We start from the raw sequence: 57,671 nt of genomic DNA, 5'->3' as shown, positions 1-57,671 counted from the left end.
GTTACAGTACATTCCGATTGCTGCATTAGGTGTGGTGTTGATCATTGCTTCTATTTCGTTGCTTGACTTAAAAGGGATTTGGAATTTACGCCAGCGCGATAAAGATGCCTTTTATTTGGCTGCCATTACTTTTATTGCGGTGTTAGTGATTGGTGTTATTCCAGGTATTACGCTGGCGGTATTGCTTGGGTTATTTCAATTTTTGCGTACCGTGATGCGCCCCAGTGATCAGGTGTTAGGGCTTGATGATAAAGGGATCATCCGTAGTATCGAAGCTTCTGGAAAAGCGTCAGCCATTCCCGGTATTGTAATTTATCGCTTCAACTCGCCTTTAACTTATTTTAATGCGCCTTACTTTAAACGTCGGATTTTACAACACACAGAAAGTGCAGGAACCAGTGTTGGTTGTGTGATTATTGATGCGGTGGCGAGTTTTACTCATTTAGATTTAAGCGTAATGGCCATGCTTGCCGATGTGCAAACAATTTTGAAGAAGCGTGGTATTCGTTTAGTGTTGGCTGGGCGTAAACGCAGTTTGCGAAAATGGTGTGATGTGGCTGGTATTCCAACCGGGGATGGTGGCATTGTGGTTCGTGCTGATATGTATTTAGCCATCAAACTCAGTGGTTGTTACCAACATGCGGTGGAAGAAGGGCAGGTGCCACCGGTACAAAAAGAGCCGAATAACATCATTGAGAGTGAAATTGCGGCTACAGTTTGAAGTCGGTGTTTTTATCTGTCAGGTTTAGTAAAAAATAAACAGCTCTTGTGTATTGAAGAGCTGTAAAAAGTCAAATTCAATCATGATACGTATCCTTATATCGATGTTAAATGTTGAGAACAGAAGAGACACAATATGCGCCTCTTTTCATTGTAGACTACTTATACGAAATGCAATCTCTGATGAATCGTTAGCCAATGCTGATATGGTTGATGCTAAGAAAACAATAGTTCTACTCACACCGTGTTTGTTAAACCTAATCTGAGGGTATCAGCGAGCCGAGTCGACTTGTGACAGAATAAAGAAAATAAGGAATGTAAGTAAAAGCACTTAATCTTATTTATTAAATAGCTATTTAATAGCTATTTAATTATGTTTGCTCCGTAGTAGAGCAGTAAACACTAGGTAACAAAATAGGTCGTTGTACTAATGCAAAGAGTTCATCGTGAAATGAGCGTATTGCTTGTTCATCACAGCTTTGCCATGTGAGAGCTTCGCCAACCACACCGTGATGTTGGAATGCATTGATCCGAATTTGAACTTGAGATGGCAATGAGCGCAGATAGTCAGCAAGCGCATCGATTTCACTATCTAGATCACTTTTGTTTGGGATAAACAGCAAGCGCACTTCATATAACTTGCCGACTTGTGAGAGATAGCTGATGGATTGCATGACGCGATGATTGTCTCTTCCGACAAGCCACTGGTGGGTTTCGTTTTGCCATGCTTTTAAGTCGATCATCACCCCATCTAAATAAGGTGTTACTTTTTCCCAACCTTGGCGCGAAAGTGAGCCATTACTATCAATAAAGCAGCTAAGGTGACAAAGTTCTTTATCTTGTTTTATCGCTTTAAATAGCGCGGTAATAATGGGCAATTGTAATGTTGCCTCACCACCTGAGACGGTTATCCCACTTAAAAAGAAGCGATATTTTCGCACCAAATCTAATAATTGCGCCACACGGTAGTGGTGAATTTTAGGGTTTGATTGATGGGAACAGATCTCAATACAGCGATCACAATGAATGCATTGCTGTTCTTGCCATTCTACTTGCTGGTGGGAGTTGATGGTTAACGCGCCACTTGGACACACCGATACACAATTACCGCAATGATTACAGTGGTTGATGGTGTGTGGGTTATGGCAAGAAAGGCAGCTAAAATTACAGCCTTGTAAAAAAATCACCAGCCTATTTCCCGGTCCGTCAACGCAAGAAAAAGTCAGCACACGGCTGACTTTAGCCGTTAGCTTTTGCAACTTTTTCATCATTGTACTGATGGAGAGTATGGTGTGGTTTCTAAGCTAATGACTCGTGCTCTTCGGTTGAGAATGTTGGTGTTTTTCGCCGCTTCAGCCCCAAGAAAAGTGGTATTGGTTCGCGAACCATGTTGTTCAAACTGTGCGATTTCCGACAACTTAACCATATAACCCGTTACCCGAATGAGATCATTAGAAGCCACGTTGGCGGTAAATTCACGATAGCCAGTATGTAAGGCTCCTTTGCATAAGTTAAACATTGCTTCAGGGTTCGATTTTACCGTTTCATCCAAAGTTAAAATATCACTGACGCCGGATGCATAATGGGTGTGATGCCTTGCGGTTGCTTGCACGTAACTGATCGGATCTGGTTCTGATCCATAGGGGATACGAACCCCTGGTGTTACGTCTAAATCAAGGCTAATACCTCCTTGTGCATGCAATAACGCACGACCATTAAGGCCATATTTGACAGGAAAGTTCTGTACGATCTCCGCTAATTTTTCAGAAATTCTATATCCTAATTGGTTTGCGGTTTCGTCCTGACCATAGCGGCCTTCACGCTGTTCCTGATCTTGTAACAGATTAACGGCTTCTGCCATGCCATAGATCCCAAACATGGGGGCGAAGCGAGATTCTTCAATTAAGCCTTCATGGGTTAAGAAGCCGTTAAAGAAGTTAGAGTGTTGGTGCAAAAACGTGCTACGAGCATCAATTAATTCAATCATCAGCTGGCTGTAGTGTGGTAGAACGCGATGTAAGAAATCATCGCTGTTACTAGCTTCCTGCGCTGCTTGTTTCAGGTTCATCCGCACGAGCGTATTAGAACCGCCACCTAAAGGCAGTGAGTTATAACAACTGACGATCCCAAAGCGATTTCCACCGTAGGTTTTGGCATGCATGGGGTAGTTGGCAATATGGGGTTTACCACATTGACAAATATTGGCGGTGGCTTGCCGTAAAAGATCATCAGGTGTCACGCTTGGGTCATACATCAATGTTAGATTCGGCGCGATCTGTTTCAGTTCGCCATCAATACGTAAAATAAGGCGGCAAATAATATTATCACTCGGACCGATATTGGCGTGCATAAAGGCATCAGGCAGAGTGCGATCAAGCATGATCCAGAACAGTTTTAGTTTGTTGTAGATCGCCTCTTCACTTAACTCACCGACATAAGGAAGCAGTACGTCATCTAATTGGCCGAGATAAACCGGTATTGAAGTTACCGACGGCACGTGATGATACAAAATCGTCAGCATGTTGATGGCTTCATCAAAATTTCGTGCTGGCGTAAGCTCTAAGTGCTTTGACCCTTGTTGAAGAAATTTAGCGTAATCAGGCAGTACATAACGGGGTTTAAAAGGAGCATGGCCTTCAAACATGTCACACAAAATACCTTGATCCATTGCCTGTGTCACCGCCGGTGATACCGTTATATAAGGTAAATTTGCCTCAGCTTCGAGAGCTAGAAAGTGCGATTTTTGCTTCGCAGAAAGAGTCGCATCGGTAACGATATCGTAGCAACGTTGTTGGTGTTGGTCTAACGGTTGGCTCATGAATTAAACCCTCATAAAAAGAGGGTTTAATGTTAATGCGGGTCGATACTTTTCACTATTGAAAATTGATAAACAAGTTATTTCCTAAATGGAAAATAAAAACGCCTCTCAGATAACTTGAAATGGCGCTTTTATAGTGCTCTTACTTGTGCTGAGTGCTATGCGTATTGTGCTTCAATCTGTTCAGATTTTTGGTACGCAGGGTGCGTGGCTAGTTGCTTTAGGTAAGCGGCAATATTTGGGTAGAGTTCAATACTACCGCTGTTTGCTAGAATTTCAGCAATGAAAGACATCATAAAATCTGCGCCAGTCAGTTGATCGGCAACTAAGTAACGTTTACCAACCAAACATTGGTCAAAGTAACTCATGACTTTGGCGGTTTCATTATCCGCGTAGCCACCAAGGAAGTTGGTTTGACAGCCATCTTTAGCGACAAACATCTTTAGCAGTAGCGGTAATATGGCTGAACTCTCTGCGAAATGGAGCCATTGTTGATATTGAACGTATTCAACACTGCCGCGTTTAGGTGCAAACTGCTGACCATATTTCTCTATTAAGTAATCCGTGATGGCGCCAGATTCAGTAACCACTAAGCCACTGTCTTCAATCACGGGTGATTTGCCTAGTGGGTGGACGCTTTTTAGCTCCGGTGGTGCCAGAAAAGTCACGCTATCGCGTTGATACGGAACTACTTGATACTCAACCCCCAGCTCTTCGAGTAACCAGATAATACGCTTAGAGCGAGATTTATTAAGGTGGTGAAGTTTGATCATCATACTGTCCTTATTAAAGTGGTTGGTTTACTTGGATAACCAGTTTGCCGAAGTTTTTTCCTTCCAATAGGCCAATAAAGGCTTGTGGTGCGTTTTCTAAACCGTCGACCAGTTGCTCGCGGTATTTTACTTTTCCTTCGCTTAACCATTGAGTCATGTCGGCTGCAAATTCGTTGTAGCGATGGCCGTAGTCATCAAAAATAATGAAGCCTTGCATACGGATTCGTTTGGTAAGCAATGTGCCCATTAACATCGATAGACGATCAGGCCCTTCAGGTAGCGAGGTGGCATTATATTGTGAAATTAAGCCACAAAGCGGCACGCGAGCTGCGGTGTTGAGTAGCGGTAAAACTGCATCAAAAACTTTGCCGCCCACATTTTCGTAGTAAACGTCAATCCCTTGGTTACAAGCTTTAGCCAGTTGCGCTGCAAAATCGTCAGCTTTGTGATCGATACAGTGATCAAAGCACAGTACCTCCTTAGCGTAGCGACATTTTTCTTCGCCGCCAGCAATACCCACCACATGACAACCTTTGATTTTTGCAATTTGACCAACCGTAGCGCCCACAGGTCCCGTTGCTGCCGCAACGACTACCGTTTCACCGGCTTTGGGCTGACCAATGTCTAACAAACCCATATAGGCGGTAAAACCGGGCATACCCATAATGCCTAATGCATAAGAAGGTTGTGTTGGATTTTTGCCTAATTTAAGCAATCCTTGACCATCGGATAACGCGTAATCTTGCCAACCAGTGTATGCCAGTACCCACTCACCTTGTTCAAATTGTGGGTGGTTTGATACTTCAACTTGACACACCGTACCACCGACCATTACATCATCGATCGCGACTGGATCAGCGTATGACTTTGCTGCACTCATGCGACCGCGCATGTATGGGTCAAGTGACAGATAAATGCTACGCAGTAAGACTTCCCCCTCTGCTGGGGTTGGTTTTACAACGTTTTCTAAGCGAAAATCAGCTGCTGTTGGCGCGCCGACAGGGCGAGAGGCAAGTACAATACGGCGGTTGGTTTGTGCTGTCATTGGAGTGTCCTTATTTTATAGGATTAGACCAGTCGTCTAGTGTTTGTTTCAAAAAATCCCGCCTGTTTATCGGCGGGTTAATGTAGCTATAGCGACGCTATTGAGCCGTTAATATCTGTTTGGTGGTAGTCAGTGTTTGCTGTAACCCAGTTTGGTTTTGACTGAGTTTGCTCATTAACCCCGCCCCCAACCACAAATGGTAGAGCATGTGTGCGGTGTTAGTGCTGTCTTGTTTGGCAATCGAACCATCTTCTATACCTTGAGCAATACAACAAGCAAGAGTAGATATAATTGTATTGGCCCCTGCCAGCAGTGCTTCACGCATGGGGTCTGATAAGTCAGACACCTCCGCGCCAAGTTTCACCACTAAGCATTTATGAGCATTACACGTTTCATTTTCCACTTCTAGCCAACGCTGAAAATAGCGCATCGCACGCTCAAAGCCAGTCCCATCACTTTGCAATAGTAACGCTTCAATACGAGATAAGTAGTGTTGAAAATACTCTTGGATTAACGCCTCACCAAATTGTTCTTTAGATTTAAAATAATGATAAAAAGAGCCTTTTGGCACATCAGCGGTTTTGAGTAGTTCAGACAAGCCAACAGCAGTAAAGCCTTTCGATACCACTAACTGGTATCCGACTTGTAGAATGTGTTGGCGAGTATCATTGGTTTTCGTTTTCATGCTGTGCACTATAAATAAAAATAGACCAGTCGTCTATGGTTTTATTCCGTTGCTACACCACAGTTAGATCGAGATGGATATATCTACCGAATAGATTTTATGCTTAGTGAGATGATTTTAGATTGATTTAGAAATCAGCGCTAACCGTAAATATCATACGTTGCTTGGTATAAGGGTGGTCGAAACTGAGCCGTTCTGCATGGAGGTGCAATCGCTCGGCTTTTGTTCCATACAGATCATCGCCAACAATTGGCATATCAAGCCCTAGTGTGTGTGCGCAATGCACTCGCAATTGGTGGGTTCGCCCTGTTTTAGGGTAAAGATAGACTTTACTGCGTCCCTCTTTTTGTTCGATGAGTTGCCAATGAGTATCGGCAGCTTTACCATGTTCAAAACAGACTAATTGGCGTGGTCTATCATCAAGATCACCACGTAATGGTAATTGAATATCACCTTCAGAATGAGAAAGCTCTCCTTCTAAAAGAGCAACGTAACGTTTTTCAACACTGCGAGTAATAAACTGCTTTTGAAGATTCTTATTCGCTCGTCGAGTGAGCGCAAAAACTAAAAGACCAGAAGTTGACATATCTAAACGGTGAATAACAAATGGACCTTCAGTATCGGTAAATTGTTGCTGTAAACGGTAATACATGGAGTCTTGGATATTAACACCAGGTACGGATAAAAATTCTGCCGGCTTATTAACCACAACAATGGCTTCATCTTGGTAGACGATCTCAATCTCTTTACCTTCTGCAGGGTTGGCGAGTAAAGGATTATCATCTAACTGTATACCTTCAAGCATATGCGCCAGAATAGGTTGGCACTTACTTTGACACGCAGGGTAGAATTTTTTGTGCTGGCGGATTTCGGACTTAGGTGACGCTCCCCACCAAAACTCGGCCATCGCAATTGGGGTCAATCCATTTTTAAATGCATAATGCAGTAGTTTTGGGGCTGCGCACTCACCAGCCCCTGCTGGTGGCGTCGGGTTTGCTGTCGCATGGAAAATCTCATCAAGTGACTTTTCCTCCCCTTTTATATTAAGGAATTTGTATTGAGCAAACAGCTTTTGCTGCAAAGTATTTGAAAGTTGCTTACGCTGCTCTTTTAATGTCTCAATGATTTTCCTATATTCTGTGAGTTGCTTACTGATAGTGGTGATACGCGTATCCCACTCTTCCTTTAACCTCTTAAAGTGGTTTTTCTCGGCAATACTCTGCTTGGCAAGAAAATCCAACATTTCATTTTTTGTGGTTGCGCTTGATATTTGCTCGATAGCTAGGCGTTGTGACTTGCGACTTTTACGTCCTTCAATCATCAACTGGCGATATGCTTCTATTTCTTTATCTGCCTGTAGTTGAGTTTGTCTCAATTGTTGCTGCAACTTGCAGTATTGCTCATCGCTTTCCAACTGATCTATTTGCTGATTGATTTGGTTAATAGGTGCAGTGCCTGCGAGGAAGAAACCATCATTTGTCAACATATCAAAAACGGGTGGAACAAAGTGTGGTAATACATTTTTGTCGGCCAGTTTACCTGAAAATGCAGATAGAAACCCAAGCTCTCCGATTGTGTTTTGAACCACAAGTACGCCAAACATTTTTCCCCCCACACTTAAGTCGTTTGTCTGAACACTTGCTTTTTTTGAACTAAAGTCATGCTGCCAATACGCTTGAGTCAATAAATGCTCTTGTAGTTGCTGTGCAGCCAACTGACACAAAGGGTCTGGTTCATAACATAAAGGAAAAGTAAAGCGTTCTGGCAGAGAATATCCCTCAATAGGGGTATTGAAGCTCGTGAAGTGGGGAGGTGTTGTTGGCATCATCTCTGGCTCAGGCATGTAAAAACAAAGGAAACGAAGGATTGTACCTTTTTAACGAAGGAATACTAGCTAGGAGTTTATTTAGCAAATGGAGTGCTGTTAATAATGTTTTCCTTATTGTGATACAAGGTTTTCAGGCTTAAAGCTCACTCTTATAACTGTTGGGTTGCAGAGAATAGTAGGTATTAAATGACAACATTGTCTGTAAGAATATTCTCATCATCGCTCAAGTGAATAGCAAGCTTAGGGGGTAGGTTGTATCCTAGGTTCAAGATAAAAAATGAAAAACAGAGAGTTAAGCATAAAAAATGATGTGAGATATGTTGGGAGGATTGTTAGTTAATGGAATTGTAATTATTTATAAATCAGTTAAAAAAAAGTGCTCGATTGCCTTAAAAAAAATGGGAAAAAACCCATATTAATATAAAAAATGGTAATTGAAGTAGGCGATATTATTTTATTTGTAGATGCTGTGTAGTATTATTTGGCTAGTGATCATTACATTGCAGTTTACTTATTTTATGGCGCGTGAATGAGCATGATGAGAAATATATTAATTGGGGAAGACGTTTATTTTGATACACTGAAGAGAGAAATAGTAACAGCCAAAGAGCGTGTTATTCTGGGAGGAAGAGAAGCCGCTATACTGCATATGTTGTGTCTTTCCCCTAACCAGGTCGTCGAAAAAGAAGAAATAAATAATACCGTATGGAAAGGTATTATTGTTGGTGAGACATCTCTAACAAAAGCTATCTCAAATTTGAGAAAGTCGTTAAAATCAGCCCCTGGCATTAAATGTGAGATACAAACAGTCCCAAAAACTGGCTATATGCTTATTGTTGATGATGTTGATAAATTCAATAGCTCACCAATGGCTTTGCCTGAAGCTAGTGCTAGCTTAACTTCATCACCAGAAAGAAAAAATACCGAAATTAAGAAGAAGAGGTTTTATGAAAAACTTTTCTCAAGGTAGTATTTTGTTTGTTTTTTCGCTAGTGATTACATTAATCCAGATAAGCTACTTTCTGTATGTTAATATTTAGATAATATACAAAACAGTAATGATTTTTCAAAAAAAATCTGATGAAAAACTACCACTAACTTATTAGAGTTTAGTTAGCTATCAATACATAGTGTAAGTTAATATTTTTGTTACCTGTCGGGGTTGAGCTTTTTTAGGCTTCCATTGTATAGCGAGTAATAAACTACAAGCGTATACCTATTCAAAAGAGTCATGAATTCATGGCTCTTTTGGGTTTTAATTGTCATTGAATTGATATGGTGTTTAAGATAATGGATTTATTTGCTATTCAAGGTGTTCAGGCTGTAAGGCCATCAGTTTTAGAAGATACATTTAACAATATTGGTGAAGGTTTCCAAGAAATTCTAGAAACCATTAATCATATTAATACTAGCGGGCAGGCAATGAGGGTCCAAGATACTCTAGCTTTACAGCAAGCTGTTTTTCACTACAGTTTATACCAAGAAACTGTGACTAAAATAGCATCAAAATCTGCTAATGCAATCAACGAAGTTATGAAGGCTCAGTAATGAAAAAAGTAATGTTAATTATTATATTACTTTTGTCTGGGTGTGATAGCGAGAATGATAAAATAATTGCAGATTTTGATTCTGCTGATATCGCTAATAAGGTCGTCGTTTTATTAGCTAAGTATGGTGTTCAATCAAAGTTAAATAGCCAAAAGGAGCAGTTTTTCATTTCAGTTGACCAAGATAATGAATTACAAGCACGAGAGTTACTTATAGGCTTTAATTTCTATTTCCAAACACAGGATCTTAATGATTTACTTGAATCAAAATTTGCCAGTTTAAGTAAATTGGAGACGGTGAAAAGTAATTTACTTGAAAGTCGAGAGATTTATAACAAGATTAGTATTATCCCAAATGTACTCAGGGCTAATGTTATTGTTACAGGTGAAAAAAATAAGCGAGTATCGGTGTTGATTATTAGTCTTTTAAATATAGAGGAAGAAAATAAAAACAACATTGAGAAATTTCTAAGAGGGGTTGTGAATGAAAATGACACATTAACGATTAGTTACTTCGTTCAAAGTGATTTATATGAAAAGGTATAAATATTATCATCAAAAATTTTTGCACTATGGTTTGACGAAATTTGATATAAACCAAGAACAATTTCAAGTACTTACTTCTATTGAAGGTGAAGATCTAGAGCATTGCTTATCTTTAAATAGAAGTAAGTTACGTACAATGATCCACATGATGGGAACTATTGTAAAATATCAAGAAAGTAAAAAAAATATTACTAATCCATCTTGGTTAATATATCGTGATGTATTGACGCAAGAACTATCTCTTCTATCGGATGTTTTTGGTCTTTATGATATTCCATTGAATGCTGAAATTGATGAACTTGGGTTGAGTTTACTGTCGGTAGTTAATCGTCGTCAAGCTGTACTGTGTTCCCTACGCTTAAAGAAAAGCATGCCAGATATAGAGCTGAAGGTTAAAAGTCCTGAAAGGTTACGGTTTTTTATTGAGCATATAATTTCAAAAAAATTGTAGTACAACGTAGAGGTTGATTTAGTATGAAAAGTCCCAATGTTGAATCCAGTTTAGAAAACGATAATTTTTTTGATCTACTTAATATCAATTCTGTTGAAAAAGAAATATCACGCATTAAGAGTTCTGAAAATATAACAATTAATCAATTAAAATCCATGTTTAATACGGGTGTTGAATTATATAATAAATTTCAATTCAAAGAAGCTGAATTGATATTTTCATCATATAGCGTATTAAATCCATATGACCATCGAGGTCCTGGTTGTTTAGCGGCAATTTTTTTAGAGCAGGGAAAGTTTAGCCGCGCTTTAGAATATCTGAATATCGTTAAGACTTATCCAAGTAACGATTTCGATGAGACGGCTGTTAACATTTCTCTTTGCCACTACAAATTGAAAGAGTACATACAAGCTAGTGCGATACTACTTGTTGTAAAAAAGGATGTATTAAATGAATTTTATAAAAATCGCTATGAGTATTTGCAACAACAACTCAAGCCATATTTATCTTGAATGTTGATGTTTGAGGACAAAAAATGGCCACTGCTCTATATTCTATAGTTAATCGTACCGCCTTATTTAAGAATGAGGAAAGTAACTTAACAAGCGACTCAGAGCTTGATAAGCGTGCCTTATTTAAGAATGAGGAAAGTAACTTAACAAGCGACTCAGAGCTTGATAAGCGTGCCTTATTTGAACAATTAGATCGTGATATCAATATCGCAGATGACGAGCTGAATTTTATGCAACCGAATAATATTCAGACATTAGCTGGGGTAACTTTGCACCAAAAAGAGATTGCCTTAAAGATGGCGGCTAATGTCGGCTCAGAAGCTCTTGTTGCATATATGCTAGCAGAGAGTATGGAAGCTTACTCGAAACAGTTACTTGCTATAAGCGAAAGCACAGCAGGGGGACTTGCTGGATTTACAGATGCAATGAAAAAGATGTTTGAAAGCATCTTCGGTGACGGTTCCGTCGATGGGACAGAACTTGAAGATGCATTCCAACTTGCTCTAATGGATGTGATTATGCATCCTGAGGATTACAATCTAACGCCTCAGCAAATAAAAGATATTCAACATTTTCTAGAAGCGACAGGCTCTGGTTCCCACGGTGTTCATGAAGGGTATGACGGAAACCGGTTTGCCGCTTTGGTATCAAATCTTTTCAATACCATCCAAAATCAAGCACCAGAAGGGAGCTTAGCGAAGCAGATCCTTGATGAGCTCAGTCAACAATACAATTGTCCTCAAGCGCTGCATGATCAGTTTGCAAATAATTGGGGCACGATTAATGATTGGCAAAATGGTTGGCAAACAGGACAGGATTTATCACCACTAATGAGAATGGTTATTTTATCTAGCTTACTCAGTGGGGATGAATTATCTACAGAAGAATATCAGTTGATAATTTCTGGTAATCTTCAAGATATTAATGAATTAATTAATCGGTTACATCCGTCAATCAATAATATTGTTGATTATATAAATCAGGAGGTTGATGGCTGGAACATACATATTGGTAATGACCCAAATCAAGGTTTTGGTATGGATTATCATTCATATGAGGGAGTGACAAACGATTATTTCAACACATTATCGGAAAATCTTCCTTCTCGACCTCTTACTGAAGAAGAAGTAAAAGAGATCAACCGCATTAGTGACCAAGTAAAAATGATCCAACAAACATTAAAGTATTGGTTACAAGTTGTACGTGATGAGCAGTTATCGGTGGCCAGAAATATTTAGTTCAAGGGTACGATATAACCAAGAACGTACCGCTCGTATCTACGAGATACAGGTGTGCTTACTCAGCATATTTATTCTTGGCAAATAATAAAAAGTAAGGGGAAAACATGAACCCATTCATGATTAATATCTCTGCCGCCACCTACAATAATGAGGTGGAAGAAGAGAACAGAAATGCTCAACAAATCGAAGCAGCACGTTCACAAAGGGAAGTTCCGAATCAACCATTACCAAGCAGCTCTATATCGCTGAGCATGTTGTGGCGAATGGTGCAAGAGGAAATGAAAAAAGTGGCAAATGCCGTTTCGGGAACAGGGGTAGAAAACTCTGACACTAAAAAGTCGTTGATCGAGCTACAAAAGCAATCACAAGTCAACATGCTTAATGACCGATTAGAACAGTTGGAAAAGCAACAGAAAGCGCAAAAAAAGAAAAGTATCTGGGGAAAAATTGGCATGGCATTGGGGTTTGTTGCCGCTATTGTAATGGCTCCATTTAACCCTGTTATGGCTGGAATCATGATAGGCGTTATGATTGCCAGCATTGTTGTGCCGAAAATAGCCGATAAAATCATGATAGCTGCCGGTGTCCCTGAAGATACTCGTATGTGGGTAAATATGGGGCTAGAGCTAGCGATTGGTTTGATTGGTATGGTGTTAAGTTTTAACCCAGGTAACTTTGCTGCGGCAGTAGGCAAGACTGCGGCGAGCGCTGCAGCAAAAGCAGCGCAATTAGCGGATAAAGCGGCAGATATGGTCAATTCGATTAAATCATTGGTGAGCATCTCGACCAAAGTTCAAAGTGTTGTCCATAAAATGATGAAAATGATTCAGCCGCTACTCGATAAAATTCAAGAGTTCGCTAAAGGTGGGCAGTTAGTTGCAGCTCGAATTGGTCAAGCAAGCTCAGTTTCTTCAGAGCTCACTTCTATTGTTACTACTGGCTATTCGCTTAAATCAGCGGCTATTACAAGAGACTTGGAAATAGCGGAAGCGAATCAAGAAGAACTCGAAACACGAATCGAACAAATTCTACTTATGTTAGATCAAGCGCTACGCGCTATGAATCACGCTTTTGAGTCGCTCGCAAAAGTTAACAATGATCAGCGAGACTTTAATCGCGACATTATGTCCATTCATATGTAATTAATAAAGGTGACACAATGGATATAACAAATTCTCTATCACACACATCTGCATCAATTGCTATTGAGTCAGAACAATCGGCACAAGACAATATTAATCTTAAGTCGTTAGAAAAAGCTGATAAACAGTTAACAAAAGCACAAAAAGATGGCATTTCAATGAACGATTTGCTGAAGTTAATAGCCGAAATTTTTCAGGCGTCTAATGCTCTCCACGCTGAATTAGCTCAATCACGAATTCAAGCTGCGAAGGTAACAACAGATATTGCGCGAATTCTTGCCGCAGATAAATGCCATGACTCGCAAGTTAAATTCGCTATTCAGGTTGTGTCAGGGGCTTTCAATATAGCTATTAACACATTTTCTGCGGCTAAAACTGCTTCAGGAAAACCTCTGAGAGATGATCACCTTGCTAAAGGTGGCAAAGTAGACAAGCTTACTTCGGAGCAAATTGACCGACACACTGCTAGTCTTCTGCAGATGCGTAATGGTAAATATACAGCGGTATCACAAGCGGCTAATACGGCTAATAGCGTGTCGCGAGATGGGATGGAAGTATATCATGCCAACGAGGTTCAGACTCAGGAGGAAGGTCAAGCAACAATCAAGCATAAAGAAAAGTTAGATGCACTAAAGGATCAGGTTTTTCAACATTTTGCTACAGTGCTTGCCAAGTTGAATGAGCTTCTAAATGATCTAGAAAAAGCAAGTTTAGCAACTAACCGCTGATTATTAAGGAGAAGAGCGGTATTGACCGCTCTATTTAATCTTATGCGTTCAGTTTCCTTTTCAACGCCATTGCGAACCGAGCGAGTCTCTGATTTAACCGCGACGAAAAATGTACGAGAGGAAAACCAGCCAAAACGAGTTCGGGATGTAAAGCAAAGTGAAAAACGTTCTAAAAAACATCCGAGGTTGTTTAGAATCAGGCAAAAGCCAATGACTTTTCAGCAACAAAAACAGTTTGTTAAGCAGTTGAACAGCTATCAACTTAAAGCAATGCGCGATTGGTTTGGTTTTGCGGATAAGTTGGATATTAATTCACTGAATGATGCACAATTGTGGATTTTACAAGCCGCAAATAACTGTCAGCACCTTTATCCTGCTTTTCTAAGGCGGAAAATAAAGGGTTACTTATCGTTGTTAGATGATTTGGATGCCCCCATGGAAGATGCCAATAGCCAGATTGTGCAGCAGCTAGTGGCTTATGAGCACTACCTAGAGGGACTGTTATCAATATTGGTTTTGTGTCGCCGTTATGACGGTTTAAGCCGGAAGGAAAGTCGTAAATGAAACGAAACTCTTCTCTTATTACTCATTGCCATTTGCAAGGAAAAGAATTTGACCCTTATCAAATGTTCAAAAGTAAATGTCAGCGTTTAAGCTGGAGTTCGGTGGCTGAAAGTGAAGTGTTTATTGATAAGCAAGCGGTGATTGAATGGTTTGCAACATGGAGTAATTACTCTGACCAAACTCTGAAATCAGTATTGGTAGACGGTATTTTAGACAACCAATTTAATAATATTACATTCATCCTAACCCTGATTCAGGAAGGGGATTTTGCCACTATGACATCAAAACAAGCCTACCAAATACTGTATGAATTTGTCATTAATACTCCCAAAGGCATACAGGAATGGATTGACGAAATAGATTTCAAAATGAGCTGTGATGTTTTGGCGTTGTTATCTAAAAATCGATAAATAAGTGATGGAATAACTGATGATTTCCTTTTTACCACGTAACTATATTTCTATTGATGATTTTAACATATTGAATTCTTTGGCAGGCTATCACTTTGATAATGATAATCTTCAAATTGATTTTAGACAATTATTTAACTCATCAGAATATAAAGAAGATCTTGTTTTTCTCAAACTCGACCATATAGGTATTGAGGCTTATTTTTATGTCTCAGAGACCGAGATTCGACGTTTTCTAGGTGTGGATATAAAATACCTTGATGCTGACTATGTAGCTCATATAGTCACTCGGAATTGCGCTAATTATGGCGTGCATTATATTCATTCTATCCCTTGGGAACTAAGTCGAAAACTACCTATGTTAGTCTCTGCTTATTTAAGTTTAGGAGAATGGAAAGTGAAGGTATTGGTTGAGGTTAATAGTTTAGAATTAGATCAAAACTATCTCTTTTCTGAGAAAAATAGACTATCTAAGGATCTTAAGTTAGTCACGGTTCATTCTCCATTTGAAACTTATTTATATAGTCATGAATTATCGACACTTTGCGAAGATGATGTGGTTTTGGTCTATCAAAAATGATTGGTGTTTTTAAATCTAATGATAAAAATTATATATTTAAGAAAAGTTGTTTTTAACGAAAGTGTAATAAAGACCATTAAGCTACTATGTCGCACAAAATAGATGAAGTAGAACAGTTCTTATTGAATCTTGAACATAATGAAAAACGAATTTTGTCATTATGTCCAGATCACCTGCTTTTACCGACTTTACCTTTTTTTCAATTGGTGCATGTTATTAATATTGAAGAGGTGATTAAACAACTTGCAACAATAGAAATTATTACTGGTGGTCAATTTATTCGTGTGGATGGGTACCTAACTTTGGCGATTGAGGAGCAACTTTATCAGTCAGAGGAATTGCGTTATTTGACACTCCAGTTATTTGAAATAATGAGGTTCTAAGATGACAGTACAACCGGTAGTTTCTTCTTCTAGTACTACGCAACCAAGTAGTGATGAACCAGCTTTACAAGCACGTGACTCTATACTTGCTCCAACGCCCCCGAAAATGCCTCTAGGTTCTGTATCAGGACTACCAGATAGCACTTCTCCTGGTGAGAGTTTATTGGGAAGTGACAGCAGCGACAGCCAAGTAAGGAAGAAGGACGTTCATAGTGCTGAAGAAAAACTAAATAGAACTAGCAAAACCCAGAGAATGTCAAATGAAGTCTCCAATGAAACTAAAGCAAATATTCAACTTGCAACGGCCATTGGTGTGACAACATTAGGGGCTTTTTTGGCTCTATTTACTGGTGGTTTAAGCCTATTACCAACTATGCTTGTTGTATTGTTTGGTAATGCGTCTGCGTTGGCTACTTATGGAGGTTCAGAATTTTTTATTGGAACTACTGACCCGAATAAAGAAGATAAGGAAAACAAAGATAAATCCGAACAGCCTGCAGCTCAACCCGAACCATCGCCATCGCCTTCGAGTTCTTATATTCCGCCCTCAACCGCAGAGGGGGAGCCGGATAATAATGATCACAGCGATCCTATCCGAGATCGCAGTGTTCCCGGTCACCCGGAACCAGTTTGTATTTTTATTGATAATTCCAGGATAATTACTAACAACGGATCTTCATCCGCAGCCAGTAAAGCAACTGGAGAAGGAGTCGGAATATCGGTAAATACTCAAACCTCTGATGAATTCTTTTCAAAATTAAGCCAAGTCGGCGTTGAAGTAACAACACAACCGATGACTGCAGATCAACTCAGAGCGTTTATAACGTCATCGACTAATAAATCAGAGATTGTGGATAGACTGCTTGATAATCATGCAGTGAACGGAGATAAGGTTATTATTGCTCAGGTGAGAGATCCTAACATTGGTATCTTGCGTGCGGTGGTTACTGTTCCCAATGAACTTCTGCCTCACGATGCTCCTAGTGCTGAATCTCAAACGCTAATCCCTCAAGCAGCTCAGCTTGATGCTTCTGGAGGTTGGATTCGAGATGAAAATGGCTGGAGAGAACTGAAAGAAACTCCCCCAGTTTTCACAACTCAAGGTTCCACAAGCGCTCGTGATGCAATGTGGCGTCGTTCATCAGTGGAAGATAGTAAGTCATCGACGGGAGCCTCTCGTTTGAGTCCACAAAACTCAGTGAGTGCAGCAGGTATATCTAAGCCAGTAACCTCGTTTACAAATTCACTTTTGAGTAATCAAAGTGCCCAATCTCAAGTAGCACAGCCTGGTGCCTCTGGAGGTTGGATTCGAGATAAAAATGGCTGGATAGAACGGAATGAAACTCCCCGAGTTTTCGCAACTCAAGGTTCCGCAAGCGCTCGTGATGCAATGTGGCGTAATCATAGCGCCCCTGTTGCTGCGGGATCGCAAAATACTTTGCCTGGCAGTTTGTTGAAGTCTGGTGTAGATACTCCTATCGTTACAACTCAAGACGCTACAAGCTCTCGTAACACCAGTAACACAATATCTCGTCGTTCAGTGAATGATAGTAAGTTATCGACGGGAGCCTCTCGTTTGAGTCCACAAAACTCAGTGAGTGCAGCAGGCATACCTCAGCCAGTAACTTCGCTTACCAATACTCCTTCGAGTAATAATGCTCAACTTGAGCAAAGCGTAGAGAAACATTATGAGGTGCATATCCCGGCTCCGATATTAACCACAGAGGGTACTATCAGCGGGAGGAGTCTTAACTACTCACGAGGTCTTTTCAATAACGTAAAGGATATCGAAGAAATAAGGAAGCAGATTCGTCACCAATTATATCTAGAAGACTATCGCACACTAGCAGCGTTGACTCCTATTGCTGGTGGTGGCAATCGCAATAACCTTGTTGCAGCTCCAGTCAACAAGCAAAATTTAGTAATGGAAAGCTCGGTTTAGAAATATTGAATAAAGACTAAATCATAATTATTCGGATTTAGTCTTTATTTCTCTTTTGAATCGATAGCGTTGCCTCTATTACTCTATTGACTAATTTTATAATAGAGGTGTCCCTTGTATATTGAATTAGATGCATCACAGCGAGATATACCGCAAATCGCTTTTAAGAAACCTCGTCATTCTAATCTCATCAAAAAGTCTGAGCTAGCTCTGTATTCTGAATCACGGATTTTACTCCGTGCATTGGAGGCAAGAGTGAATGAATACCAAGGTATTTTAGAGCAACAGGTTATTACGATGTTGGAAGATAAAGATCAAGGGCTTAATGAATATCTGACAAATGTATATCAGGAAGTTACTCAAGATTGGCAGTCTCAACAAAATGAATGGTTCAAGTGTGCTGAACTTGAATTCGCTCGTCATTTAGAGCAGCAACAAGAGATGCTTGAAGAGATAAAACGGGATCTTAAACAGTCAATTGCTATGGCTATTGAGAGACGTTTTTCTTCACTGAAGCAGAGTGAGACATTAATCACTTACCTAACTGAAGTCTTACACAATGAAATGGATGATCAGCTTAGAGAGTTAAATATTACTAAGAACTACCACGAAAATGGTGTCTTACTAACGATCGAAAGTGAAGATAGCGTCATCAGTATTGATACCCAAAACATTGTGAACGAGCTACGAGTTAGCTTGGGGTTATTATGATCGCTCGATTATGTAACACAAATTTATTTTTCAATCCGAGTAGCGTGATCATTGCGTTTCTACTGCCGACCATCATTCTTGTTAGTTTGCCAGGTGGAGTGATTGATAGCTTTATCTTAATCAGTTTTATCAGTTCAGCTTTACTGTTAGTGATTATGTTAGAGAACGACCAACCGCTTAAAGTAACGTTCTTGCCGACGATGGTATTGCTACTGACAACATTTCGCTTGCTACTTTCCATTGCAACAACAAGAAATATTATAGCCAACGAAGATGTGGGGCAGGTGATAGAGACGGTGGGTGAATTCGTCATGGGCGGAAACCTAATCTCTGGTTTGTTGATATTTGTCATTATTACTATTGTCCAATTTTTGGTGGTAACAAAAGGTGGGGAACGAGTTGCTGAAGTTGGCGCACGCTTTTCTTTAGATGCTTTACCTGGTCGCCAAATGACCATCGACGGTGACTTAAAAGCAGGGCTTATTACTGGAGAGCAAGCACAAAAATTACGTGCCGATTTGAGTACGGAAAATAAACTATTTGGTTCGTTAGATGGAGCAATGAAGTTTGTAAAGGGAGATGCGATAGCGGGTATTCTTATCAGTTTGGTCAACTTATTTGGTGGTATCTACGTTGGTATCAATCAATTCGAACTTTCGCTTGGTGACAGTGTTAGTCGTTTTTCTGTACTGACTATTGGTGATGGTTTGGTGTCGCAAATTCCGAGCTTATTGTTATCAATGGCTTGTGGGGTTTATTTGACACGTATTAAAGGTTCTGAAGATCATTCGAGTTCATTTATTAACCAACTGATGTCGCAGATAGGCATATTCTGGAAAAATTTGTTGGTTATTAGTGTGGTAATTTTAATCATTGGGGTTTTCAATTCATCATTGCTGTATGTGTGTCTTCCACTATCGGTATTGTGTGCAATTCTTGCAATGGTGTTGTGGCGATCGGGTCTTAGTTCTACTACGGTGGCGACTCAGTTTGAGCCTGCTGGCAACGGTTTATACAGTTCACTTAAATTCGTCTTACGTGAAAGCCAGTATCGAAATGTTATTCATCATCGATTAACCGCACTGCAAGAAACATTATGGGGGCAATCTCTTGGTGAGCCAGCCATTGTTATTGACTCTAATTTGCATGTTGATTTATCTGTTTATGTTGCTGGCATTGAGATGTTTACCTTCTCGCAGCAAGAAGCCGATTCAATTATAGAAATCTTGGGTGATGAAATATTTATCCGACATGACGACGTAGCGATAAATGTGAGTCAAATTGCTTCCTATTTTTTGCATAATCGCTTGGTAGAAAAATTTAACCTTCAATACACGAACAATATTATTGAAGGACTTGCTCAGCAAAGTGAGATCATGAAAAACGAGATCGATTCGGCGATCGGATTAAACCGCGTGCATGATGTATTGAAACAAATGATTCGCTCACCGGAATTTAGCCTTGACCGTATTAGCTTTTTTGAGTCCCTTATTTACTGGTCTCGAATTGACAGTGAACCCAAAAACTGGCTGACTAGGATCCGCAGCCAAGCCCGTTATGAAATCACTGCACGGATGCTCAACGAAGATGGAAAAATTCATATTGCTTTGCTAAGCCCAGAAATTACGGAGGAGATTATTGGATTTGTTGCTGGAGAGATGGAGGAGATTGACCGCTTAGTTGAAATTCAGCAGGCGCTACGCAAAGAGTTAATTCAATTCACTAGAAGTCATGGTCATAAGCCAGTCTTAGTAGTTGATGATAGTGAAATCAATAACATTAAGTCTTTTTGTTTACAGGTCGTATCCACTTTATTTGTTTGCAGCCATAGTGATATTGTCGATCAGAGTTGCGTTGCGAGTTCTCAGGTTTTACAAATTAATCCGAGTCGTAGCGATGCAAACTACTGAGACAAAAAAATACCCGCCTACAGCTAAAAAATTAAAAGACTTACAGCGTAGAGGACAGTTTCCTAAAACAGAGTTAGCGGAGCCGACGCTTGAATTGCTCGTTTTTACGGTTATTTTTACGGTTATTTTACACTACTTGTTTGAACAAGCTAATGTATGGATAACAAATATGATCCATGCAGATATCATGGTTGGTGTTGGAGTGATGATTTCTGTGGCGTCAGCCACCATTACATTACTGGTTTTACTTAAGGTTGTCGTCGTGGTTATTAATTGGGTGGTGATTAACAAATCAGTGATTAATACGGAAAATTTAGGTTTTAAAATTGATAAAATCAGCCCAGTAAATGGTTTTAAAAATATTTTTGGTATAGAGGCCATGTCTCGTTCAATACGGAAAATATTAGAATTGCTTTTTTTATTGTTTTTGCTCAAATATGTTTTTGATGTCGTTGGTGCGCAAGTTTATAAACTTAATGAAATAAATAATTTAAGTTATTTTTTATACAGTTTTATGTTTTGTTTTTCCTCTGTGTCATTGCTTTTTGTTGTTTACGGAATTTGTACAGGGTGTTTGGATTATTTGGTAGAACGTTATCACTTTATGCAAAAAAATCGCATGACTTTTACGGAGATGCGAAACGAACTAAAAGAAACGGAAGGTTCACCAAAGATTAAAGATATACGTAAACAAAAAATGCGTGAAGTGATGGAATCGCCAGTCACTAAGGGGCGGATACCAACGTTTGCTTTAGCTAATCCAACGCATATTTTGGTGCCAATCTGCTATGACCCAAAAATTGAACGGATACCGGTAGTATTGAAAATCTATATAGATTCTCTGGCTCAAGAGGAACGTAAGCGACTAATGGCGATGAACGTCCCCATTATAGAAAATAAACCATTAGCACGAGCTTTTCTTCGTACTATGTCGACAGGTGAAAATTTTATTCCTAAGGCATTTTATAGAGATATTGCTTTAATTCTTTCTGCGTTAAATAGATATAAAAATGCACAAAATAATTAGACCATTATTCGGATTAGGTGTACTTGCTTTGACGGCATGCAGCCAGCCTATACATGATAGCAATCTAGTATTAGATCTAGAGTGGAAGCAAGATATTTATAATTTATTAGTCACTCAAGTTGCTGATGTAGATAACTTTAAATTCATGGTAAGGCAAGAGCCCGATTACGTTAATGGTTCTCCTCATCAAATTGCTTGTATTGAAGTGGCGGAGCCGCTATTACCTCATAAATTTTTTATCGCGAATCTTAATACTTATGGAATGTCTGAAGTTCATACTTGCGATGGGAATTATTGGTATTTTGACAACTTAGTTTCTGCAAATAAGAGCCGATCTTTTGATCTCAGTAGTTGGCAGCCTGTAACGGGAGTGGATACATCCTACAGTAATAAAAAAGGTGACGAACATTTACAGTTGGGGTTGACCAGTTTATTTCCTTTAAATGAGTTTAAATTGACTTCTCAAGGTCGTGAAACATTACATGAGGTTATCTATTCACTACGAAAAGAGCCTGTGAGTTCATTAGTTATTTACGGTGTTGCCGACTCATCGGGAATTTACCAAGAGAATTACACCCTTGCAGAGAAAAGAGCTCTATCAGTTCGTGACTTTTTAGTTGAAGAGGGACTAAGAGGGATACCAATCGCGGTGCGTGGTAGTGTTGAAAATAGGTTATCTACACCTGAAGAGCGTGTGACACAACGACGTTTTATGATTGAAGTGAGGTTTAATAAAAGTGAGAAATAATAAGTTTACCTTATTGATATCGGAGTTTTCTGTACTGAGCAGTAATATACCTATTATGTTAGACGCTACACAAGCGTTAGTTTGCCACTATGCTGGTGTTGATTGCTATCTTGAAGATGGTGCAAGAATTGGCATTCAAGAGCAACTACTGATCGTTATTCCTTTAAACAAAAAAATATCATCACAGAAACAGACGGCTTATAATAGCGATTTTTCTTTAACGCGTGACGGTTATATAACCGAGATTAATAATAGAGGCTGCTGTTATATCCGACACCGACTCATACCCGATCATCCACAACAGTTAGCTCGATATTTATCTGATACGGTTAATATCGTGAACCACTTTATGAAAGAGAAATTATTGTAATGTGGTTGATTGAATTTACTGAAGGTCACTTAAATGGTGTGACCATTCCTATTGAGTCAAGGTTGATATTAACAGGGCTTAAAGAGCCCGAACAAGATAATGAAATACCTTTACCTGAGTATTTACCTGCTACTACCCGTTGGGAGATAACCGTGGGTGAAGGTAAAGCGGTGCTGCTTGGGGCTAATAAATCCCAAAAAGGTATAAGACTAACACCGAATCGAGTTTATCGCTTTAAAGGCCTCAACTTTTTTGTTTATGAACAAGGTAAAAGAAATCCGAAATTACAGTGGTTCGGATTTAGACAATATCGACCATTGTTTGCCTTTATGCTAATGATAAATCTTGTTGTAGTAGCGATCAGTATCCATTTTTATGATCGTCTCGTTGAGTCAAAATTGGGCAATGTCATCGAGCTGATAGGTAGCGGTTATATATATGAAGGCCAACTTTATGTCGCGAATGAGCAGACGCTTAAGGCACTGCCGAAATTATGGCAAACGATTAGTCATTTTCAAGATAAGGGAAATTACGTACCTGTATCACAGTTTAACATTGAGGTCATATCTGCACTTTCTGGTAAGCCTATCAAGGTTGAAGTTCGTGCTGCGCAAGGGCGGGATCAAATACTGATTGAGACTAATGAACAAGAGCTGAAAATAATGAAAATACTTGGGGAGCAGGGGATTAAATTTTTAAAGACAGGTGATAGTTGGCTGGTTTCAAATTTGGCTAAAGCAACTGAACTATTAGAACAACACCAGCTCAATGTTTTACTTATTGCGTTGAAATCAACCACTGACAACGTGGAAATTATTCCGCCTGATAAGTTCAATTTTTCTGTTTTTTATTCAACAGAATCAAAGTCATATATATACGATAAACAAAAGAAATACTGGCAAGGAAGTTCTGTACCCAACTTTGGAATCATAGATAAAATTACTCGTGATAAAGTTGTGTTTCATGATGGCCAACATACGAGAGAGTATTTAATTCAACCTTAATAGGAGTCACTAATGGCAGATGCAACGCTGATTCTCGGGAATAATGGTGGCATTACTTTCCCTTGTTCAAATGAAGACAGAATTCAGAAAGCTGAAGAGTTTATTGTCCGTAACCACTTACCGGTTGGAAGGACACTCTTACAAAAAGAAAGAGATCCATTAGCTTTAGTGGAGCAACTACTAGTTGCTCATCTTGAAACAGAAAAGCTGAAAGCTGAAGAAACAGCTACATTAGTTCAAAAAAAATCAAAAGCTATCGCCGAAATTAATCGATTATGGGGGCTAGTAATGAAAGATAATATTCCCCATACAGACCCTAATGATAATGATAGGGAAACGTCTCTAGGTGATAGCACTGATGCACAGAACTATTTGATAGAGATTGATCGTATTATCAAACAAGATTTAGGTGAAAATAGTGGTGTTATGAAAATTACGGGTAAAGACTTGACTGGCTCTTTAGTTATGAAGGTTTCTTATACCGATTTACAAACATTTAATGCAACCATGACAGCTTATTGCGATACAATTCAAGTGGACCTAGACTCACTGAATCAAGAATTTAAAAATAACATGACTCAAATTACTTCGGTTCAAGAAGAAGTCCGCAGTGTGCGTACAGCCGTTGTTAGTATGGCGCAAGGATAAACTGGATGAAGATCTTAATTGATGTTGTTATTGCTCACTGCAACATGACGCTTGATGAACTGAATCATTTACAAAAGGGTCAAGCTAAAATGTTAGACGATTTTGTTCAATCAGAAGTCATGTTGAAAAGTGGTAATGAATTGATTGCAACAGGGACGCTTATAAAAGTAGACGATCAATATGCAGTATCTATTGATCATGTTAACCAAATTCTGAATGAATAGTTTCTCGTTACAAAAATTAATGAGCAACTTAGTTGTTGCTCATATTTTTTGAATAATTTATGTATTCATAAGTTATTTTTATTTTTAGTTGATTATTCTTCTCTACATATCTTATATTTTCAATATTAATCCAATTAATTAATATAAGAGTTTATAGCTAATTAGGTTATATTGATCAGAATAGATATCATATAGATGGGGGTGCCGGATGTATTATTCTGGTCATAGTCATAATTGTTCGTTTCTATATCCTAATCCTAATCCTAATCCTAATCCTAATCCTAGCATAGGCAACTCTAGTTCTGAAAAAACGTTGAACCTCAATGACATAAAAATCAAGCGTGTTTCCTTTGAGCCTATTAAGACTAAGTCGATTAACGCAAAAAATTTTGTTGACCTAGCGTGTGTCAACCAAGCTCATGGCTTGAAGATGATGATGTCAATTCAAGATGGTAAGTTGACATTAATCACAGGTAAAAATAAAGGTTTGCTTCGTGAGATAAAGCATCAAATTCGTGGTCGTGATGCGCTATCTCACCGATATAAAGCAACTTTGGATTGGCCGGATAATAATATCTCCTTTAGAAAACTCTGGGTTAATCGCCAACAAAGATTATGTGCCAAGGTTATTTGTCAAGGCCAAAGTCATAATGTTTTATTGCAACTTAATCCTAATCAATACAACCAAGATCTAATGGTCGATAATAGTCAGTGCAGTTTTCCCCTTTCGATCAGTATAAATTCTTTGCAACAAGACAATAGTGAATATAATCTAAGCTCAGAATCATTTAAAATACAATTGAAATCAGGGGAAAAGGCAGACGTTACTTTTGATAAGAATGATTGTAATTCAGTGCGGCTGAAAGTAGGTGAAAGTATAAAATATTTTACGTTACCTATGAGCTGTGATGAAAAAATAATAGACGTAAAACCTTGTGGGAATTGGTTGCAAGTTACTATATCTAAAGATAATGAAAGAAGAATTTTATACATCAACATTCCTTCATTCGCATGGAATGTTAAATATCCTCCTATTATTTCTTCATCGCCACCGCTCGCTTTCATTCATAGTGCAAGCAATAATAGTGAACATTTTATTAATGCCAATCCGTTTGTTGGTCGTAAACGTCGACATATCGGTAATAATTTTTTGCCATTGAATCACTTGATTGACCGTATTAAGCATCGAATCGTTAGTGGTCAGAGGAAATGGAATGCTGGGCGTAAGTCGGCGGCTATTATTTCGTTTGCGAAAGTTTTAGATCCCGGTGTACAAAGTTTAATCGTATGGATTAAGGGCAGGATGCGTGCATCGATAATTAATGAAGAACTACAGTGCAAGGTAAACGAACTTGATAACGAAATTTTTTATATCAAAAGCTTATTAGGTTATTGGAGCAATGACCTCATGCTTCTACAGGTAGTAAATGCAGACACTATGAGAAAGTCTCATATCTCATCAAGTCAGACTAGCGTGAACCTCGAGAATGAGCTTGGCAAGCAAATAACGCTAGCCACCGAGAAACTAAAACTGATTAAGCCACTTTTTTCTGAAGACGTAAACGCTAAACCGAACAAATTGGGCAGTTGGTTTAAGAGTCAGTCAAATAGAATAGAATGTTTAAAAGTTTTAGAAAACAAACCAGATGATGATGTCAAGAAAAAGCTGAATGAAATTAAAGATGTCTTAGATTCATTAAGCAAAGCGAAATACTCTCCGATTAAATCTAAAGAACTCGATTTGTTGTGCGCTTTTGTTGAGCGAACCATATTAAATGTGCATTTACTGCTTTCTTTGAAATCCAATCCTGGATATGAGCTTGCTCTGCAAACAAAATTATTTCACGAAGTTAAGGATGAATTAACAACAGCCGTTGAGCGACAACATTTTGGTTCAACAGCTTGGAAAACTGCTGAGAAAACGAGCCGTCAAATCGGTTGCTCGTTAAATAACGAGTTAGGTAAACTCTGGTCACGGATGGACAATTCCCTGAAGCCAGATGCAAGTCTTGCTGATCAAATGGCAGCGCAAATAAGTGCTATGCCAAAAGGAGATACGTTAACTCTGACGACTAAGGAAGGGTGTGAAGGTTTCGTCGGCGTTGCTAAGTTTGGTTTGCCTTTTGTAGGAGGTTGGTTTGCTGCTGTATTAGCAGCCTATGAGAAGGAATACAGCGTTTGTTTAGAATCTTTAGGAAATGGAGAGGCAAAGCTGAAGTTTTTGCGCAAAAAGAATAAAAGTGTTGCTGGTTTATTCGGAACAGGTCAAGGGTTTGAAGACCTGACTCAATTGGTAAAATACGATAAAGGGTCGGTGGTTACTTTTATGCCGTTTGAAGCCAACCTCATTTTAAAAATAATGCAGGAAAGTAAGCGTGATTTTGCATTTAATATAAGGAATGAATATCTTAGTGAAACTCTGGCCTACTTACTGAAAATTAAGTCTGCAGGTAGTGAAGAACCTACAGTAGAAAAATGGACTGATATGCAGTATGAGTCTAAGCAGGAGAATGCCGTTCAATTGGTGCTTGAGTTGAATAGTGAATGCCGAGTACAGAATGGGAGTAGTGTTAGTTCTGACCTTTTTATGGTGGCACCAAGATATTTTGCTAGTATGACGGCTTCTGGATCGTTAGAAAAAAAGCGAAGTGTTGATACTAAAATTGGCACGACAACTTCAGTTGAAGCGACTACTGAATGGACGGCAAAGGCTGGTTTATCTCACGATTCCGGTTCTATTGTAATGCCGATTGTGACTGGTAATAACTTTGGTAGTCCGGTGCCATTGCTAGCGGCTTCGCAAACATTCACAAATGGTAGAGCGGTTGAGAGCGAGCTGGCGTTTTTGTCAGATCTTGTACCAGAAAGCACAGATAACACTCAATGGTCAAACACTTCATCTTCTGAATGGGAATCAAAGCAACGAGAGCAAGAGTTAAAAAAATTAAAAGTGTGGTTATCGGAACAAAGCGAGGTTTCTCACATTGTTAAGAATCGGTTAAATAGTCAAATTGAAATTCTTACTCAAGCTTTAAATAAAGGTTTTCATCAGGTGGAGAAAAGCATTGCCGCACAAGATATTGGACAGGTGAAAGTCGACTACCAAGCAAGTCTAAAGTGGAAATCTCGTTTTGGCGATAAGTTGAGAAAACTGGTACGAATTACTCCCAAACATTCCACATCCTTAGAGCAGCTATTAGTTAATTATCCATCAAGTCTGCGTCTATTAGCAGCTATCCGTAGTTCAAGTCAAAGTCAGAGTCAATTGGAAAATATGGGTAAAGCATCAGTAGTGACCGCGCATTTATACTACCAAATTGCCGATAAAAATTTATCGGATTTAACGAAACGTTTTACATCGGAGACCAAGGAAGCTTTGGAAAATGGTAATCCCAAAGAAATAAAAGTCGTCATACAGCGTTATATGGATATTTTATCACGCAGTAATGACAGTGATCGAAGTAATTATCGCCTTAAGAATATTAGCTTTAAGCGTACTTCTTACTCTAGGGAAAAACCTTCTGGAATTCTTCCATTAATTACTATAACCAATTATAGCCAGATTGAATTGTCAGAAAAGTTAGGGGAAATTGAATTCGATTATGACGATATTTTAACTACGAAAAAACCAATATCTATTACAAATAAGATTGCGTCATCATTGCTCACTATACCTAGCAAGGCTTACAACAGACGTTATCCGAAACTTGCCAATAATACTTAATTCATCAATTTTCCGGTGTATTCACTGGAGGTAGTGCATGTTGTAGATAATTATAAATATTCATCCCTCTCTATGGGTAGTTTTTTATATCGCACAACGGGAATATCCTATGGCCAGTAATCAGTCATTATCAACGGGTTATATATCAGAAGTATTTTCTTCTTTAATTGACAATGCAGATGATGCAGTCGCTGAATTTATTAAGGCACACACTGGAATAGTGGGCGACGATGGGGAGTTTCAAGAAACTGAAGATGGAACCTTGATACTCAGCAGTTCGGATATGCTCGGTTTGCAGCAGTTAATGGCAGAGCAGAGTATTTCAGCTCAAACGGCAACCTCTACATTGAAGTCGGTGAAAGACTCGATTTCAGCATCTGCTCGCAATATTTAACTTGCTGGAGTTATCTAGACTTATGGTGTTTTATTCTATAGCTGTATCACTATGATTGAGTTACTAAATCCTGATAACGCGTATTCAGGGGCAAACCTTGTTTTACTCTTGGTCCTTGTCCTACTTTCTTCGGTGTTTTTCATTTGTTTTTCAGGGTTTGTTAAATACAGCATCGTACTAAACATCATAAAAAATGCAGTAGGTACTCAACAAATCCCACCTTCTATGGTCGTGAATTTATTGGCTGTATTGATGGCGCTGAACAGTATTTGGCCAGATATCAAACCCGGTCTGATGAGGGTGAAGCCATATTTTGTATCTCAAGTTCAGCAAGATGTAGAACTTGAGATGAGTATGGAGTTAGAGTTACCTGAAGAAAAACGTAGCAATATAACAATGTATCATTTGGTGAGTAATTTATTTGATTACTTCCCTGAGTTAATGAGCAGAGCTGAACGAAAAACAAACCAGTTAAACGAAATCGTAGTATTACCGTTGAATTTTGGACCAGAGGAGGAAGCGTTCAAGTTTTTTATTGGTAATTTGATTCTAGACCTTTATCAGGGGTTCGAATTAGGACTTAAGCTTTATATGGTTTTTGTCAGTATTGATTTTTTGATCGCTGTTATTTTAAGTGGTGTTGGTATGACGATGTTATCGCCCACCGTAATATCCACACCAATAAAACTCGCGGTATTTTATTTTTCCGATAGTTGGACCATTTTATTTAAGGCGATGGGATAAATGGCGCAGTTGCTTTTCCCTAATTGGATGTTGTTTGCCGGTGTTTACCTGTTTCTCAAAATCTACAGTCCTACACGGCTTTATTTAGACAATATAACGTGCCTGGCAATAGCTACTGTCTTTGCCATCTTCTTAGAGCACACTCATCTTAAACAAGTACCGAATTTTATTTGGGTAGTGAGTGTGGTCATATTCGCTTTTTTTTCGTCGGTCCCTTACTGGGTGAGCGGAACTGTCGGAAGTGTTATTCAACAGATGTTGTTGCTTAATGAACAATCGGTACAAGACCGCCGCTTTACTGATGAGTCTGAAGCGTTAGCAAAAATGAGTAGTTTGCTCTTTCTGATGTGTGCATTGGAATCAGGGGCTGTATTTTATCCAATTCTTGATTTAATCAATAAGAGTTTAGAATCACAGCTTGAAATTGGATTCGAAGACTTATTTTTTCTGATTGTTGATAGCCTCAAAATGATGGTTATCGTCTCAGGTAAGTACATGATTTTGATGCTAACGATAACGGTATGCTGTGGCTATATTGACCTGTTTTTTAAAAAAGCATCGTTGTCATTATTTGTGACACCGAATCTTAAAGCGATTGTGGTCGTGTTGTTATTGAATTTATGGTTTTTCCACGATCAATTTTATGTCTTTGAACAAATGATGGAGAAAATGGGTTATGAATAATGTTGATGCTATTAGTCGGAATAATTCACCGATTTCAGCAAGCTATCTATCAGAATATGAACAGATAGCAGCTGATGTAAAATCGCTCAAGGATAAACCAATGTTGCCTATTGTTGATGGTGGTGATGCGTTTACGGAGCAAGATCTCATCGATATGATTTTGACGAATTATGTGGCTAATCAGTCCATAAGTCAGATGGAAGAAAGTCAAAAACGTTTGGAAGAGATCATTGATGAAGCGTAGATTTTTGATTGTTTTCCTGAGTTTCATTGCTATTGCAGCGCAAGCAAAGGTTTTCATTGCCCAAGAAAACATCGACCTTAAAGGTGCGTTAAGTGCAATTGCTAAGGATATGCAAGTTAAGCTAGTTGCAAACCTTGATGATAAAACTGAGCGTCAATTGATCACGCAATCTTTATCAGGCGAAGGTGTTGTGTTGCTAGGAGAGCTTTCAGAAATTTATGATTTCGATTGGTATGTTTATGGCGGTACGTTGAGCGTTCAGTCAGGGCAAGACTACCTTAATTACGTATTTAAGCCGAAAAATATACGTTCTAAAGCGTTACTGAGTGAGTTAAAAAAGACATTTCAAACGAATCGTTCCACCAAACTGAGGCTAGCCGAAAGAGGTAATTCAATCTTATTGTCTGGGACTCGTAAGTTTGTTAACGATGCGGTTACTTATGCCACTATGGTAGATAAAAACCAGTTTTTAGATAATGGCAACGATATTGAACTAGCTCGTATCGAATTTCATTATCTTTCAGTGCTGGATCGAAGTATCAAGACTTATGATGGTATGGTTAATTTTCCTGGTGCTCTGTCTGTTATCGCCGCTGCCATTACCAATATTGGTCAATTTCAGAACGTGAGCGATGGAGAAATGCTTAATCGTGCTTATAAAGTCAAGCTGAGCGAAGGCGATAAGCAACAACTCGAAGAAAATGAAAAAACATCAAAAGTTCAAGCATTACCAGGTTCAAATGCTCTATTAGTCCGGGGTACGCCTGAAGAAATCAAACTGGCTAAACGTATTGCTGCATTAATAGATGTCAAACGCCAGCAATTACTTTTTTCTCTTAAAGTGTATGACATTGCCGCTGATCGTACTGAAAACTTGGGTATTGATAGTTCTTGGGTTAGTGGGACTAAGGGGATTTATGACATATTGCTACCACCTTTTACAAGCACAACAGATTTTCTGCAAAATTTTCAAGCGTTATATTCAAATGGTATTGCAAGAGGGGTTTATGAAACCAATCTTCTTGTGCTTGAAAATCAGCAGGGTCACTTTGGTAAAAGTCAGACAGTGACCATTAATTTGGTATCTGATAAGCAGGTAGAAACTCAAAAAATTGAAGCAGACAATAGCTTATATGTGACAGGGCGATTGCTATCTAACGGGGCCGTGCAAGCGAAAATAGAATACATTGAGGAAGCCCTTAATGATGATACTAACACTAGTGGTGTATCTCAACCCCCTCGCGTTGACTCACAAGAATTGAGCTCGGAAGTGTATATTCAGCCAGAGCAAACCATCATTCTCGGCGGTTTTGAAAATACAGTGACGCAACAAACGGAAAATGGTGTTCCAGTGCTTGCGAACATCCCTTTGTTGGGCGAATTGTTCAAGTACACTAGTGATAGTAAACGAAAATACAAGCGCTATGTGTCTATTGCGTTTCAGGTGATTGAGTAATGTTGGAGCACTTTTTTAAAGTACAAGAGTCTTATCAAGACACGATTGTATGTTATGTCAGTTTGGACACTTTTGTTGGCCAAGAGTGCTTTATTCATACCGTAAGTAATCAACGTATTCGTGGCGAAGTCATGAAAGTAATGGGAAACAAAGTAGAGATAAAACTGTTGCAGCCCGGTGAAGTGCAAAGGGGTGGGAAAGTGGAAATTACCCCTCGCCGTTTTTCATTTCCCTTAAATGAAGATGCGTTAATTGGTAAGGTGATTAACTGTTATGGTGAGTCTCTTTATGGCGGTAATTACCTTCAACAGCCTGGTCATTTTTACGATCTTCCTATTGCGATAGAGCCGATACATCTCAACCTTCGAGCGCCGATCTCTGAGATTTTTCCAACGAAAATCAAAGTGATTGATGGTCTATTTACGATTGGAGAAGGTCAAAGGATAGGGTTGTTTGCGCCAGCAGGTGCAGGTAAAACCACAACGGTTTCCATGATGGCGAATAACATGGATGCAGATATCATTGTTTTTGCAATGATAGGTGAACGAGCACGAGAAGTTGTCGAGTTTTTGGAAGGTGAAATTGGTCCTGAAGTGATTAAAAAATCGATTACTATTGTATCGACTTCAGAAGCTAATCCGCTCGAAAAAGTGCGCTCGGGCTTAGTTGCCGTTTCTATTGCGCGTCATTACATGGAGCAAGGTAAAAAGGTGGTCATTTATTTTGATTCTTTGACCCGTTTTGCTCGTGCACAAGCCATGCTTGATGGGACTCCGATCAAGGGAGGAATTCCAATCGGTGTCTCACTTGCACTTTCTCGTTTAGTTGAAAGTTGTGGTAATTCTGTCTACGGCTCCGTAACTGGGATATTTACTATATTAATAGAACAAGAAATTGATGACGATCCGATAGCACACGAAGTTAAGTCATTGATTGATGGTCACTTAGTTTACTCAACTACTATTGCGTCCACTGGACGCTATCCGGCTATTGATATTTTAAAAAGTAAAAGCCGTTTACAAAACAAAATTCAAGATCCTCATTATGTGATGTTGTCAGAGCATATCAAAGACATGGTTTATCGTTATTTGAACGTTGAGTTACTGATACGAGTCGGGGAATATGAGAAAGGGAATGATCTCGAAACGGATAAAGCGATTGAATTGTATCCGTACATTATGGATTTTCTCAAGCAAGATTTGTCAGGGGTAGAATATGAAGAAACCCTCCAAACAATGGAAAGACTTTGCTCAGCTTATTGATATTGTAAATATCCGAATTATGAAACAGCAAATGAAACTTGAAAAGTTACGTCGAGAGCTGCGGGATCTTGAACAGACAATCACTGATCAATGGCAAGAGATCAACAATACTCAAGATCGTCTTCGTAGCTTGAATGTAATCAATGAAAATAATTCGATTACTCGTATGTTCCAACGTCGAGAAAGCATTAAATCTAAAATTGAATCTATTTTCTTTGATGTTTCGGTCGCTAGCCAAAATGCCGAAGATCTGGCTTTACAAATTATGGTCACAGAAAAAGAAAAACAACAGCTTGAAAAACGCAAAGATGCGTTGGCTGAGTTACAAGTTCAACTGATGGGTGAGAAAAATTAGATGAAAATATTTGATAGCCCCGAAAGTGGATATCAGTCACTTGAAGAGAATGCTTTTGAGAAAGAGTATCAATTTGTTCTCAGCCAAGAGGTAGATGATGCTCAATGTTTATCTACAGATGAGGAGGAACCTGTCACGAAAGATCGGCCTACCGTATTGGATCCTAAGACGCAGGAGCCTTCAAAGGAAAGCGTTCAGTTAGGGACTGCACTAAATATAGCGTTTGGTTTGTTGCCATTGAGAGATTCAAAACCAAAGCATCATGGTATTGAAAAGAAAATCTCTGTAGTGACACCGCCGAGATCTTCGCCCATTTCTTCCCAAACCGCAATAGGCAAGGAATTTAAACTTTCATCATCTAACTTATTGGAATGTAAAGGAGTATTTGTAAATAGCAAGGTTGAAGCTACTGCCTTTATTGGAAATGTCAAAACTGAAAACTCTGCCTTTATTGGCAAAATGCTACCTTCAATAAGTAATCATTATAATATTGCATCGGCCCCTGTTGTCGTTAATAGCCTTGCTAATATTTCATTACAGCTAACGCCGTCGGTATTTTGGCATCAGCCAGCACTTAATAGCTATCGCGTTTTTTTTCGTCAGAAGTACTACTTGTTTCGTTTTGAAGGTAATCAAGTGACCAACTATCTTGAGGAAGGCTATGACAGTTATTGATGTTACCGCTGCATGTTTAGAGGTGGTAACCAACTCTATCATTATATTTTCACTCAGTTTTGTGGTTACTGGGGTTGTCATCGGCTTATTACAGACTGTTTTTAGTGTTCAGGATCCTGGTTTACCTATGGCTGCTAAATTGGTGGTGTTTATCATTTTGGTTACCCAGGTGGGCGGGGGGATCTATGAGCAGTTTCATCTGCTTTTTAGAGAGTTATAAAGCAAATAATACATTTTATTAGGAGAAAATAATGAAAAATTTACGTGAAATTGTCTTCAAATCTTTAGTGGAGCATTTGAATGTTGATGCTAACATGTTCTCACGAATTGAAGGTAATGAACCCATCAGTATCGAGTTAAATAGTGGGGAAGAGATTTATATCGATCTAGGTGAAGATTGCCTACAAACGTTTATCGAAATCCCGATTAGGGATAACCGTATAGTAAAGATGAAAGCTAACCAGTTACTGGAAATGTTATTGGAAGACGAACAACTATTTTTAAATGTCAAAAAAGACAAAGTGTTGATTTTTACTGATGTACAAATCAGTGTAGTTAGTATTGAAAATGAGCTTACAAAAAAATTAAATCTATTCAATAGATTTTCTAATATTTTTAACACATCTCGCTAAATTGAACGGGTATAAATCAGACTTTATTGGTCTGCCTTGGTAAGATTTTTAGTGCACACAGACTAAATTCTGTAGCGTGTGTTTCCAAGTCTACGATCAAATAAAATAAGTCTACATCTATCTAGTAAGTTCAGTTTGTCATGAAATTGTCATTATATTTAATTTTGTGATGTCTGTTTGCTGTATTGATTCTGTTTCTGATGGCTGTGTTTTTATATTTTTATCGATGTTCGTCTATGTAAAATTTTCAGGGCAATTTTTTACCCGGCTAGGCAGGATTTTGCCTGGCCGGGTAGTGTATTGCCAAACTATTAGAATGAGGTAGCAATTAATCAATTAATAAATGGGGTATGTTTCTTGCTGATGTTGTTTAGATAATACTGAATTAACATTAAGGAAATATACATTATGGGAAATGGTATCGTAGTTGGGAATATAGGAACAGAGCATGATGGGTTTCCACCAACCCCTATCACAGCTGGCTCTGGTACCGTAAAATTTGATGGTATTCCCGCAGCACGGCAAGGTGACCCACTAGAGCCTCATGATAAGCCCAAGAATCCATCGCACCAGCGTAGTATTGCAGCGGGTTCTGCTAGCGTCAAAATTGATGGTAAGCCTGCAGCAAGAGCTGGGGACCCAGTAGATTGTGGTGGTGTGTTAACGGGTGGAAGTAGTGTCAATGTGGGTTAAATCTAGTGTATATTTATCATTACTTTTATCGCTAATCACCCCGGATGTATCCGCTGGTCAAGACGTTTATGAAGTTAGCTCATTATCTCCAGAAAAGGCTTTTGAGACAGGTCGTTTACTTCGAGCGCAGTACAAGAATTTAGAATCTCGTCCATATCTAAAGCACTCCGCTGACAATGGTAACTCTGAGGCCTCCTTTCTTTATGCGATGGAGTTAGCCAATTACAACACCACTATTAGAACGCCTCCTGAAGCTAGAGAATATTTACTTAAAGCGGCTAGGCTTGGCAGTCGTAGAGCCATGTATCAACTCTATACGAATGCTCATTGGTTGAAACATAGAGACGTTATGTACTGGAAAAGCCAGTATTATGATAGTTTGATTCGTTTAGGGAGCACTAACCCTTCTCAAGCTACTTATGAGCTGGCCCGTTATTTCAAAAATTCCAATCAAGAAATGTATATCTATTATTTAGATAAAGCAGTTGGCTTTAATCATCCTCAAGCATTAATGGATAAAGCTGCGCGGATTCAACAAGGGAAAGGGGTGTATTTCATGCCCGGCGAGCGAGAAACAGAAGCTAGAAAAATGTATCTCGAGGCTGCAAAAACACATTATATCCCAGCTATGCGTTATTATATTGATATTTTAGAAAATAAAGGTGATTTTCAAAATGTCTATAAATGGCGTTTGTCTGCTTTAGAAGAAGGAGATATTGTCTCTCTAGCAGCGGTAACTAAAATTCTTCTAGGTAAAAGTACGTCGTACCGCTTTGTCGCTCGTGACGATATAAAAGCTAAAGCTTATTTAGATTTATACCTTACTGCCGCAGGAAGTGAACGTATGACATCTGTTTATTCAATGATGGAAATAGAAGAAGAAATACTTAGGAGCCAGATGAGTGCTGAGGATGAATATCAGGTAAAAAAACTGATTGATAATTATAATAATATGTCGTTCTATAATCATGATATTTTCTGGGATTATTAATGACAAATTAAACAGTAATTTGTGGCGGTGTATTTTTTGGAACGGAGATCTTGATTTTATGAAAATTTATATTTATGTCGTATTAATATGAATAGAATGTCTCGGATAAACCAAGATAAATATAGATAAATTCTAGATGTTTGTTATCAATAAAATAAATTAAGCTTTGATTTTCATTAGGCTTACCTAATAAAAAGATTGCTGATGTAATTATAAATAATAGAAGAAACACTTATATGTTCAATGTCGCATCTTTTATGTGGCTTTGATTTTTAAAACGTTATGTATAACCTTCGGCTAGAGCAGTGGTTTGCTCCTGTCCGTAATTTAAACAATGTTTGGCATAGGTATTGGAGACGAAATATGTCTAAAGAAGGAAGTGTAGCTCCTAAAGAGCGGATAAATATTAAGTATATTCCAGCGACGGGAGATGCACAGGCAGAAGTCGAGTTACCATTAAAAACGTTAGTGGTGGGTGACTTCAAGGGCCACTCAGAAGACACACCACTAGAAGAAAGACAAACGGTTTCAGTTGAAAAAATAACTTTGAAGCAGTGATGCGCGAAAGTGATTTGAAACTGGCCACGACAGTACGTAACAAATTGAGTGATGATGACAACGCAGAGCTCCCTATCGAGCTTAGCTTTAAGTCACTTTCTGATTTTTCCCCAGATTCAGTAGCTACACAAGTTCCAGAATTAAATAAATTAGTTGAGTTGCGCGAAGCACTCGTTGCCCTTAAAGGCCCCCTAGGCAACATCCCAGCATTTAGAGATCGTTTACAAGAGCTTCTCAATTCTGAAGAGTCACGCGAAAAACTTTTGTCAGAACTTAGCCTAGTGAGTGGTAAAGAAGAAGAGCCACAAGCTTAATCTTGACCAACAATACGTGTTATTTAATCAAATTTAGGAACGAAATTGATGTCTACTACAGAAGCAGTATTAGAGAGACAAAGTGCCACACAAGGCAGTTTGCTTGACGAAATCATGGCCCAGACTCGCCTTGCACCGAGTGAAGAAGGCTATGATGTTGCCAAAAAAGGGGTCGCCGCTTTTATTGAAAACCTTATTGGCTCTAATCAAACCGAAGAACCTGTGAATAAATCGTTGGTTGATCAAATGCTTGTTGAGCTCGATAAAAAAATTAGTGCTCAGATGGATGAAATTCTACATGATGAGCGTTTTCAGCAAATGGAATCTTCATGGCGTGGTCTGAAGCTATTTATTGACCGTACCGATTTCAGAGAAAACAACAAAGTTGACCTACTGCATGTCACAAAAGATGAATTATTAGAAGACTTTGAATTTGCGCCAGAAACAACACAGTCTGGCCTGTACAAACACGTCTATTCATCAGGTTATGGTCAATTTGGTGGTGAGCCAACGGGTGCCATTATCGGTAACTTTGCGTTTACTCCATCAACGCCAGATATGAAGTTGTTACAGTACATGGGCGCACTAGGTGCTATGGCTCATGCCCCACTTATTTCGAGTGTAGGACCGGAGTTCTTTGGTATCGATTCTTTTGAAGAGCTACCAAACATCAAAGACCTAAAGTCAACGTTTGAAAGCCCTAAATACACTAAATGGCGATCTTTACGTGAATCTGAAGATGCGCGCTACCTTGGTTTAACCGCGCCGCGTTTCTTATTGCGTGTGCCTTATGACCCAACTGAAAACCCAATTAAATCATTTAACTACGTAGAAAATGTCAGTGCTTCACACGAACACTATCTATGGGGTAACACCGCGTTTGCTTTTGCTACACGCTTAACTGACAGTTTCGCTAAGTACCGCTGGTGTCCAAATATTATCGGCCCGCAAAGTGGTGGTGCTGTTGAAGATCTACCAGTGCATGTATTTGAGTCAATGGGTGCACTACAAAGCAAGATTCCAACCGAAGTACTCGTAACAGACCGTAAAGAATTTGAATTAGCGGAAGAAGGTTTCATTGCTCTAACTATGCGTAAAGGCAGTGATAACGCCGCATTCTTCTCAGCCAATTCAATTCAAAAGCCGAAGGTATTCCCAAATACTAAAGAAGGTAAAGAAGCCGAAACCAACTATAAGCTGGGTACGCAACTGCCATATATGATGATCATCAACCGCCTTGCACACTATGTAAAAGTACTGCAACGCGAGCAGATCGGTTCTTGGAAAGAACGTCAAGATCTAGAGCGTGAGCTAAATGGTTGGATCAAGCAATATGTCGCTGATCAAGAAAACCCACCCGCAGACGTACGTAGCCGTCGCCCTCTTCGTGCCGCAAAAATTGAAGTAATGGATGTGGAAGGTGAGCCAGGTTGGTATCAAGTGTCATTATCAGTTCGCCCTCACTTTAAATATATGGGTGCGAACTTTGAATTATCGTTAGTTGGCCGTTTAGACCAAGCATAACGACGATGACTTATATCGCACCTGAAGAGAGTGCATTTGGTGTCGGCTTCTTTGAACGTTTAGAAGCTGGCACTCTTCCTATGTCGTTAACCCAAGGGCCAGATGCATGGGATGTGCTCCAATCGATAAAACGTAATGTCGCTAATATTTTGAATACGCGGATAGGTGAAGCTCAAAGTGCGCCTTTATTGGGTCTTGTGGATTTTAACGACGCAACGTTAGAAACAGTAGACCTTTCACTACGCATCAAACTGGCTATTCAGAGCTGCTTAGATGCGTTTGAACCGCGTTTACAAAATATTATTATTCGTTCTGAATCTGATGCGTTTAGCCCATTAATGCTGCGCTTTCATATAACAGCCGAAATCAATAGTGACGCGTTGCATGACAAAGTGCAGTTTAATCTGTTGCTTGATCAAAACAGAAAGTACCGAGTGTTTTAGAAAATTATGACTCAAGATAAGTACTTCAGAGAAGAACTTGCTTTCCTTAAGGAACAGGGAAAGCAGTTCACTGAAATTCATCCTCAACTCTCTCGATTTTTACACGGTAGAACGACCGACCCTGATGTTGAGCGCTTACTTGAAGGCTTCGCTTTTCTAACCGCTCGCCTGCGCGAAAAAGTTGAAGATGAATTTCCAGAATTAACGCATTCTATTATTAATATGCTTTGGCCCAACTACTTACGCCCTGTGCCAAGTATGAGCATTGTCTCTTTCACCCCAGAAAAAAGTGTCAGCGACAAGCAGCAAATCAGCCGCGGTACACAGTTAGACAGCAAAGCAGTATTTGGCACTAAATGTCACTTTCGTACCTGTAGAGATGTCCAACTGTATCCACTGCAATGCCAAGATGTGGCTGCTCAGCACACTCGTGAAGCAACGACGATTGAGATCTCGTTGAAGATGCTAGGGGATAACAGTGTCGGTGACGCGCATCTCGATGATCTTCGCTTCTACTTGGGAGGAGATAAATACAGCTCGCAAATGTTGTATTTATGGCTTGACCACTATCTGGATAAAATTTCGGTTGAAGTGGCGGGTAGCGAATTCACGTTACCAGCGAGTGCGTTCAAAACAGTTGGTTTTGATAGTGAGCAATCGCTGTTGCCCTATCCATCTAATGTGTATGAAGGCTACCGGATACTGCAAGAGTACCTTTCATTTCCAGAAGCATTTCATTTTTTTGATATCAATAGGTTAGCGAGCGTTTTGCCGAGATCTGTAACCGGTGAATTTAAGCTGAAAATTAGTTTTTGTAAAACGCTGCCAGCAGATGTTCGAGTCCGTAAGGACAATTTTCAGTTGTACTGCACGCCGGTGATTAACCTGTTTGAACATGATGCCGATCCTATCGATTTAACCGGAAAACGATCTGAATACCGGATTGTTCCATCAAGTCGCTACCCATCACACTATGAGGTATTTAGCGTTGATGGTGTTTTTGGATGGCAAGATAAAACACAAGCCAGCCAAAGAATTCGTGGTGAAAAGCGTGTTTACTCGGCTTTTGAAAGTTTTCAACATGAAGTTGAACGTGTGCGTAACAGAGAAGCGCTTTACTACCGCACGCGAGTCAAAGAGAGCATTCGTGGCGATGGTTTTGATAATTTTATCTCTTTCATTCGTGGTGACGAAACCCAGTCCATGCATGTTGATGAAGCGGTATCGCTGAAACTGACTTGTACTAACCGTTTACTGCCATTAGAACTTGGTGTTGGTGACATTTGTGAGCCGACAGATAGCTCACCACCATTCGCTACATTCAGTAATATTACCGTTCCTTCCCAATCACTTAGACCAGTGCTTGATGGTAGCTTGTTGTGGGTGTTGATATCGAATTTATCGCTTAATTATTTATCTCTTCTTTCAAAAGACGCGTTGAGCAGTGTGCTGAGAGCGTATGACTTTAGGGCATTAGTTGACAGGCAAGCAGAGCGCGTTGCGCGCTTACGGTTGGAAGGTATTCAAAAAATCGAATCTCAACCGGTAGACAAAATTTTACGAGGACTGCCAGTGCGCGGTTTACAGTCCACGATCTACATCGATCAAAACTGTTTTGGTTCGGAAGGTGAACTCTACTTATTCGGTACTGTACTTAGTCACTTTTTTGCTCTTTATGCCAGTATCAATTCGTTTCATGAGTTGATCGTTATTAATGCGACTAACCAAGAGAAGTATACATGGGGAACACAGACAGGAATGCAGCCGTTGATCTAGAGATTACTGCGTTGCAGGAATCGCAGGTTGGCTTACCCAATGACGTTCGAACTTACAATTTTTACCAATTGGTTGAATTGTTGCAAAAGCTGAATGCACTGAATCCAGAATCTGAAGATTGGGAGCGTGCGTGTCAGTTGGTGTTTAGTGCTAACCCAAGCTTAGGTTTCGCTCCTGCGGATGTGACTGATCTGCGTGAATTAGATGATGAACGATTGGTTTTGCAAACCAACTTCTTTGGTTTGACTGGTGCGCAATCACCACTGCCTGGGTTTATTTTGCAGCAACTGGCGGAAGAAGATCCCGGTGGATTTAAGCGCCCATTTTTAGATTTTTTTAATAACCGCTTAATTAATTTGGTGTACCGCGTGTGGCGTAAATATCGTTATTACGTGCGGTTTCAAGCCGGAGCTCAAGATCAGTTTTCTTCCCAACTGTTTTCTCTGGTTGGGTTAGGTGATGCCGACCTGCGTGGTGAGACGCCAATCAACTGGTGCAAAATGTTGGCCTATGCTGGCACCTTGGCAGGAAGGAGTCGTTCCCCACAAGTGGTATCGGGGATTATTGCTCACTGTTTTGACTTACAAGATGTCAGTATTCGCCAATGGGTAAGACGAAAAGTACAGATAGAACCTCATCAGCAATGTTGTTTGGGTAAACAAAATGGTGAGCTAGGTATCAACAGCATGCTTGGCTCATCAGTCATCGATTGTAATGGTAAGTTTGTTATTTGTATCAAAAACTTAACTCGTGAGCGATTTGTAGATTTTCTGCCGTCAGGTAAGGAATACCAACCATTATGCAAATTGGTGGAATTCATCCTTCGTGAGCAAATGGCGTATGACCTTGAACTGACTATGCATGAAAGCGAAGCGCCAACTATGAGCTTGTCTCGTGACAGCGGTGTAGCCTTAGGTTGGTCCTCATTTTTAGGCCAAAATTTAGCCGATAAAAACGTTCTTATACAGGTAAGGCAGTAAGTTATGCAGCAAAAACGCACTCTTTCACTGATCGTAACTAACGTTCAACACCTTGAATCGGGTTTAGCGGCGCAGTGTATTTTTAACCAACAAGGTGGCGTAATCGGTACTGCTAATGATGCCCATTGGCGCCTCCGAGATTCAGCCGGACATATCCATAACCGTCATTGTGAAATTCGTATTGTTGATGGTGCATTCTGCATCCAAGACTTGTGTGGTCACACGTATGTCAACGGTTCGCATATGCCTTTAGGTCAAGGTGAATTAGCCAAACTTAGCCATAAAGATGAAGTGACGTTGGGTCCCTACCAAATTCGAGTGGTGGTTGGCAATGTAGGAGAAGATGACCTTTTGGCTCATGGCTCACTCGATCAACTTTTTGAGCAACAGAGCATCGATTTGCTCAAAGACGCATCATCGGATGAATTGGACACTGAAGAGAGTAATCCTGAGCAAAACTCAGCAGACCCGATCACGGCTTTGGACGAGTTGTTCAACGACATAAAACAAGAAGAGTCGTTGCTAGAAGAAGCCGAGAAAATTGAACCTCAGCATGGTTCATCGTTATTAACGGAAAATGATAGCGGACCAACGCCGTTGCAATTCACACCGCAAGCAGACAGTGAGTATGAAATGACGTCATCGATTCGTTTAAAGAAAATTCTAGGGCTCGGTAAACGTCCAACCCAACCTGAATTAACGGCGGGGGTTGATCGTACGTCAACGATTCAGGCCGTTCACACAAAACAACACGACTTTAATGATAGCAATAACAACGTACCAGAGGGCTTAGCGATGGACGATAAGGTATTAGATCTTTTAGAAGAAGAAGTAGCGAAAAGCTACCAACCACATACTGACGTACAGCGCAGTACTTCAGAGAATGCTTCACACCTGCTTACTGGCCCAATGCTCAATGGGCTCGGGGTTGAGGTTGGCGATAACCATGACATGGCAAAAATGCATATGCTGTCTGAAGAACTAGGCCAGTCGTTGCAAGCGTGTGTGCAGGGGCTATTAGAGCTGCATCAGCAAGTTCGTGAAGGACGTTTTGGAATGATGAATCGTAACTTACAACCGATAGAAGATAACCCATTAAGGCTCGGGCTGTCGTACGAAGAAACCATCCGAACCTTATATGACGCCGATAAAAGCTTAGTGCATTTGTCGGCTCCGGCTGCCATTTCTGAAAGCCTTAAAAATGTTCGCGACCATAATGAGGCCATGCAGCATGCTACCACGGAAGCACTGAATCAGATATTAAACGCTTTTTCTCCACAGGTATTGTTGCGCCGTTTCCACCATTATAAACGCAACAGCGATCAGCAAAATCAGTCATCTGAGTCATGGGCGTGGCAGATGTATTGCAATTACTATCAAGAGCTAACTTCTAATCGCCAGAAAGGTTTCGAGAAGTTGTTTTGGGAAATTTTCGAGCAGTCATACGACAAGAAAATTCGTGAAAAACAACTGGAGCTATAACGGTGAACAAGCGTTCTTTTGTCTTGGTGACGTTGCTTACGCTTTTAACCGCGTGCAGCTCATCAGAAAAGTATGAGCCAGCTAAAGCGCCGACCAAAGTGACCTTCAGTCTTGTCAGTGACGAAGGCACTAACCCCAATATTTGGGGTGAGGCGTCGCCAATAGAAGTTCAGGTGTTTGAACTTGAAGATGATTCGATGTTTATGTCGGCGGATTACGATCAAGTAAAAGCTGACTACAAAAAAGCGTTACGAAGTAATTTTATCGCCAATTATGACTATGTCTTAACACCGGGTCAGTTCAAATTCGTTAACGCATTTGAGGTTAAAGAAGGCACAAACTACATAGGTGTTATGGCGCATTTTGCTGAACCTGAGCTGAGTGAATGGAAAAAAGCGGTGAAGGTGATTAATACTGGTCGGGAATATCACCTTTTGATGTATTTCAAAGACTACAACGTAAAATTGGAAAGGGTGGAATAACAAGATGTTTGCACGTAACCGTGTCATTTGGAATGAAGGTCTATTCATTAAACCCCAGCATTTCCAGCAACAACAACGCTATTTTGAATATCATATCGATGAGCGAGTATCGTCAGTCAGCCGTTATTTATATGGTGTATCGGAACTGTCATTAAACCCTGAATATTTGGCTTTTGGTCGCATTGCTATCGAAAGAGCGGTGGGCATCATGCCAGATGGCACCGTTTTTCGTATTCCTCAAGAAGATGTGTTACCCGATGCACTAGAGATTGAAGATGCCTCACTTGCTAATCAGTTAATTTATTTAGCGATCCCGCTACGTAGTGAATCTCTGATGGAGATCAACTGGCCAGAAGAAAGAGGAACTGGGCGATATAAAAGTAATCGTTTAGAAGTGCGTGATGTCCATACCGTGCGTGGTGATACCACCACACTGGATGTATCACCGGTACGCATGCAGTTAATGTTAGAAAGGGAAGACCGTAGTTCTTACGCTTCAATCGCGATCGCGCGTATTTTAGAAAAGCGTCCAGATGGCGGCGTGGTACTTGACCCGGACTTTATCCCTTGCCATTTGAATGTCGCCAGTAATGCAGCGCTGCATCGATTTATTAATGAAATTTCTGGGTTAATGCGTGAGCGAGCAAAAAATATTGCGCAGCGTATCAGCTCTCCTTCACAAGGTGGTGTTGCTGATGTTTCGGACTTTATGCTGTTGCAAGCGCTCAATCGTCTACAGCCACAAATGCAACACTTGGCTGAACTTCGTAGCCTGCACCCAGAGCGATTATTTGAATGCTTGTCGTGTGTCTGTGGAGAGTTAGCAACGTTCACCGATGAAAGTCGTTTGCCACCGACCATTCCAAGTTACAACCATGAAATGCCAAGCAACTCTTTTTGGCCGTTAATTCGCAACTTAAGACAAAGTCTCAGCATTGTACTAGAACCGAGAGCGGTCTCTATCCAGTTAGACAAGCGTAAGTACGGCCTGATGGTTGCGCCTATTCATGATCCTCAATTAGTAGAGAGTGCAGAATTCATTATTGCTGTCAAAGCTCGCATGCCATTGGATGAACTGCGTCGTTTATTCACTCAGCAAACGAAAGTGTCGTCAGTTGAGAAAATTCGTGAATTAATTTCCCTGCAATTGCCAGGTATTCCAATTACACCATTACCAGTAGCACCGAGACAACTGCCATATCACGCGGGTTACACCTATTACCAATTAGATAAAACTAGCGCAGCTTGGTCAATGCTTGGTCACTCAAGCGGTTTTGCTTTCCATGTGGCTGGTGCATTTGAAGATCTTGACCTGCAATTCTGGGCGATTAGGAGCTGATGATGGATAACGACAAGAAAAATACGCAGTACAGCAACTTGCTTTTTGACAGCGTTGAACAAATGAACCACGACCAAGATTATTGGTTTCAACTACGTGGTGATAACCCCAATACCTTGATTGATGCGGCAACACCATTGTTTGGTTTGTCTTTACGTGTCAGAAGCTTATCTGAGTGCGACAACATTGAACAAATTTACAAACAGACCGTGGAAGAGATCAAAGCGATTGAAATAGAGCTCACTGAGCAAGGTTTTGAACATGCGATTTTAATGGCCTACCGCTACATTTTGTGCGCGTTTTTGGACGAAGCGGTGATGGGAACTGACTGGGGCTCTTCTAGTGTTTGGGCTGAACACTCAATGTTGTCGCGCTTCCATAATGAAACCTGGGGCGGCGAGAAAGTCTTCACTATTTTAAGCCGACTAGAAGGTGAACCTAAACGTTATCGTTCGTTATTGGAGTTTATCTATCAGTGTTTGGTACTCGGTTTTGAAGGCAAATATCGAGTGATGGAAAACGGCCACCACGAGCGTGAAAAGGTGATCGCTCGTTTGCATGACGCACTGAGCGCGTTAGATGAAAGTGAACCCCAAGAGCTGACTTGTGCTACTGAGCATGTCGTGAAATCAAAATATAAATTAAGCCGACAGTTGCCTGTTTGGTCTGTCTTACTCGGCTTTGTCGCCATATGGGTCAGTGTATTTTTAGGGTATTCCTATTTATTACACAGCCAATCGAGCGACGTATTAAACCAGTTAAACCAAATACTCTAATTATAAAAGGCTAGGTGATTGTAGTGATCCGTATTGAATTACCCACATTAATTTCAAAACTCAATGAGCAGAGTAAGCTAGCCCTAGAGCAAGCCGCATCATTATGTATTGAACGTCAACACCCTGAAGTAACTTACGAACACTTCTTAGATGTATTACTTGAAAACCCACTTTCTGATGTTCGCATTATTGCCAAGCAAGCCAGCGTAGAAGTCGATGCAATTAAACAGGCGATCAGTGCAAGCTACGCCCGCGAGCAAGTGTTGGATACTTATCCTGCATTTTCGCCTTTATTAGTCGAGTTGCTGCAAGAAGCATGGTTACTTTCCACCACGGAATTGAATCAGCCCCATTTGCGCTCTGGTGCCGTATTGCTAGCGGCGCTGACCCGTGCTGACCGCTATCTGCCATTAAACTTGATCCGCCTATTTGAGCACATCAATAAAGAGAGCCTCAAAAAAGGTTTTGATTCTTTATTACAAGACTCTTCTGAGACGGTGGTTGAAAAACAGAAAACCAGCAGTGCACAACCGACTGCGGCATTAGATGCAGTCTCCTCTCCACTGCATAAATATTGTACTAATGTGACAGCTCAAGCCCGTAATGGTGAGCTTGATCCGGTATTGTGTCGTGAAAACGAGCTGAATTTGATGATTGACATCTTATGTCGTCGTCGTAAAAACAACCCGATCGTCGTCGGCGATGCTGGTGTCGGTAAAAGTGCGATGATTGAAGGGCTTGCCTTACGAGTCGTTGCTGGCAATGTGCCTACTCAGCTAGAAAATGTTGAGTTGCACTCGCTTGATCTAGGCTTACTACAAGCGGGTGCTTCGGTGAAAGGTGAATTTGAAAAACGCCTTAAAGGCGTTATTGACGCCATCAAAACTTCACCGAAACCGATCATCTTATTCATAGATGAAGCGCATACCCTGATTGGCTCTGGTAACCAAGAAGGTGGAAGTGATGCGGCAAACCTACTCAAACCTGCTTTAGCCCGTGGTGAGTTAAGTACCGTCGCGGCGACCACATGGAAAGAATACAAAAAATATTTTGAGAAAGACCCCGCGTTAACTCGTCGTTTCCAACTGGTTAAGTTGGAAGAGCCAAGCATTGAGCAAGCCGTGGATATTCTACGTGGTTTGAATCGTGTCTATGAAAAAGCGCATAACGTACTCATTACTGACGATGCATTAAAAGCCGCCGCAGAGCTTTCAGCGCGTTATATATCTGGTCGTCAACTGCCAGATAAAGCGATTGATGTCCTTGATACCGCCTGTGCACGTATCGCGATTAATATCACCACACCACCTAAACGTTTAGCACAGTTAGAGACAGCCTGTCATCAACGCCAGCTTGAAATCGACATGTTGCAGCGCGCACGTTATTTAGGTCAAGTGGTTGATACTCAGCGCTTAGATGAATTATGCAGCCAAGAAATCGCTGACGAAGCGGAAAAAGAAGCATTGACTCAAAGTTGGCAAGCACAAAAAACCATCATTGAAACGATCATTAATCTGCGCGATCAGCTATTAGATGAAGTGCATGCTGACGAAGAGGATAAGCAACAAAACCGCGACAAACTGTTTGCTCAGCTTCAAGAGCAATACCAAACACTAGAGAATATACCACATGCTGAACGTTTAATGCACCCACAGGTTGACTCGCAACAAATCGCTGAAGTGATTGCTGATTGGACGGGTGTTCCTGTTGATCAAATGAACAGTGATGAACTGCATAAAATTACCCACTTAACCTCTATTTTAGGCGAAGCCATCAAAGGTCAAGATACAGCGATAGAGCGTGTACACCGTCATTTATTGACCGCGAGAGCTGATTTACGTCGTCCAGGGCGTCCGAAAGGTGCATTTTTGCTTGTAGGACCAAGTGGTGTAGGTAAGACCGAAACCGTTGTACAACTGGCGCAACAACTCTATGGCGGTAAACAGTTCCTAACCACCATCAACATGTCCGAGTATCAAGAAAAGCACACAGTTTCTCGTTTAATTGGCTCACCTCCGGGCTATGTGGGTTACGGTGAAGGCGGAATTTTAACTGAAGCCATTCGCAAAATGCCTTACTCAGTGGTTCTGCTTGATGAAGTAGAAAAAGCGCACCCAGAAGTATTGAATATTTTCTATCAGGCGTTTGATAAAGGTGAGCTTGCTGATGGCGAAGGCCGTGTGATCGATTGTCAAAATATCGTTTTTTTCCTGACTTCTAACCTAGGCTATCAGACGATTGTTGACTACGCACAACAACCACAATTGTTAGATGAGCAGCTTTACCCTGAACTGGCGGCCTTCTTCAAACCGGCCTTATTAGCTCGTATGGAGATCATTCCATATCTACCACTGAATAAAGAAGTGTTAGAGCAGATTGTACGTGGAAAACTCACTCGTCTCGAACAACTATTCAAGCAGCGCTACTGCGCTGAAGTGGTGATAGAAGACAGCCTAATCGAAGAGATTTTAAACCGTGCCACGCGCTCTGAAAATGGAGCTCGCATGCTAGAAGCTATCATTGAAGGTCAACTGTTGCCGCCAATTTCTCTCGCGTTATTAAACAAACTTGCAGAAAAGCAGCCTGTAAATCGTATTCATCTAGCGGCTGAAAATAGTGAGTTTATTGGAGAGGTTGAGTGATCATGGGCCACTGGTTAGCTTATGCGACCGAGCTTGTGGTCGCCAGAAAACCTAGTCAATTAGCGGCTATGTTTGTGGAGACGATGTGCCGAGAGCTCAAGTTAGATACCTGTCTATTATTAGTGCCAAGCTCGGATGGACGTTCATTAGTCACACACACTCAAGAACCGCAAACCGATCAGCAGAATTTGCAGTGGTCTGTGACGGATTTTGACTGTCCGCTTGCTCATGTTTTGCAATCGGCCAAACCGATGCAATTGACCTCAGATGAGTTGGTTTTTTGGCAATCGAATCGTGCTTTTAGCCAGTTGACCAATCAGGTTGGTATGTTCGATAGCGTGTTGATACACCCCCTGCCGATTGGTGACAAACAAGTACAATCTATACTGTTATTGATTGGTGAAAGTTGCAGTTTAGAAATGGTGTTTAAACAACCTGAATTCACTAAATATGTGAATGTGTTTACACATCAATGGTCACTGCTTAATGACATGATCCGTGAAGAGCAGAGTCGCCAAGATTTGTCTCAATCGTTGGTTGATGCGCAGCGCGATAGTGCTCGTCGTGCATTAATGGCTAATTTGTCCAATCAATTGATTGGCAACAGCTTAGAAATGCAAAAGTTGCGTGAGCAAATAGTCAGCGCCGCCTCTTCGCATCTGTCCGTTATGGTTCAAGGCGAAACGGGCACGGGCAAAGAACTTGCAGCGCAAGCGGTTCATCAACTTTCATCCAGAAAACAAGCACCTTTTGTCGCGATTAACTGTGCGGCCATTCCAGAGAGTTTGTTGGAAAGTGAGCTGTTTGGTTATAACAAAGGTGCGTTTTCTGGTGCTGATACTGACAAGCAAGGGCTAATCGCACAAGCTGATGGTGGCACGTTGTTTCTCGATGAAATTGGTGATATGCCACTGAGTTTACAAGCCAAATTATTGCGTGTTCTTGAATCTCGAACCTTTCGACCAATCGGTGGTAAGAAAGAGCTATCGTCAGATTTTCGCTTGGTTTCGGCAACACACGTCAACTTGTTCGAACAGGTTCGCACCAAAGCATTTCGTCAGGATCTCTATTACCGATTATTCCAGTATCCGATAACGTTGCCGCGCTTAGCCTCGCGATTGGAAGATATTGAGCAATTGAGTCAGCACTTTGTACACTGTTTTAATCAGCAACATGCAACAAACATTCGTGGTTTGCATTATAAAGCGATCGATTGTCTGAAACGTTATGATTTTCCTGGCAATGTGCGCGAACTTAAACACCTCATAGAATTTGGTTGTGCTCAAACACAAGACGGAACTCAAGTAGAAGAACACTGTTTTGTGCATCGTTTAGTAAGTATGCAAATGCAGTCAGCCTCAGCAGTTGAACAGTACATTCAAGCGGAAGTCACGCCGCAAGAAACGACCAATTTCGCAGTAATTGATGACTTAAAACAAGCCATCAGTGAATTTGAGTCACGGATTATTCGTGAACGCTTGCAACACTTTTCTGGTGACCGAGCAAAAGCGGCCGAAAGTTTAGGCATTCCCAAGCGGACATTAGCTTACAAATGCCAGAAACTGGAGATAAAAACACCATGAAAACAATGATGTTGACCTTATCTACCATCGCTTTAGGTTTATGCTCTTCAATGGTTAACGCTTCGACAGAAGTATTAGATCAAGCTCAGCAATGTACAACCATCACCTCTCGTTTAGATAGGTTAAGCTGCTTTGACCACGTTTTTAAAACCCCATCTAGCATGTTGGTTTCCAGTGCCCCCGAGCACTCTGCCCCACTGTCTTGGCATCGTGCTTTTGATAGCCTCAGTCAGTATCAAGAAGGGGCAAATAGCCACTTAACTATTGAAGGCGATGAAACGAATGGGAATGCTTGGATAACCTTAGCTGCACTAAACGGCAATACGGGTTTTACGGAAAATGCGAAACCCATACTGATGATGAGTTGTATTGATAATTTGAGCCGAGTGGAACTTGCGTTTCCTGATGCTGTGGTTGATCCACGCATTAAAGTGGCGGTGGCTCACACACCTGCTCAATCGTGGCGTAGTGATGATTTGGGCTTGTTGTTTTCATCGGGGCGGGGCATGCCTGCTATTGACATGATGAAAGCCATGGCGCGCGAAAATCGTTTGGTGTTGCGTTCCAATTCAGCATTGGTGGACGGGTTGCAATTTGATACCAGCCAACTTTCTCAATCATTGACAGCGCTAAAACAGCGCTGTGGCTGGTAAGGAGTCAATATGGAATTGATCGATTATCGACGCTGTATTACTCAGCCAATAGAGCGCGGCAACCCCGTTGGCGAGCGATTAATTGACGACCCGCTTTTTGATTTTGTTGAAGACCAAATGATGAAGGTGGGCTCGCTGGCTCATAGCAGTGTGCAATGGGATGAAGTCGAGCACAGCACGCTTAAGCTACTCAGTGAGAAAAGTAAGGATTTAAAACTCTTAATCTATCTCTTGCAGTGTTTGCATAACCAAGTCACGCCACAACGTTTTACCACTTCGTTATTGGTACTCGGTGACTTCATGTCTCTGTACTGGGAGGACTGTTTTCCAGCCCCGGGGAAAAGAGGCGGTTTACCGCGTCGTAAATTCTTCAGCCAAATTGTGCAACGATTGGCTCTGGTTATCGACAAAATAGACTTTGCCCAGTTCGACTTGCAAGACCGTGATGACCTTAATTCAGCTATTGATGCTTGGCAAAAATCAGTCACTAGCGTTGGCTTAATGTCTGATAGCGTCGAAACGTTAGTCACTAAGATCAATAGTGAACTTAGACGCGCCTCAGAGCGTGAACAAGTCAACAAAAGCGCCGAACAAACACCGCTCGTTGAGCGTAAGACGAGCCCGGCAAGTTCAAGCTCAATTTCGGTGGATAGTTCAAGTGATAAGGCCGCTAAGCAGACGTTGCTTAAGGTCTCGGAGTTTCTCTCAGAGCAAGAGTTTGGCTTAACCCTTGCGATTCGAGTTAGACGTTATGCAGTTTGGTCGAGTATTACTTCTCCTCCTGAACATGATGCAAGTGGTGAAACACTGCTGCGGGCCATGTCACAGGAAAGAGTGAAAGAGTATCAAGACCAAATGCGTAGCCCTGATTTAGCGTTATGGCGCAAGGTTGAGCAAAGCTTAACCATGGCACCTTATTGGTTTGAAGGTCAGATGATGAGCTACCACATCGCGCAAAGCTTAGGAAAAACGCTGTGGTGTGAAGCGATTCTTAGTGAAAGTCAGCAATTTCTTGAGCGTTTGCCTTCATTAATTGATCTCAAATTTAAAGGTGGAGAGCCGTTTATCAGTAATGCGGTGAAAGAGTGGCTGGTGAGTAGCCACAATAGCTCTTCACAAGGTCAAGTAACAGGTGATTGGCAAGAAAAGCGCAAAGAAGCGTTCACCTTGGCAAAAGAAGGGGGCATTGCGGTCGCCCTTTCGATGTTAAACGATGGTTTGGTTGGTGCCAGTGAACCGCGAGACAAGTTTTATTGGCGGTTACTGTCAGCCGATTTATTGAATGCCAATAATTTAGATGCGATGGCGAAAGAACAGTACCAAACATTGCATGCTCAAGCGACGACCATGAGCGTGACTGATTGGGAACCCTCATTAGTTGATCAATTAGAACAATACACAACGTCAGAGTAAACGAAGGACACGAACCCATGTGGAAATTTATTGTTGGGATAGCGAAAAAATTAAAGCCTGGCATGGCGGCAGCGATGCCTATTTTGCTATTTAGCACATTTATTTTATTGAATGTAGCTATCTGGTGGGCTGGCCCTTGGTTAGAGATAGCAAATAACAAACCATTAGATTCAATTACTGAGCGCGCGGTTGCGAGCAGTTTGTTTACATTGGGTAGTTTGGCAGTTTGGGGTATTTGGCAGTGGCGTAAGCTACAAGGTTTTAAAGCGGAGCAAAAACGAGAAGAACAGTTACGCCAAGACCCGATACAAGCTTATGAAGAGCGTCAAGAGGTTGAGCTGAACCAAGTGATGGTCAGCATGAAAGAGAACCTCAACAAGCGCGACTACCTGTATGCACTGCCATGGTACTTGGTGCTTGGTTTAGAAAACGCCGGTAAAACCAGTTTGATCAACCGCTCGGGACAAAACTTTGTCTTTTCTTCAGTCATGCGAGCTTCAGGACAAAAAAGTGAAAACCCTTATTCGTTTGATTGGTGGATCGGTGATGAATCGGTATTGATTGACCCGGATGGGGAACTACTCACCCAGGGTAACCGCAGCAGCGATAATGATGGCGCGATGGAGCGTCGTTTGTGGTTGCATTTTATTAACTGGTTAGAAAGAACGCGCAGCCGTCGACCACTAAACGGTATTGTATTGGCACTGGATGTGTCTCACTTAGCCACCGCAACAGCAACTGAACGCAAAGCTTACGCTAACTTGCTGCGAGCTCGCTTGCGCGAATTGATGGAAACACTGTCTACTCGTCTGCCTGTCTATATTGCGCTGACCAAACTTGATTTGCTCAATGGCTTTGAACCATTTTTCAAACACTACACGCGCAGTCAGCGTGAAGAAGTGCTTGGCTTTACCTTCTCTCTTGATTCAATTGATGATTTAGACAATTGGCTGAATGAATTTTCGGTAGATTATAGCCAATTTGTGGAGCGCATTAACGCCGTGTTACCTCACGCTGTTTCGGTACCTATGGATCTGGAAGAGCGTAATGCAATCTATAGCTTTACTCGTCAAATTTCGGGTTTGAAAGAGATTTTGCTGCAATTTTTTAATGACGCATTGGCAAGTGATCAATTTTCTACATCAGCTTTAGTGCGTGGAGCTTACTTTACCTCGGTTTATCAGCAAGGTGTTCCAACTAACGCTTTTGATGATGCAGCTTCGCGCCGCTATGGCCTAGACCATGCAATTAACAAAGCGCAGCAAGCCAAAAATTCAACCGTTTATTTCACGCAGAAGTTATTCAATAACGTCATTTACCCAGAAGCCGGTTTGGCATCTGATAATTTCCGTGTAGCAAAACAAAAGCGACGATTAATCGGGCTGTCTGTTGTGGCCGGCTCTATTGCCACCGTTTTGTTGGTGGGGACTTGGCACCGTTACTACTTAGCCAACGTAAAGCATTCAGACGCGGTGTTAACTAAGGTCAATGAGTACAAACATGAGTTTCCATCCAATATCTATCTTGCTTCTCAACAAGATGTATTAGAACCACTAAATAAGATACGTGAAGCGACACTTGAATTTGGCTTCTTCCGTGAAAAACCACAATACATTTCTGACTTTGGGTTGTATCAAGGGCACACGATTGGTCCTATGGTGGAAGCCACATATCTGAACTTATTGGAAAGTCGCTTCTTACCTCTGTTGATGGCGGATGTGGTGGTACAGCTTAACCAAGCGAAAACGGATGAGGAAAAACTGGCTGTATTGCGTGTTTATCGAATGATGGTTGACAAAAGTGGACGTTATAAAGATTACGTTCTCGATTATTTTTCCAAGTACTGGCAGCGTGAGTTCGCCGGTCAGCGTTTGATTCAAGAAGAGTTACTCGGCCACTTAGATTACGCCATGCTGCATACCGACTTAGCCAGTGAGCGAGCAAATGGTGATCTCAATGCTGAGCAAGTGATGAAACCCTATGATCAAGTGGTGGCCAACGTTCAAATGCAATTAGGCTCGATGCCCAATGATCAACGTGTATACCGTAACTTAAAGTTGAATGCGCAAACGGTGCTTGGTCCCTCCATCAATTTACGTAACCTTGTCGGCCCGGTATTTGATGTGGTGTTTGAGGAAAGGGTTGTCAACAGTAGTGCATTGTATGTTCCACAGATGCTGACGCATAAAGGCTTTGAAGACTACTTCATGCCACAGTCGGAGTCAGTATCAGAACTTGCGCTTATCGATAGTTGGGTATTAGGTCAGTCGAAGTCTGCACAATTTAGTGAAGCAGATAAGCAGTCTTTGCGTGACAAAATTCGCAATTTGTACGTAGCGGATTACACCAATACTTGGCGTGCTGCATTAAATGAAATTAACGTAAAGTATTTCAGTGATATTAATGATGCGGTGTCGGTATTAGAAAACTTCACCGGTAATATTGAGCCAATGCAGCGCCTATTACGCACACTTGAAAGTAATACTCAAATGTATGCGGGTGTGCCAAAAGACGAAGCGGCGCAAAAAGAGTTGCTAAAGAACCCAAAATATAAAGTGGCTTCTTTGATTGATGCTCCTTTTGCTGAGCTTAACGCGATGCTAACGCCAGTGGGTGACAAGCCTGCTTACATCAATGAGGTTTTACTTGCAGTGGAGGATTTGCAAAACTACCTCAAGTCTATTCAAGACGCTCCTGATGTTGGTATGGCGGCTCTTGATGCAACAAAAGCACGCGTGAAGTTAGTCAATGCCGACCCAATTTATACACTAAAGCGTATTGCCTCAGGGCTGCCTAAACCGCTAGATACCATGGTTGCTAAATTGGCCGATGAAAGTTGGTATGTCGTCAAACAAGAGGCGATTAAACACCTCGAAGTGCGTTGGCATGATGACGTTTATAAGACATTCAAAGAGAAGCTAGCTGGCCGTTATCCGTTCAATGCTTCATCAAATAAAGACAGTTCATTGTCGGATTTTGAAGCCTTCTTTGCTCCGAATGGTACGTTGGATAACTTTTATAACAACCAACTAAAAATGTTTGTGGAAGAGAATATTACGGTGAACGACGACGATAAAGCGCAGTCGATTATTCGTAAAGATGTACTTGATCAGCTCAAACAAGCGAAAAAAATCCAGCAAGCATTCTTTAACCGCAAAGGTATTTTGGATGTAAGTTTCTCTGTTGAGCCATTACGCCTAAGTGGGAACAAGCGTCGCAGTGTTTTGAATGTAGATGGTCAATACCTTGCCTATAGCCATGGACCTCGAGATAGCGTTGAACTTATTTGGCCAAATACGTTGCGTGATTCCGCGATATCTAAAGTGACGCTGGTACCCACCAAAAATAACATGTCGCCGCGAAGCATTAATATTCAAGGACCATGGGCATTTTTCCGCTTACTGGAACAAGGTGATGTTGTGGGCGCAAGTGAGACATCGGTGGACTTTAAATTTGCAGTTGATGGTGGTGAGATGATCTACCGACTCAACTCAGAAGCAGATGTTAACCCCTTTACTGAACGGTTATTTAAGTCTTTCAAACTATCTAAAACCCTTTACTAACAATAATGAGGGGCGATTGGTCATCGCTCCTCACATAATTTAGGACGCAGTAGCTATGTCCAATACGATATTTATCGACCACGCTCGTTTTCACCTAATAGAAGATTCAGCTGCGATTCGTAACCTTGATACCTATCAAAGGGTCAAAGATGAGATCAATCGTCGTCATAATCCGTTATCGGGTGGTTCTGATTGGGCTGTGGTTAAAGAGGCTTGTGAAACATTGGCAAAAGGTCCAGGTATTGACCTTTTGTTATGTGGTTACTACACCGTTGCTTGTTTAAAAATGCAGGGGTTAGTTGGTTATGCCAATGGGTTAGAGCTGTTATGCGCTTGTTTAAGTAATTTGCATCAACCTGATGTGAAAGCAGCCAAAATGCGTAAAGAGGTTTTAGATTGGGTTAACGCTCGAGTTGTGAGGGAGTTGAAAGATCTTCGCCCTAACTATGAATCGTTAAGAGATCTTTATCGTTGTGAGCGGTTTTGCGAACGATTGAATACCATTTTGGAGTCTCAGCAACCGGATTGTTTAGTTGACTTTGAAGGGGTAGGTTTTGCGATTTTTGAGCATATCGATCGCTTAGAAACTCAGTATCACTCATTACTCAAACGCCATAACCAAGTCGATAAAGCGCAAGCGAAACGTAACCAAAAGCGTGCTCGTATTACGCATGTGATGACTTTTGTTGCCGGCATCTTGGTTGTGGCGGTCGTCTATGTTTCAGTTATGTATTTACCGTTTTTCCATTCGATGCCTTATGCGACATCACAAGCGCGCCCTGCACTGGGTAGCACAGATCAGGTGAGGGCTTTTCAACAGCAGCATTCTGCTGAAAAAATCAGTAAGTTATCGAAAGATATTGTCCCGCTGTATCGAAGTGCGATCGAGCAGAATATGGCGATCTCTTTTGAATCCGCGCGAGTTGAAGCTCAGCAAGTACTGAATGCTTTGCTACTACTGTACCCACAATCTACCGCGGTGCTAGAGGTTGAGCAAACCCTATTAAGTTCGAAACAACAGGCTATACAGCAGACAGAGAGCATTATTGAACGCTTCAGTGAAACTCGAACAAAAATGGCTAACATTGCACTGCTTGCGCAAAAAGGAAGGTTGTCTGAATTGCAACGGCAAACTAAATCACTAGAGGATTTTGCGATAAGTTTGTCGCCGATTTACGGTCGTGCTGCTTACGTTGAAGAGTTAGTGGAAAAAGGTGATATCACTCAAGCGAATCAGGAATTCACTATTTTGAAAGAGAGACTCAATAACTTGAGTTGGAAAATAGCCGAGTTGGATCTGCAATTTGAACGTTTGGCAAGTGAGAGTGAAGTGGCTCAATAGCGTGTGGGGTTAAGCAAAAAATGGTGAGTTTGAAGCAGTTTTTTGCTTAACGTAGGCAGTATGTTGCTTTAAAAACTCACCAAAAATATAACCACATGAATAATAAGATAAAATAGATGGCACTGCATTTGCTATAGACATTCTATTTGTAATAAAAATGAGTGGAAAGGAAAACAGAATGGCGACGTTAAGTTTTAGGCTCAAAGTGGATGGGTTGGCAGACGACACCTTAATGGTGCGTGAATATCAAGGGGTCGAATCGTTGTCGGATAAGCCCTTAGATAACGGTCAAACCTGTTACGGTTTTCGCTACGAGATAAAACTGGCGAGTCGTCAATCAACCCTCAAAGCTGTGCAGCTGGTGGATAAACCGGCGCAGTTAGAGATGCT

General features: G+C 40.7%; 55 protein-coding genes and 2 pseudogenes (1 of these 57 running past the window's edge). 51 read left to right on the top strand and 6 right to left on the bottom strand.

The genetic code is table 11. The features are described from left to right. Positions 1-721, top strand: the end of a protein-coding gene (locus tag EYW48_RS04055) for a SulP family inorganic anion transporter (protein WP_274672398.1). The gene continues 1,016 nt to the left of window position 1, outside the view; 721 of the gene's 1,737 nt are visible here — the last part of the coding sequence; its start codon lies beyond the left edge, outside the window; it ends in the stop codon at positions 719-721. Between the two features lie 370 nt (positions 722-1,091). Here EYW48_RS04055 and EYW48_RS04050 read toward each other — a convergent pair whose 3' ends face one another. The 6 genes from EYW48_RS04050 to EYW48_RS04025 all read right to left on the bottom strand — a co-directional run bounded on the left by EYW48_RS04050 (position 1,092) and on the right by EYW48_RS04025 (position 7,866). Further along, positions 1,092-1,991: a YjjW family glycine radical enzyme activase gene (locus EYW48_RS04050; protein ID WP_277431896.1), complete on the bottom strand. Its 900-nt coding sequence runs from the start codon at positions 1,989-1,991 to the stop codon at positions 1,092-1,094. Beyond that, positions 1,988-3,538 (bottom strand): YjjI family glycine radical enzyme, encoded by a 1,551-nt coding sequence (locus EYW48_RS04045; RefSeq protein WP_176313701.1) that lies wholly within the window; start codon positions 3,536-3,538, stop codon positions 1,988-1,990. The genes EYW48_RS04050 and EYW48_RS04045 overlap by 4 nt, the downstream gene beginning before the upstream one ends. 158 nt (positions 3,539-3,696) lie before the next feature. Next, a complete protein-coding gene (locus EYW48_RS04040; protein WP_053309002.1) occupies positions 3,697-4,311 on the bottom strand; it encodes a glutathione S-transferase in 615 nt (204 codons plus the stop codon). Between the two features lie 13 nt (positions 4,312-4,324). Continuing rightward, positions 4,325-5,356, bottom strand: a complete 1,032-nt coding sequence (locus tag EYW48_RS04035) for an NADP-dependent oxidoreductase (RefSeq protein WP_277431895.1) — start codon at positions 5,354-5,356, stop codon at positions 4,325-4,327. Between the two features lie 97 nt (positions 5,357-5,453). Beyond that, on the bottom strand, positions 5,454-6,041 hold the full coding sequence (locus EYW48_RS04030) for a TetR/AcrR family transcriptional regulator (protein ID WP_168524293.1): 588 nt from the start codon (positions 6,039-6,041) through the stop codon (positions 5,454-5,456). Positions 6,042-6,168: 127 nt separating this feature from the next. Further along, the gene (locus EYW48_RS04025; RefSeq protein ID WP_277431928.1) at positions 6,169-7,866 is read right to left on the bottom strand and encodes an RluA family pseudouridine synthase; all 1,698 of its coding nucleotides are present in this window, start codon (positions 7,864-7,866) and stop codon (positions 6,169-6,171) included. Between the two features lie 532 nt (positions 7,867-8,398). On the opposite strand from EYW48_RS04025, the gene EYW48_RS04020 reads away from it, so the two are divergent. The 50 genes and pseudogenes from EYW48_RS04020 to EYW48_RS03775 form a co-directional block, all read left to right on the top strand. Then, positions 8,399-8,839 carry a winged helix-turn-helix domain-containing protein gene (locus EYW48_RS04020; RefSeq protein WP_253910204.1) on the top strand — a complete coding sequence of 147 codons (441 nt, stop codon included), beginning with the start codon at positions 8,399-8,401 and terminating at the stop codon, positions 8,837-8,839. Between the two features lie 320 nt (positions 8,840-9,159). Continuing rightward, on the top strand, positions 9,160-9,417 hold the full coding sequence (locus EYW48_RS04015) for an EscI/YscI/HrpB family type III secretion system inner rod protein (protein ID WP_171981624.1): 258 nt from the start codon (positions 9,160-9,162) through the stop codon (positions 9,415-9,417). Further along, positions 9,417-9,962, top strand: a complete 546-nt coding sequence (locus EYW48_RS04010) for a type III secretion protein (RefSeq protein WP_176313699.1) — start codon at positions 9,417-9,419, stop codon at positions 9,960-9,962. The genes EYW48_RS04015 and EYW48_RS04010 overlap by 1 nt, the downstream gene beginning before the upstream one ends. After that, positions 9,949-10,413 (top strand): hypothetical protein, encoded by a 465-nt coding sequence (locus tag EYW48_RS04005; protein ID WP_277431894.1) that lies wholly within the window; start codon positions 9,949-9,951, stop codon positions 10,411-10,413. The genes EYW48_RS04010 and EYW48_RS04005 overlap by 14 nt, the downstream gene beginning before the upstream one ends. Before the next feature lie 23 nt (positions 10,414-10,436). Then, complete coding sequence (locus EYW48_RS04000; RefSeq protein WP_176313697.1) at positions 10,437-10,925, top strand: regulator; 489 nt, start codon at positions 10,437-10,439, stop codon at positions 10,923-10,925. Between the two features lie 23 nt (positions 10,926-10,948). Continuing rightward, entirely contained in the window at positions 10,949-12,163 is a 1,215-nt protein-coding gene (locus tag EYW48_RS03995; RefSeq protein WP_277431893.1) for a hypothetical protein, read from the top strand. Positions 12,164-12,270: 107 nt separating this feature from the next. Beyond that, positions 12,271-13,308, top strand: a complete 1,038-nt coding sequence (locus EYW48_RS03990) for a type III secretion system translocon subunit SctE (RefSeq protein WP_176313695.1) — start codon at positions 12,271-12,273, stop codon at positions 13,306-13,308. Between the two features lie 17 nt (positions 13,309-13,325). Further along, positions 13,326-14,036 carry a hypothetical protein gene (locus EYW48_RS03985; protein WP_277431892.1) on the top strand — a complete coding sequence of 237 codons (711 nt, stop codon included), beginning with the start codon at positions 13,326-13,328 and terminating at the stop codon, positions 14,034-14,036. A 42-nt stretch (positions 14,037-14,078) separates the two neighbouring features. After that, positions 14,079-14,600: a hypothetical protein gene (locus tag EYW48_RS03980; protein WP_277431927.1), complete on the top strand. Its 522-nt coding sequence runs from the start codon at positions 14,079-14,081 to the stop codon at positions 14,598-14,600. Further along, positions 14,597-15,010 (top strand): hypothetical protein, encoded by a 414-nt coding sequence (locus tag EYW48_RS03975; RefSeq protein WP_176313692.1) that lies wholly within the window; start codon positions 14,597-14,599, stop codon positions 15,008-15,010. Before EYW48_RS03980 ends, EYW48_RS03975 begins: the two co-directional genes overlap by 4 nt. Positions 15,011-15,029: 19 nt before the next feature. Further along, positions 15,030-15,590: a hypothetical protein gene (locus EYW48_RS03970; RefSeq protein ID WP_277431891.1), complete on the top strand. Its 561-nt coding sequence runs from the start codon at positions 15,030-15,032 to the stop codon at positions 15,588-15,590. Between the two features lie 86 nt (positions 15,591-15,676). Then, positions 15,677-15,973 carry a hypothetical protein gene (locus EYW48_RS03965; protein ID WP_176313690.1) on the top strand — a complete coding sequence of 99 codons (297 nt, stop codon included), beginning with the start codon at positions 15,677-15,679 and terminating at the stop codon, positions 15,971-15,973. 1 nt (position 15,974) lies between these two features. Continuing rightward, the gene (locus tag EYW48_RS03960) at positions 15,975-17,915 is read left to right on the top strand and encodes a hypothetical protein (protein ID WP_277431890.1); all 1,941 of its coding nucleotides are present in this window, start codon (positions 15,975-15,977) and stop codon (positions 17,913-17,915) included. Positions 17,916-18,029: 114 nt separating this feature from the next. Next, positions 18,030-18,626, top strand: coding sequence for a hypothetical protein (locus EYW48_RS03955; RefSeq protein ID WP_261928048.1), 597 nt, complete (start codon positions 18,030-18,032; stop codon positions 18,624-18,626). After that, positions 18,623-20,536 carry an FHIPEP family type III secretion protein gene (locus EYW48_RS03950; protein ID WP_176313687.1) on the top strand — a complete coding sequence of 638 codons (1,914 nt, stop codon included), beginning with the start codon at positions 18,623-18,625 and terminating at the stop codon, positions 20,534-20,536. The genes EYW48_RS03955 and EYW48_RS03950 overlap by 4 nt, the downstream gene beginning before the upstream one ends. Further along, positions 20,523-21,563: an EscU/YscU/HrcU family type III secretion system export apparatus switch protein gene (locus EYW48_RS03945; RefSeq protein WP_277431889.1), complete on the top strand. Its 1,041-nt coding sequence runs from the start codon at positions 20,523-20,525 to the stop codon at positions 21,561-21,563. Before EYW48_RS03950 ends, EYW48_RS03945 begins: the two co-directional genes overlap by 14 nt. Further along, entirely contained in the window at positions 21,547-22,311 is a 765-nt protein-coding gene (locus EYW48_RS03940; protein ID WP_176313685.1) for an OmpA family protein, read from the top strand. Before EYW48_RS03945 ends, EYW48_RS03940 begins: the two co-directional genes overlap by 17 nt. Continuing rightward, positions 22,301-22,681: a hypothetical protein gene (locus EYW48_RS03935; protein ID WP_176313684.1), complete on the top strand. Its 381-nt coding sequence runs from the start codon at positions 22,301-22,303 to the stop codon at positions 22,679-22,681. The genes EYW48_RS03940 and EYW48_RS03935 overlap by 11 nt, the downstream gene beginning before the upstream one ends. Next, the gene (locus EYW48_RS03930; RefSeq protein WP_274672459.1) at positions 22,681-23,685 is read left to right on the top strand and encodes a hypothetical protein; all 1,005 of its coding nucleotides are present in this window, start codon (positions 22,681-22,683) and stop codon (positions 23,683-23,685) included. Before EYW48_RS03935 ends, EYW48_RS03930 begins: the two co-directional genes overlap by 1 nt. A gap of 12 nt (positions 23,686-23,697) precedes the next feature. After that, the gene (locus EYW48_RS03925) at positions 23,698-24,333 is read left to right on the top strand and encodes a hypothetical protein (protein WP_277431888.1); all 636 of its coding nucleotides are present in this window, start codon (positions 23,698-23,700) and stop codon (positions 24,331-24,333) included. Positions 24,334-24,338: 5 nt separating this feature from the next. Continuing rightward, on the top strand, positions 24,339-24,557 hold the full coding sequence (locus EYW48_RS03920) for a FliM/FliN family flagellar motor C-terminal domain-containing protein (protein ID WP_176313681.1): 219 nt from the start codon (positions 24,339-24,341) through the stop codon (positions 24,555-24,557). Between the two features lie 208 nt (positions 24,558-24,765). Next, positions 24,766-28,281 (top strand): hypothetical protein, encoded by a 3,516-nt coding sequence (locus EYW48_RS03915; protein ID WP_277431887.1) that lies wholly within the window; start codon positions 24,766-24,768, stop codon positions 28,279-28,281. Between the two features lie 109 nt (positions 28,282-28,390). After that, a complete protein-coding gene (locus EYW48_RS03910) occupies positions 28,391-28,675 on the top strand; it encodes a hypothetical protein (RefSeq protein ID WP_277431886.1) in 285 nt (94 codons plus the stop codon). Positions 28,676-28,726: 51 nt separating this feature from the next. After that, positions 28,727-29,419 (top strand): EscR/YscR/HrcR family type III secretion system export apparatus protein, encoded by a 693-nt coding sequence (locus EYW48_RS03905; protein WP_277431885.1) that lies wholly within the window; start codon positions 28,727-28,729, stop codon positions 29,417-29,419. Next, complete coding sequence (locus EYW48_RS03900) at positions 29,420-30,103, top strand: type III secretion system apparatus protein VscT2 (RefSeq protein WP_277431884.1); 684 nt, start codon at positions 29,420-29,422, stop codon at positions 30,101-30,103. It abuts the gene before it with no gap. Beyond that, a complete protein-coding gene (locus tag EYW48_RS03895; RefSeq protein WP_261918917.1) occupies positions 30,096-30,347 on the top strand; it encodes a hypothetical protein in 252 nt (83 codons plus the stop codon). The genes EYW48_RS03900 and EYW48_RS03895 overlap by 8 nt, the downstream gene beginning before the upstream one ends. Then, entirely contained in the window at positions 30,337-31,803 is a 1,467-nt protein-coding gene (locus EYW48_RS03890; RefSeq protein ID WP_277431883.1) for a secretin N-terminal domain-containing protein, read from the top strand. The genes EYW48_RS03895 and EYW48_RS03890 overlap by 11 nt, the downstream gene beginning before the upstream one ends. Then, complete coding sequence (gene vscN2 / locus EYW48_RS03885) at positions 31,803-33,065, top strand: type III secretion system ATPase VscN2 (protein ID WP_176314104.1); 1,263 nt, start codon at positions 31,803-31,805, stop codon at positions 33,063-33,065. Before EYW48_RS03890 ends, vscN2 begins: the two co-directional genes overlap by 1 nt. After that, positions 33,019-33,420, top strand: coding sequence for a hypothetical protein (locus EYW48_RS03880; RefSeq protein WP_277431882.1), 402 nt, complete (start codon positions 33,019-33,021; stop codon positions 33,418-33,420). The genes vscN2 and EYW48_RS03880 overlap by 47 nt, the downstream gene beginning before the upstream one ends. Beyond that, entirely contained in the window at positions 33,421-34,095 is a 675-nt protein-coding gene (locus EYW48_RS03875) for a hypothetical protein (RefSeq protein WP_277431881.1), read from the top strand. After that, a complete protein-coding gene (locus tag EYW48_RS03870) occupies positions 34,082-34,315 on the top strand; it encodes a flagellar biosynthetic protein FliQ (RefSeq protein ID WP_176314106.1) in 234 nt (77 codons plus the stop codon). The genes EYW48_RS03875 and EYW48_RS03870 overlap by 14 nt, the downstream gene beginning before the upstream one ends. 31 nt (positions 34,316-34,346) lie before the next feature. Continuing rightward, positions 34,347-34,727: a hypothetical protein gene (locus EYW48_RS03865; protein WP_171981758.1), complete on the top strand. Its 381-nt coding sequence runs from the start codon at positions 34,347-34,349 to the stop codon at positions 34,725-34,727. A gap of 408 nt (positions 34,728-35,135) precedes the next feature. Beyond that, positions 35,136-35,420 (top strand): type VI secretion system PAAR protein, encoded by a 285-nt coding sequence (locus EYW48_RS03860; protein WP_171981757.1) that lies wholly within the window; start codon positions 35,136-35,138, stop codon positions 35,418-35,420. Then, complete coding sequence (locus tag EYW48_RS03855) at positions 35,410-36,411, top strand: sel1 repeat family protein (RefSeq protein ID WP_277431880.1); 1,002 nt, start codon at positions 35,410-35,412, stop codon at positions 36,409-36,411. Before EYW48_RS03860 ends, EYW48_RS03855 begins: the two co-directional genes overlap by 11 nt. A gap of 363 nt (positions 36,412-36,774) precedes the next feature. Further along, positions 36,775-37,283, top strand: a pseudogene (gene tssB, locus EYW48_RS03850) (type VI secretion system contractile sheath small subunit). A 48-nt stretch (positions 37,284-37,331) separates the two neighbouring features. Then, positions 37,332-38,807 carry a type VI secretion system contractile sheath large subunit gene (gene tssC, locus EYW48_RS03845; protein ID WP_277431879.1) on the top strand — a complete coding sequence of 492 codons (1,476 nt, stop codon included), beginning with the start codon at positions 37,332-37,334 and terminating at the stop codon, positions 38,805-38,807. Positions 38,808-38,812: 5 nt separating this feature from the next. Continuing rightward, positions 38,813-39,250 (top strand): type VI secretion system baseplate subunit TssE, encoded by a 438-nt coding sequence (gene tssE, locus EYW48_RS03840; RefSeq protein WP_176313821.1) that lies wholly within the window; start codon positions 38,813-38,815, stop codon positions 39,248-39,250. 6 nt (positions 39,251-39,256) lie between these two features. Next, positions 39,257-41,026, top strand: a complete 1,770-nt coding sequence (tssF, locus tag EYW48_RS03835) for a type VI secretion system baseplate subunit TssF (protein ID WP_171981251.1) — start codon at positions 39,257-39,259, stop codon at positions 41,024-41,026. After that, positions 40,990-42,006 carry a type VI secretion system baseplate subunit TssG gene (tssG, locus tag EYW48_RS03830; RefSeq protein ID WP_053309040.1) on the top strand — a complete coding sequence of 339 codons (1,017 nt, stop codon included), beginning with the start codon at positions 40,990-40,992 and terminating at the stop codon, positions 42,004-42,006. The genes tssF and tssG overlap by 37 nt, the downstream gene beginning before the upstream one ends. A 3-nt stretch (positions 42,007-42,009) precedes the next feature. Continuing rightward, entirely contained in the window at positions 42,010-43,488 is a 1,479-nt protein-coding gene (gene tagH / locus EYW48_RS03825) for a type VI secretion system-associated FHA domain protein TagH (RefSeq protein ID WP_261917049.1), read from the top strand. 2 nt (positions 43,489-43,490) lie between these two features. Then, on the top strand, positions 43,491-43,970 hold the full coding sequence (tssJ, locus tag EYW48_RS03820; protein WP_171981254.1) for a type VI secretion system lipoprotein TssJ: 480 nt from the start codon (positions 43,491-43,493) through the stop codon (positions 43,968-43,970). 4 nt (positions 43,971-43,974) lie between these two features. Then, positions 43,975-45,309, top strand: coding sequence for a type VI secretion system baseplate subunit TssK (tssK, locus tag EYW48_RS03815; RefSeq protein WP_277431878.1), 1,335 nt, complete (start codon positions 43,975-43,977; stop codon positions 45,307-45,309). A 2-nt stretch (positions 45,310-45,311) separates the two neighbouring features. Further along, positions 45,312-46,085: a type IVB secretion system protein IcmH/DotU gene (icmH, locus tag EYW48_RS03810; protein ID WP_171981260.1), complete on the top strand. Its 774-nt coding sequence runs from the start codon at positions 45,312-45,314 to the stop codon at positions 46,083-46,085. A gap of 23 nt (positions 46,086-46,108) precedes the next feature. After that, on the top strand, positions 46,109-48,727 hold the full coding sequence (gene tssH, locus EYW48_RS03805; RefSeq protein WP_277431877.1) for a type VI secretion system ATPase TssH: 2,619 nt from the start codon (positions 46,109-46,111) through the stop codon (positions 48,725-48,727). A gap of 2 nt (positions 48,728-48,729) precedes the next feature. After that, complete coding sequence (locus EYW48_RS03800) at positions 48,730-50,310, top strand: sigma 54-interacting transcriptional regulator (RefSeq protein WP_277431876.1); 1,581 nt, start codon at positions 48,730-48,732, stop codon at positions 50,308-50,310. Further along, the gene (gene vasI / locus EYW48_RS03795; RefSeq protein ID WP_277431875.1) at positions 50,307-50,963 is read left to right on the top strand and encodes a type VI secretion system-associated protein VasI; all 657 of its coding nucleotides are present in this window, start codon (positions 50,307-50,309) and stop codon (positions 50,961-50,963) included. The genes EYW48_RS03800 and vasI overlap by 4 nt, the downstream gene beginning before the upstream one ends. Before the next feature lie 9 nt (positions 50,964-50,972). Next, on the top strand, positions 50,973-52,376 hold the full coding sequence (gene tssA / locus EYW48_RS03790; RefSeq protein WP_274676040.1) for a type VI secretion system protein TssA: 1,404 nt from the start codon (positions 50,973-50,975) through the stop codon (positions 52,374-52,376). Positions 52,377-52,438: 62 nt separating this feature from the next. Beyond that, entirely contained in the window at positions 52,439-55,939 is a 3,501-nt protein-coding gene (tssM, locus tag EYW48_RS03785) for a type VI secretion system membrane subunit TssM (protein WP_277431926.1), read from the top strand. A gap of 55 nt (positions 55,940-55,994) precedes the next feature. Then, entirely contained in the window at positions 55,995-57,281 is a 1,287-nt protein-coding gene (locus tag EYW48_RS03780) for a type VI secretion system ImpA family N-terminal domain-containing protein (RefSeq protein WP_261928036.1), read from the top strand. A gap of 178 nt (positions 57,282-57,459) precedes the next feature. Further along, positions 57,460-57,671 (top strand): annotated as a pseudogene (locus EYW48_RS03775) (type VI secretion system tip protein VgrG); the annotation flags it as partial.

It is taken from the genome of Vibrio sp. 1180_3 (assembly GCF_029478545.1).
GTDB classification, from domain to species: Bacteria; Pseudomonadota; Gammaproteobacteria; order Enterobacterales; family Vibrionaceae; genus Vibrio; species Vibrio aestuarianus.
This window is presented reverse-complemented; position numbering and strand designations above follow the sequence as displayed.

Bases quoted from the DNA above. Each gene is read 5' to 3' on its own strand.
- EYW48_RS04050 (WP_277431896.1), bottom strand. From the start codon at position 1,991: ATGATGAAAAAGTTGCAAAAGCTAACGGCTAAAGTCAGCCGTGTGCTG.
- EYW48_RS04045 (WP_176313701.1), bottom strand. From the start codon at position 3,538: ATGAGCCAACCGTTAGACCAACACCAACAACGTTGCTACGATATCGTT.
- EYW48_RS04040 (WP_053309002.1), bottom strand. From the start codon at position 4,311: ATGATCAAACTTCACCACCTTAATAAATCTCGCTCTAAGCGTATTATC.
- EYW48_RS04035 (WP_277431895.1), bottom strand. From the start codon at position 5,356: ATGACAGCACAAACCAACCGCCGTATTGTACTTGCCTCTCGCCCTGTC.
- EYW48_RS04030 (WP_168524293.1), bottom strand. From the start codon at position 6,041: ATGAAAACGAAAACCAATGATACTCGCCAACACATTCTACAAGTCGGA.
- EYW48_RS04025 (WP_277431928.1), bottom strand. From the start codon at position 7,866: ATGCCAACAACACCTCCCCACTTCACGAGCTTCAATACCCCTATTGAG.
- EYW48_RS04020 (WP_253910204.1), top strand. From the start codon at position 8,399: ATGAGCATGATGAGAAATATATTAATTGGGGAAGACGTTTATTTTGAT.
- EYW48_RS04015 (WP_171981624.1), top strand. From the start codon at position 9,160: ATGGATTTATTTGCTATTCAAGGTGTTCAGGCTGTAAGGCCATCAGTT.
- EYW48_RS04010 (WP_176313699.1), top strand. From the start codon at position 9,417: ATGAAAAAAGTAATGTTAATTATTATATTACTTTTGTCTGGGTGTGAT.
- EYW48_RS04005 (WP_277431894.1), top strand. From the start codon at position 9,949: ATGAAAAGGTATAAATATTATCATCAAAAATTTTTGCACTATGGTTTG.
- EYW48_RS04000 (WP_176313697.1), top strand. From the start codon at position 10,437: ATGAAAAGTCCCAATGTTGAATCCAGTTTAGAAAACGATAATTTTTTT.
- EYW48_RS03995 (WP_277431893.1), top strand. From the start codon at position 10,949: ATGGCCACTGCTCTATATTCTATAGTTAATCGTACCGCCTTATTTAAG.
- EYW48_RS03990 (WP_176313695.1), top strand. From the start codon at position 12,271: ATGAACCCATTCATGATTAATATCTCTGCCGCCACCTACAATAATGAG.
- EYW48_RS03985 (WP_277431892.1), top strand. From the start codon at position 13,326: ATGGATATAACAAATTCTCTATCACACACATCTGCATCAATTGCTATT.
- EYW48_RS03980 (WP_277431927.1), top strand. From the start codon at position 14,079: ATGCGTTCAGTTTCCTTTTCAACGCCATTGCGAACCGAGCGAGTCTCT.
- EYW48_RS03975 (WP_176313692.1), top strand. From the start codon at position 14,597: ATGAAACGAAACTCTTCTCTTATTACTCATTGCCATTTGCAAGGAAAA.
- EYW48_RS03970 (WP_277431891.1), top strand. From the start codon at position 15,030: ATGATTTCCTTTTTACCACGTAACTATATTTCTATTGATGATTTTAAC.
- EYW48_RS03965 (WP_176313690.1), top strand. From the start codon at position 15,677: ATGTCGCACAAAATAGATGAAGTAGAACAGTTCTTATTGAATCTTGAA.
- EYW48_RS03960 (WP_277431890.1), top strand. From the start codon at position 15,975: ATGACAGTACAACCGGTAGTTTCTTCTTCTAGTACTACGCAACCAAGT.
- EYW48_RS03950 (WP_176313687.1), top strand. From the start codon at position 18,623: ATGATCGCTCGATTATGTAACACAAATTTATTTTTCAATCCGAGTAGC.
- EYW48_RS03945 (WP_277431889.1), top strand. From the start codon at position 20,523: ATGCAAACTACTGAGACAAAAAAATACCCGCCTACAGCTAAAAAATTA.
- EYW48_RS03940 (WP_176313685.1), top strand. From the start codon at position 21,547: ATGCACAAAATAATTAGACCATTATTCGGATTAGGTGTACTTGCTTTG.
- EYW48_RS03930 (WP_274672459.1), top strand. From the start codon at position 22,681: ATGTGGTTGATTGAATTTACTGAAGGTCACTTAAATGGTGTGACCATT.
- EYW48_RS03925 (WP_277431888.1), top strand. From the start codon at position 23,698: ATGGCAGATGCAACGCTGATTCTCGGGAATAATGGTGGCATTACTTTC.
- EYW48_RS03920 (WP_176313681.1), top strand. From the start codon at position 24,339: ATGAAGATCTTAATTGATGTTGTTATTGCTCACTGCAACATGACGCTT.
- EYW48_RS03915 (WP_277431887.1), top strand. From the start codon at position 24,766: ATGTATTATTCTGGTCATAGTCATAATTGTTCGTTTCTATATCCTAAT.
- EYW48_RS03910 (WP_277431886.1), top strand. From the start codon at position 28,391: ATGGCCAGTAATCAGTCATTATCAACGGGTTATATATCAGAAGTATTT.
- EYW48_RS03905 (WP_277431885.1), top strand. From the start codon at position 28,727: ATGATTGAGTTACTAAATCCTGATAACGCGTATTCAGGGGCAAACCTT.
- EYW48_RS03900 (WP_277431884.1), top strand. From the start codon at position 29,420: ATGGCGCAGTTGCTTTTCCCTAATTGGATGTTGTTTGCCGGTGTTTAC.
- EYW48_RS03895 (WP_261918917.1), top strand. From the start codon at position 30,096: ATGAATAATGTTGATGCTATTAGTCGGAATAATTCACCGATTTCAGCA.
- EYW48_RS03890 (WP_277431883.1), top strand. From the start codon at position 30,337: ATGAAGCGTAGATTTTTGATTGTTTTCCTGAGTTTCATTGCTATTGCA.
- vscN2 (WP_176314104.1), top strand. From the start codon at position 31,803: ATGTTGGAGCACTTTTTTAAAGTACAAGAGTCTTATCAAGACACGATT.
- EYW48_RS03880 (WP_277431882.1), top strand. From the start codon at position 33,019: ATGAAGAAACCCTCCAAACAATGGAAAGACTTTGCTCAGCTTATTGAT.
- EYW48_RS03875 (WP_277431881.1), top strand. From the start codon at position 33,421: ATGAAAATATTTGATAGCCCCGAAAGTGGATATCAGTCACTTGAAGAG.
- EYW48_RS03870 (WP_176314106.1), top strand. From the start codon at position 34,082: ATGACAGTTATTGATGTTACCGCTGCATGTTTAGAGGTGGTAACCAAC.
- EYW48_RS03865 (WP_171981758.1), top strand. From the start codon at position 34,347: ATGAAAAATTTACGTGAAATTGTCTTCAAATCTTTAGTGGAGCATTTG.
- EYW48_RS03860 (WP_171981757.1), top strand. From the start codon at position 35,136: ATGGGAAATGGTATCGTAGTTGGGAATATAGGAACAGAGCATGATGGG.
- EYW48_RS03855 (WP_277431880.1), top strand. From the start codon at position 35,410: ATGTGGGTTAAATCTAGTGTATATTTATCATTACTTTTATCGCTAATC.
- tssC (WP_277431879.1), top strand. From the start codon at position 37,332: ATGTCTACTACAGAAGCAGTATTAGAGAGACAAAGTGCCACACAAGGC.
- tssE (WP_176313821.1), top strand. From the start codon at position 38,813: ATGACTTATATCGCACCTGAAGAGAGTGCATTTGGTGTCGGCTTCTTT.
- tssF (WP_171981251.1), top strand. From the start codon at position 39,257: ATGACTCAAGATAAGTACTTCAGAGAAGAACTTGCTTTCCTTAAGGAA.
- tssG (WP_053309040.1), top strand. From the start codon at position 40,990: ATGGGGAACACAGACAGGAATGCAGCCGTTGATCTAGAGATTACTGCG.
- tagH (WP_261917049.1), top strand. From the start codon at position 42,010: ATGCAGCAAAAACGCACTCTTTCACTGATCGTAACTAACGTTCAACAC.
- tssK (WP_277431878.1), top strand. From the start codon at position 43,975: ATGTTTGCACGTAACCGTGTCATTTGGAATGAAGGTCTATTCATTAAA.
- icmH (WP_171981260.1), top strand. From the start codon at position 45,312: ATGGATAACGACAAGAAAAATACGCAGTACAGCAACTTGCTTTTTGAC.
- EYW48_RS03800 (WP_277431876.1), top strand. From the start codon at position 48,730: ATGGGCCACTGGTTAGCTTATGCGACCGAGCTTGTGGTCGCCAGAAAA.
- vasI (WP_277431875.1), top strand. From the start codon at position 50,307: ATGAAAACAATGATGTTGACCTTATCTACCATCGCTTTAGGTTTATGC.
- tssA (WP_274676040.1), top strand. From the start codon at position 50,973: ATGGAATTGATCGATTATCGACGCTGTATTACTCAGCCAATAGAGCGC.
- tssM (WP_277431926.1), top strand. From the start codon at position 52,439: ATGGCGGCAGCGATGCCTATTTTGCTATTTAGCACATTTATTTTATTG.
- EYW48_RS03780 (WP_261928036.1), top strand. From the start codon at position 55,995: ATGTCCAATACGATATTTATCGACCACGCTCGTTTTCACCTAATAGAA.